The organism is Streptomyces viridochromogenes (assembly GCF_001270495.1).
Lineage (GTDB): Bacteria > Actinomycetota > Actinomycetes > Streptomycetales > Streptomycetaceae > Streptomyces > Streptomyces viridochromogenes_A.
The window spans coordinates 112369-170039 of sequence record NZ_LGUR01000253.1 but is presented as its reverse complement, the minus strand read 5'-3'; the positions used below and the strand labels follow the sequence as shown (position 1 = coordinate 170039).

The window sequence follows — 57671 nt, the reverse complement described above, 5'->3', positions numbered from 1 at the left end:
GTGCGCGGCCTGCTGTCGCCCTCCGACGAGCTGGAGCGCCGTATCGCCGAGCTGGAGTCGGACCGGGGGGTTGTCGTGGATACGGCGGCCGCCGACCTGCGGCGCATCGAACGCGATCTGCACGACGGCGCGCAGGCCCGGCTGGTCAACCTGGCCATGGGGCTGGGCCTGGCCAAGGAGAAGCTGCTGGAGGATCCGGACGCGGCGGCGACGATGGTCGCGGAGGCCCACGGTGAGGTGAAGCTCGCGCTGCAGGAGCTACGGGACCTCGCCCGGGGCATCCATCCGGCCGTCCTGACCGACCGCGGCCTGGACGCCGCCCTGTCGGCGGTGGCCTCGCGCTGCACCGTGCCGGTGAAGGTAACCGTCGACCTGCTGTCCAGACCGGCGGCGGCCATCGAGGGCATCGCCTACTTCACCGTCTCCGAACTGCTCCAGAACATCAGCAAGCACAGCGCGGCGAAGTCCGCGTCGGTCGACGTCTGGCGGTCGGACGACCGGCTGCTCATCCAGGTGTGGGACGACGGGCGTGGCGGTGCCCGCCTCGACGGCGGTACGGGCATGCGCGGGCTCGCCGACCGGCTGGACGCCGTGGACGGCCTGTTCGTCATCGAGTCACCGCAGGGCGGTCCGACGACCGTGACGGCGGAACTTCCGTGGCGGGACCGCGTCCCCGGGCAGGGGGACGGGCAGCGCTAGGCGCCGGGCCGGGGTAGGGAAAACCCCCCGTTCGAGACGCCGACGGCCTCCATGGTCCGCGGACCTGCGGTCGAGCAGGGTGGAGGTACGACGGCACAGCCCCGGCAGCGGGGCTGACGGGACGAGGAGAACGGACGACGCCGATGGCCACGGAGTACGGACAGGGCTACGGGCACGGGCTCGGTTACCCCGAGCGCGGCCTTCCCGAGCACGGCGGCGAGCGACGGCACCGGTTGCCGGCCGGGCTGCGGGCGCCGTTCGAGGCACGCAGCTGGCGCGAGTTCGGGTATGTGCTGCTGAGCCTGCCGATCAGCATCCTGCTGTTCGTGTACGCCATCACCATGGTGTCGCTGGGGGCGGGCCTGCTGGTGACGTTCCTCGGCATCCCGGTGCTGGCGGCGGGCCTGGCCGGCTGCCGGGGCTTCGGGGCGCTGGAGCGGGCACGCGCGCGTGCGTTGCTGGACCTGGAGGTGGCCGACCCGGAGCCGCTGCGGATGCGCCGGCGCGGCTTCATGGCGTGGATGGGCGCCGTACTGAAGAGCGGGACGTCGTGGCGGAGCGCGCTGTACGCGGTGCTGCACTTCCCGTGGGCGGTGTTCTCCTTCGTCGTCGCCCTGAACGTCTGGGCGTACGGCTGGGCCTTGCTGACGTATCCGCTGTGGTTCTGGGTGTTCCCGGTGTGGGCCGGCCAGGACGGCCTTCAGCTGTACGGCGACGAGACCCACCACATCTATCTCGACAACCCCTTCGAGATCACGGTCACCGCGTTGGTCGGACTGTTGTTCACGCTGGCCACGCCGTGGATCGTGCGGGCGCTGACGATGGTGGACCGGCTGCTGGTGCACGGTCTGCTCGGACCGTCGCGGCTCGCCACGCGCGTGGTGGAGCTGGAGTCGGACCGCGGTGTCGTCGTCGATACGGCCGCTGCCGACCTGCGGCGCATCGAACGCGACCTGCACGACGGCGCCCAGGCCCGCCTGGTGGCCCTGGCCATGGATCTCGGCCTCGCGAAGGAGAAGCTGACGGAGGACCCGCAGGCGGCGGCGCGGATGGTCGACGAGGCGCACGGTGAGGTGAAGACGGCGCTGCAGGAGCTGCGGGATCTGGCGCGCGGGATCCATCCGGCGGTCCTGACCGACCGTGGGCTGGACGCGGCCCTGTCGGCGGTGGCCTCGCGGTGCACGGTGCCGGTGGAGGTCCAGGTGGATCTGGACGAGCGGCCGGTGCCGGCGATCGAGGGGATCGCCTACTTCACGGTTTCGGAGCTGCTGCAGAACATCAGCAAGCACTCACGGGCCACCTGGGCGGCCGTCGATGTGTGGCGGGTGGAGAACCGGCTGATGTTGCAGGTCGTGGACAACGGCATCGGCGGCGCAGGCACCTCAGGCGGCTCCGGGCTGGCGGGGCTGGCCGAGCGGTTGGACGCGGTGGACGGGATTCTGGTGGTCGATTCACCGGTCGGCGGGCCCACCCGGGTGACGGCGGAGCTGCCCTGGCGGACCGTGTAGTTCGGGTGTGCGGTTCGGCCCACTGGGATTCGGCCCGCGGAAATCCGGCCCACTGGGATTCGGCCCACTGAGATGGGGATCCGGCTCCGGTCTGCTCGGGGCCGGACACCCGTTTGTTCGCACGCACTGACACCCGTTTGTTCGCACGCACTCCCCGAACCCCGCGGCTGTCCGCAAGCACTCCCTGAGCGGTTCATGAGCATGTGCCCCGGAGTCACCCCCTTCGCGCCGACGCGATCCGAACCACCTCGGGCAGGTTATCCACAGGCCCGGTGCGGAAGAGCCGATCGCGGGATACTGAGCTCGCGAGGGACGACAGGGCCGGGGCACGCTCGGCCGAATGCCAAGGCACGGGGGGCCGGGGATCGTGGAGGACAGGGTGCGAGTGGTCATCGCCGAGGACTCGGTGCTGCTCAGGGAGGGGCTGACCCGGCTGTTGACCGACCGTGGGCATGAGGTCGTGGCGGGGGTCGGAGACGGCGACGCGCTGATCAAGACCATCACGGGACTGGACGGCCAGGGCGAGCTGCCGGATGTGGTGGTGGCGGACGTGAGAATGCCGCCGACGCACACCGACGAAGGAGTACGGGCGGCCGTGCAGCTGCGCAAGTCGCACCCCGGACTGGGGGTACTCGTGCTGTCGCAGTACGTGGAGGAGCGCTACGCCACCGAGCTGCTGGCCGGCTCCAGCCGCGGAGTCGGTTATCTGCTCAAGGACCGGGTGGCCGAGGTCCGGGAGTTCGTGGACGCGGTCGTGCGGGTGGCACAAGGGGGTACGGCCCTCGACCCGGAGGTCGTCGCGCAGCTGCTGGGCCGCAGCCGTAAGCAGGACGTGCTCGCGGGTCTCACGCCGCGTGAGCGGGAGGTCCTGGGGCTCATGGCGGAGGGACGGACCAACTCGGCGATCGCCCGGCAGCTGGTGGTGAGCGACGGAGCGGTCGAGAAGCACGTCAGCAACATCTTCCTGAAGCTCGGACTGTCGCAGAGCGACGGGGACCACCGTCGGGTTCTGGCGGTCCTCACCTATCTGAACTCCTAACTATCTGACACCGTGTCAGAAAACCGGGGTCTGCCGAGACCGGGGCCCAGAACCGAAGAACGAACGGGGAGCGTCTTAAAGAAAGCGCCGGGGGGCGCGCGAATCATGACAAGTCCGGGTGGCGAACCGTCTCAAATCCATGTCCGTCATGCGAATGGCCCAGGGAGGGCGACCTTTGCGGACGTAGGGTTGATCCTGGGAAGGCTTGCGGGAAGGCCATGCCCAGACAGCCGCCTCGAGGGAGGTCCAGTTCAGTGACCAGCCAGGTCAGTAGCCCAGCGGAGCAGGCCGACGAAGCCGTCGTGGGAGAGCAGCGCAAACCGGCAGGGACGAAGAACGTCCGCCGGCTGGACCGGGTGATCATTCGTTTCGCGGGGGACTCGGGCGACGGTATGCAGCTCACCGGCGACCGCTTCACCTCGGAAACGGCGTCCTTCGGCAACGACCTGTCGACGTTGCCGAACTTCCCGGCCGAGATCCGGGCCCCCGCCGGCACCCTGCCGGGCGTGTCCTCCTTTCAGCTGCACTTCGCCGACCACGACATCCTCACGCCGGGCGACGCGCCGAACGTGCTGGTCGCGATGAACCCGGCGGCCCTGAAGGCGAACATCGGCGATCTGCCGCGCGGCGCGGAGATCATCGTCAACACGGACGAGTTCACCAAACGGGCGATGCAGAAGGTGGGCTATGACTCCTCGCCGCTGGAGGACGGCTCACTCGACGGTTACAGCCTTCATCCGGTGCCGCTGACGGCCCTGACGGTCGAGGCGCTGAAGGAGTTCGACCTGACCCGCAAGGAGGCCGAGCGCAGCAAGAACATGTTCGCCCTGGGCCTGCTGAGCTGGATGTACCACCGTCCTACCGAGGGCACCGAGAAGTTCCTGACCTCGAAGTTCGCCAAGAAACCGGACATCGCGGCCGCGAACATCGCCGCCTTCCGCGCGGGCTGGAACTTCGGCGAGACGACCGAGGACTTCGCCGTCTCGTACGAGATCGCCCCGGCGACGACGGCCTTCCCGGTCGGCACCTACCGCAACATCTCCGGGAACCTCGCCCTGTCCTACGGACTGGTCGCCGCGTCCCGCCAGGCGGACCTGCCGCTGTATCTGGGCTCGTACCCGATCACCCCGGCCTCGGACATCCTGCACGAGCTGAGCAAGCACAAGAACTTCGGCGTACGGACCTTCCAGGCCGAGGACGAGATCGCCGGCATCGGTGCGGCGCTCGGGGCGGCCTTCGGCGGCTCACTGGCGGTGACCACGACCTCCGGCCCCGGCGTGGCACTGAAGTCGGAGACCATCGGACTGGCGGTGTCGCTGGAGCTGCCGCTGCTGGTGATCGACATCCAGCGGGGCGGGCCCTCGACGGGCCTGCCGACCAAGACGGAGCAGGCGGACCTGTTGCAGGCCATGTTCGGCCGTAACGGCGAGGCACCGGTGCCGATCGTCGCCCCGCGCACCCCGGCGGACTGCTTCGACGCGGCCCTGGAGGCGGCCAGGATCGCGCTGACGTACCGGACGCCGGTGATGCTCCTGTCGGACGGCTACCTGGCCAACGGCTCGGAGCCCTGGCGGATCCCGGAGCTGGACGAGCTGCCGGACCTGACCGTGCAGTTCGCGCAGGGTCCGAACCACACCCTGGAGGACGGCAGCGAGGTCTTCTGGCCGTACAAACGCGACCCGCAGACCCTCGCCCGGCCGTGGGCGATCCCGGGTACGCCGGGCCTGGAGCACCGGATCGGCGGCATCGAGAAGGAGGACGGCACGGGCAACATCTCGTACGCCCCGGCCAACCACGACTTCATGGTCCGCACCCGGCAGGCCAAGATCGACGGCATCGAGGTGCCGGACCTGGTGGTCGACGACCCGCACGGGGCGAGGACGCTGGTGCTGGGCTGGGGATCGACATACGGCCCGATCACGGCCGCGGTCCGCCGTCTGCGCAATGCCGGCGAGTCGATCGCGCAGGCGCATCTGCGCCATCTGAACCCGTTCCCGCGCAACCTGGGCGTGGTACTCGGGAGCTACGAGAAGGTGGTGATCCCCGAGATGAACCTCGGCCAGCTCGCCACCCTGGTCCGGGCGAAGTACCTGGTGGACGCCCACTCGTACAACCAGGTCAACGGCATGCCGTTCAAGGCGGAACAGCTCGCCAAGGCGCTCAAGGAGGCCATCGATGGCTGAGACGTCCACGGAAGGCACGGGCACGATCGAGGCGCTCTCGCTCGTCCCCAAGGCCGAGGCCCGCCAGTCCATGAAGGACTTCAAGTCCGATCAGGAAGTGCGCTGGTGCCCCGGCTGCGGTGACTACGCGATCCTCGCGGCCGTCCAGGGCTTCATGCCGGAGCTGGGCCTGGCCAAGGAGAACATCGTCTTCGTCTCGGGCATCGGCTGCTCGTCCCGCTTCCCGTACTACATGAACACGTACGGTATGCACTCCATCCACGGCCGTGCCCCCGCCATCGCGACCGGCCTGGCCAGCTCGCGGCGGGACCTGAGCGTATGGGTGGTGACCGGTGACGGTGACGCGCTGTCGATCGGCGGCAACCATCTGATCCACGCCCTGCGCCGCAACGTCAACCTCAAGATCCTGCTCTTCAACAACCGGATCTACGGCCTGACGAAGGGCCAGTACTCACCCACCTCCGAGGTCGGCAAGATCACCAAGTCCACGCCGATGGGTTCGCTGGACGCACCCTTCAACCCGGTGTCCCTCGCCATCGGCGCGGAGGCGTCCTTCGTGGCGCGCACGGTGGACTCCGACCGCAAGCACCTCACCCAGGTGCTGCGCGAGGCGGCGGCCCACCAGGGCACGGCGCTGATCGAGATCTACCAGAACTGCAACATCTTCAACGACGGCGCCTTCGAGGTTCTCAAGGACAAGCAGCAGGCGGAGGAGGCGGTGATCCGGCTGGAGCACGGGCAGCCGATCCGCTTCGGCACGGACGGAGCGCGCGGGGTCGTCCGGGATGCGCAGACCGGTGACCTGAAGGTCGTCACCGTGACCTCGGAGAACGAGTCGCAGGTCCTGGTCCACGACGCCCACTCCGCGTCCCCGACCACGGCCTTCGCCCTGTCCCGCCTGGCCGACCCGGACACCCTGCACCACACCCCCATCGGTGTGTTCCGCTCGGTGGAGCGTCCGGTGTACGACACGCAGATGGCCGACCAGTTGGACACGGCGATCGAGCAGAACGGCAAGGGGGATCTGGCCGCGCTGCTGGCAGGTGGGGACACCTGGACCGTGGTGGGCTGACCGGCGGGTTCGAACGCGATCGAGGGTCCGGTGCCATGGGCGCACCGGGCCCTCACCCTCAGGTGCGGGAGTCGGCCTCGGCCTTATGGCCGGCCTTGCGCGCGTCGTACGCGTTCCGGGCCTTCTCCACCTCCGCCATCCGCTCGCTGGTCCACAGCGCCAGCCCCCGCACCTGGACGGCAGCCTCGCGGCCCAGGTCGGTGAGTGAGTAGTCGACCCTCGGCGGGATGACCGGCTTCGCGTCGCGATGGACCAGGCCGTCGCGTTCGAGGGTCTGAAGGGTCTGCGTGAGCATCTTCTCGCTGACGCGGCCGATCGCGCGACGCAGTTCGCTGAAGCGGTGGGGGCGTTCCAGGAGCTCGATCAGGACGAGTACACCCCAGCGGCTGGTGACGTGCTCCAGGACCAGCCGGTAGGGGCACATCTCCTCGCCGATGCCGTACTTGCCCACCACGGTACTTACTGCCATGCAAGTATCTTACTTCAAAGTGGGTACTTTCGCAGAGTTAGCGCACTCCCTAGGGTTAGCGACAGCGTCAACGCACCCCACAAGGAGTTCTGATCATGAGCATCGTCGTCACCGGAGCCACCGGACATCTGGGCCGCCACGTCGTGGAGCAGCTGCTGGAGAAGGTTCCGGCCGACCAGGTCACCGCCGTCGTCCGCACCCCCGAGAAGGTCGCCGACCTCGCCGAGCGCGGCGTGAAGATCGCCACCGCCGACTACAACGCCCCCGAGACGTTCGACGCGCTGTTCGCGGCCGGCGACAAGGTGCTGCTCATATCCGGCAGCGAGGTCGGCAACGACCGCGTCGGCCAGCACAAGGTCGTCATCAATGCCGCCAAGGCCGCAGGCGTCGCACTCCTCGCCTACACCAGCGCCCCCGGCAGCCTCACGGCCGCGCTCGCCGACGACCACCGGGGCACCGAGAAGGCGCTCCTGGAGTCCGGTCTGCCGTACGCGCTGCTGCGCAACGGCTGGTACCACGAGAACTACACCGAGAACCTCGCCCCGGTCCTGGAGTACAACGCGGTCACCCACGCGGCGGGCGAGGGCCGTGTCTCCTCCGCCTCCCGCGCCGACTACGCGGCCGCCGCCGTCGCCGTGCTGACCAGCGAGGGGCACGAGAACAAGACGTACGAGCTGGGTGGCGACGTCGCCTGGAACTTCAGCGAGTACGCCGCCGAGCTGAGCCGGCAGACCGGCAAGGAGATCGCCAACAACCCCGTCTCCGCAGAGGCGTTCGCCGGCATCCTGACCGGCGCCGGGCTGCCCGAGCAGCTCGCCGCGATCCTCGCCGGGGTGGACACCTCCGTCGAGAAGGGCGAGCTGGTCGTCGACAGCGGCGACCTGTCCCGGCTGACCGGCCGTCCGACCACTCCGCTCGCCGAGGCGATCGCCGCCGCGCTCAAGAGCTGACACCTCCGCCCCTGGCCCGCCTCCGGGCGATCGGAGCCCTCACGTGTCATGACCGTATGGCGATACGGACATGACACGCGGGGGCTTTCGGCGTTACCTTCGTGCAGGCCGCCATGCGGGCGCGGCCGGGTGAGCGCGCGAAGGAGGGGCCGTGAGCGGAAAGTCGCAGGGTGATCGGCGCACAGGACTGCTGAACGGCTTCGCGGCGTATGGGATGTGGGGGCTGGTTCCCCTCTTCTGGCCCCTGCTGAAGCCCGCCGGGGCGGTCGAGATCCTCGCCCACCGGATGACCTGGTCCCTCGTCTTCGTGGCGGCGGCGCTGGCCTTCGTACGGCGCTGGGCCTGGGCGGGTGAGTTGATACGGCAGCCGCGGCGGCTGGCGCTCGTCACCGTCGCCGCGGCCGTGATCACCGTCAACTGGGGCGTCTACATCTGGTCCGTGAACACGGGCCATGTGGTGGAGGCGTCGCTCGGGTACTTCATCAATCCGCTCGTCACCATCGCGATGGGCGTACTGCTGCTGAAGGAACGGCTGCGGCCGGTGCAGTGGGCGGCCGTCGGTGTCGGCTTCGCGGCCGTGATCGTGCTGACCCTCGGGTACGGCCGGCCGCCGTGGATCTCGCTCACCCTCGCCTTCTCCTTCGCCACGTACGGGTTGGTCAAGAAGAAGGTCGACCTCGGCGGCGTCGAGTCGCTGGCCGCGGAGACCGCGATCCAGTTCCTGCCCGCCGTGGGATATCTGGTGTGGCTGTCGACGCAGGGGGATTTGACGTTCGCGTCGGAGGGGCCGGGCCATATGGCGCTCCTCGCGGCCACCGGTATCGTCACCGCCCTGCCGCTCGTCTGCTTCGGCGCGGCCGCGATACGGGTGCCGCTGTCGACGCTGGGGCTGCTCCAGTACCTGGCGCCGGTCTTCCAGTTCCTGCTCGGCATCCTGTACTTCCACGAGGCGATGCCGGCCGAGCGGTGGGCCGGGTTCGCGCTGGTGTGGCTGGCGTTGACGCTGCTCACGGCCGACGCGTGGCGCTCCGCGCGGCGAAGCAGGGTGGCCGGGCTCAGCGTGCCGACAGTGGAGAAGCCCGCGGCGTCCGCCGCGGTGGACGCCTGACACCGGCCGCCGGCAGCCCGGCCGGCCGCTGACGCGGGGCGACGCCGTCGGCGCTCAGGCCGCAGACACAGGGGCCACCGGCACTCGGGCCGTCGGCCGGGCCGTCGGCACTCGGGGCGGGCACTCGGGCTGCCGCTTGAGTGCATCGCCCGGCGATTCCATTGCAGCCCGGTCACGCACCGCATATGAGTGGTCGCATGACACAGGCACCCGTACCCACTCCCTCCCCCCTCCACTGGAAGCTCGTCATCGACTGCGCCGACCCGCAGTCCCAGGCCGACTTCTGGGCCGCCGCGCTGCGCTACGAGGTCGAGGACAACAACGCCCTCATCGAGCGGCTCCTGGAACTCGGCACGCTGCCGCGCGAACAAACCGTCGAGTTCCACGCTCGTCTCGCCTTCCGGGACCTGGTGGCCGTACGGCATCCGGACGATCCGTATGACAAGGACAGTGGCACCGGGCGGGGGCGGCGGCTGCTGTTTCAGCGGGTGCCGGAGGCGAAGACGGTCAAGAACCGGCTCCACCTCGATCTCCACGCGGTGGCCGGGGAGCGGGAGGCCGAGGTCGAGCGGCTGCGCGGGCTGGGAGCCAGCGTGCTGCGGCATCTGAAGGAGCCGGGCGGGGAATGGGTGCTGATGGCGGATCCGGAGGGGAACGAGTTCTGCGTGCAGTGAGGGGTGAGGAGTGAGTACAGGGTTCGCGCAGTGCGGAATGCAGGGTTTTCCCTATGCGAACTCCGAGTCCGAATAGCGCTCTTGACGGAGAGTCAGGCTCACCCTGACCATCCAGGCACCCATTCACTGAGGAATCCCTGTGATTCCCAAGGAATTCGGAGCCCCCCACATGAAGCTCTCCGTCTCCTGGCGCGCGTCGGCGGCCGCCGCAGTGGCGACCGCCACACTTCTGACCAGCGGATCCATAGCCGGCGCGGCGTCCAAGGCCGATATCGAGGCGGCCGCCGCACCCGACCTGCCCGTGGCCAACGTGAAGGCCCACCTCACCCAGCTCCAGTCCATCGCCACCGCCAACGGCGGCAACCGCGCCCACGGCCGCCCCGGCTACAAGGCGTCCATCGACTATGTGAAGGCCAAGCTGGACGCCGCGGGATACACGACGACCATCCAGCAGTTCACGTCCTCGAGCCGTACCGGCTACAACCTGATCGCCGACTGGCCCGGCGGCGACACCAACCAGGTCGTCATGGCCGGCTCGCACCTCGACAGCGTCTCGTCCGGTCCCGGCATCAACGACAACGGCTCCGGCTCGGCGGCGGTCCTGGAGACCGCGCTCGCCGTGTCGCGGGCCGGGTACCAGCCCACCAAGCACCTGCGATTCGCCTGGTGGGGCGCGGAGGAGCTGGGCCTCGTCGGCTCCCGCTACTACGTCAACAACCTCTCCTCCGCCAACCGCGCGAAGATCAGCGGCTATCTGAACTTCGACATGATCGGCTCGCCGAACGCGGGCTACTTCGTCTACGACGACGACCCCGCGATCGAGAAGACCTTCAAGGACTACTACGCCGGCCTCGGCATCGCGACCGAGATCGAGACCGAGGGCGACGGCCGCTCCGACCACGCCCCGTTCAAGAGCGCGGGCGTGCCGGTGGGCGGGCTGTTCTCGGGGGCGAGCCGTACGAAGACCGCGGCGCAGGCGACCAAGTGGGGCGGCACGTCGGGGCAGTCCTTCGACCGCTGCTACCACTCGTCCTGCGACACGACGTCCAACATCAACGACACCGCCCTGAACCGCAACAGCGACGCCGTCGCCCACGCGGTGTGGGAGCTGTCGGAGTAGGGCTCCGGGTCAAAGGACTCCGGATCCACCACACCGACGTTCAACCAGTGGGCGGTTCGGCCGACTTGGCGGCGCGGGCGGCGAGTCGGTCCATGCGGGCTCGGGCCGACTCCAGCTCCTCGACGTCCTCTGCGGCCGGACCGCCCTCCTCCGCCATGAGCTCGGTCCACAGGCCGAGCAGATCCCGGCCCAGCGCCAGCCCCAGGGCCGGATCCCGTACCGCCCGCCACGCCGTGGCCGCGCCATGGAGGCTGCCGTACGCCGCCTCCGAGTCCCGGGTGCGGTGGTGGGTCCGGGCCACGTCGAGGGAGAGACCGAAGGCACGCTCCGCTTCACCGGCCAGGTAGGCGATGTACGCGGCGAGTTCACGCATACGGAGTACCTCGGGGTGCTCCAGTCCCAGCACCGCCGACGCCTGCGCCACGGTCCGCTCCGCGAGTTCCGTCGCCTCCGCCGTCCGCCCCTCCTTCACGGCCTCGTTGACCTGCGCCATCTGCTCGGCGAAGGGCGAGGCGTCAGCCGTCGTGGCCGGCGGCGCATCCCCGAGGACGGCTTCGGCCACGGCGTCGAAGCCCCGGGGTGGGGTGGGTTTGGGGTCCGGGTCGAGTTCGCGGTCGCGGGCGGAGGGGGGGACGAGGAGGGGGCCCGGGGCCACCGGGTCGGATTGCGGTACGGCCGTCTGCGGTACGTCGGCTTGCGGTACGGCCGTCTGCGGCACCGCGCTTTGCGGTACGTCCGCCGGCTCCGGCCTCGCGTCCATGAGCGGCGGCGGGCCGAACTCCCCCAGCGGCGGCGCGACCGTGCCGGGCACGGCGTCCTGCACCGGCTCGGACACCGCGCGCAGCTGGAAGGTGGACGAGGCGTCCTGCGTTGCCGGGCCCTGCAGCGGCCGTAGGGCGTGGGTGGGCGTGTCCCGATAGGGCGCCGGGTCCGGCGGGAGAGGCGCGGGCGGTGCGGGCGGCGCGGGCGGGTCCGCCGGTGGCCGTACGGCGTCTCCCGAGGCTCCCGGCACACCCGGCGCCGGCGTCTCCCCGGGCGGAGTCGTCCGTACCGGCTCGGCGGTGAGCTGACTGGAACCGTCCTCCGCCACCCGCAGCGGGACGACGTAGCCGATGCGCTCGTCGTGGATCGTGGCGTGCACGGCGTGGCCGGCGGCGACGGCGATGCGCTGGAGATGGGTCAGGACGGCGTGCTGGATCTCCTCGCCGGGAGCGGCGGTGACGGGCACGCCACCGATCGACGCGCCGCCCGCGCCCGGACCGACGGCAGGGACGCGCACGTCGATCGGCGCCGCCGCGGGGGCCGCAGCTGCCGCGGCGCGTTTCTGTTCCCGCTTCTTCGCGCGGCTCAGTAGAGACATCGCTTCCCTCACTCGCATGCGTCGGGGAGTTCACGGACGACGCGTTCGGGTCCCATGGTGCCCCCTCCCGGCGTCGCGTTCCGCTTCCCCGGCGTCAACATCCGGTAGTACAGATCGGACACGTCGTACACGTACTGTCGAGTCTCTCCGGCCGCGCGCGGCGCGGGCGTCACCGGGACGTCACAGACTCGTTCCAGGAGCTTGTGCCACGTCACAGCGTTCTCATGCCTGGCGCGAAGATCGGGGGCGTGACAAGGGAGGAGTGCGGGCATGCGGACTGACATGCACGTGCAGCAGGGAGGGCCCGGGCCGGGGCCGGAGATCTGGGTCCGCGGGCCGGTCCCCCTGCCCGAGGAACCATCGCTCTCCCCTGCCGCCGCCACACCCCGGCGCTTCTCCTGGGTCGGCGTGCACGGCGGAGCGGGTGTCTCCACGCTGGCCGCGGTCTACGGCGGCCACGACTGCGGTCGCGCCTGGCCGGGCCCCTCCGATCCGGGGTCGGTGCTGCTCGTGGCCCGCACGCATGCGGCCGGGCTGGCCGCCGCCCTGGGCGCCGTTGAGGTCTTTCGGCGCGGGGAGGCTCCGCACGGGCTCGATCTCGATGCCGTCGTCCTGGTCGCGGACGCGCCGGGGCGGCTTCCGCGGCCCCTCGCCGAGCGCGTCAAGGTGATCGAGTCGGTCATCGACGTGTACCGGGTGCCATGGGTGCCCGCCTGGCGCCTCGGCGAGCTGGGCGGGCAGCCGCCACGGGAGGCCGGGGCGCTGGCTCGGCTGACGGGGCGCTCCCGCTGAGCTCGGCGAGCCGCCAGGCGGACTCCCCGGGCTCCCCGGGCTCCCCGGGTCCCTCCAGTCCCTCGGCCACCGAGATCGCCTCCGCCGTACGGTCACGGACCCTGCGTGCCGTCGATGTCGTCGCTGCGGCGCTCGAACGGATCGAGCGGGCTGACCCCGTCCTGTCCGCCTTCATCGAGGTGTGGGGCGAGGAGGCGCTTCGGCGGGCCGGGGAGGTGGACGCGCGGGTCGACGCGGGTGAGCGGCTCCCGTTGGCCGGCGTGCCGATCGGGGTCAAGGGACGGCACGGGCTGCGGACAGCGGGGCCGCTGCTCGCGGCGGGGTGCGTGGCGGTCGGCGCGACATCCGTTCCGGGGCCGGGAACTCCCTGGCAGACCTGGGGACTTGGCCGCCACGGCCGTACGGTCAACCCCTGGCGGCACGACCGGACGCCCGGCGGCTCCTCGGCCGGGTCCGCGGCGGCGGTGGCCGCGGGGCTGGTACCGCTCGCGACCGGGAGCGACGGGGCCGGGTCGGTGCGGATTCCGGCGGCGTGGTGCGGGGTCGTCGGATTGAAGGCCGGCAACGGACGGTTGCCGGCCGCCGACCGCACGGGGCTGATGGCGCCGGGGGTGCTCGCGCGGTGCGTGGGGGATGTGGTGGCGTACTGGGAGGTGGTGTCGGGAGAGGCCGTGTGGGAGAAGGCGGTGTCGAGGGACGGGGCGCTGGGTGGCGACGGACGATCCGGTTCCGGTTCGGGCGCCGGGCTGGTCGACCGGGGCCACGCGCAGGCCAGCCGGGGCCAAGGATCAGTCAGCCGGGGCCAAGGCCCGGTCGGCCGGTCCGACGCCCCCGCCGCCGTATGGTCCCCGGACCTCGGCTTCGACTCCCCCGACCCGGACGTCGTAGCCGTCGCCCACGCCGCGGCCGTACGACTCGCGGAGGCGGGCGCGATACGGCTCGTACGGCCGCTGGATCCGCTGCGCCTCGACGACCCGGCCCCGGCATGGCTCGCGCTGCGGGCCCCGGACTCCGACCCCGCATCTTCCGCCGCATCCGCATCCGCCCTCGACGCCCACCGGATCCGGGCCGCGAACGACAGCCGCCTGGCCGCCCTGTTCAGCGAGGCTCGGCTGCTGCTGACGCCGACCGCACCTACTTCGCCGCACGGCCACGACGGCCCCGGCGAGCGCTACTCCACGGCGCTCACCTGGGCGTTCAACCTGAGCGGGCATCCGGCGATGAGCATCCCGGCGGGGTTCGGGCCGGACGGCTGTCCCGTCGGGCTCCAGTTGGTGGCGGCGCACGGTGAGGAGGCGCTGCTGCTCGCAGTGGCCGGGGTGGCGGAGGGGCATATCGGACCCTGGACATCTACATGCGTGCGCATATAATGCACATGCGATTAGTTGTCGCACGCCGACCATATGGCCCGGTGCCGCCGGGCCGACCGTTTGGGGGACCCATGACCCGCCGCTTCCTGTTCGTCCTCGGCAGCAGCCGCTCCGACGGAAATACCGAGCTGCTGGCCCGCAGGGCCGCCGAGCAGCTGCCCGAGGGTGTCGAGCAGCAGTGGATCGACCTCGCCGCGCACCCGCTGCCCGACTTCGAGGACCTGCGGCACGACAGCGACCATGTGCGCCCGACGCAGGGGAACGTGGCGCTGCTGTTCGACGCGACGCTCGCGGCGACTGACGTCGTGATCGCCTCGCCGCTGTACTGGTACTCGGTGTCCGCCCACGTCAAGCGCTACCTCGACTACTGGTCGGGCTGGCTGCGCACCCCCGGAGTCGACTTCAAGGCGACCATGGCCGGGCGCACCCTGTGGGGCGTCACCGTGCTCGCCCACGAGGAGCAGGAGGTCGCCGACCCGCTGGTCGGGACGCTCAGCAACTCCGCCGCGTACATGGGGATGCGCTTCGGTGGAGTGCTGCTCGGCAATGGCAGCAAGCCGGGTGACGTACTGAACGACGCCGAGGCCCTGACCCGCGCGAAGACGTTCTTCGCAGAGGAGGCCCCGCTCGCGCGCTTCCCGTACGAGACCGACTGAAGCCGTTCCGAAGAGCGGGCGGCAACGCCCGGAGAGCCAGCTGTGCTGTCCGGACAGCACAGCTAGGCCGTGACGTCCTTCGCCGTGAACCTCGCCCACGCCGCCGAACCGAACACAGCGGCGTAGAGGGCCTGGATCCCCAGGTTCTTGACGAGGTCGTCCCAGTAGACGGGTTCGCGCATCAGATCGGCGAAGGACAGCCAGTAGTGCGAGAAGAAGTACGGCTGGATCGCGTGGAGCTGGGGGATCTGGTCGAGGATCTGGATCGTGATCAGCAGACCGACGGTCGTCGCCATCGCCGCGATGCCGCTGTTGGTCAACGTCGAGACGAACAGGCCGAGGGCTGCCACCCCTATGAGTGACGCGGCGACGACCAGGGCGATCAGCAGGGCTCTGCCCAGCCCCTCCGCGAAGCTGATCCGCGTGCCGGAGATCGTCGTCAGGTCGCCGAGCGGGAAGAGCAGCGCGCCGACCGTGAGGGCCGAGACCGCGACCACGAGGGTGGCCACCAGGCAGAAGGCCATCGTGGTCGCGTACTTGGTGAGGAGCAGACGGGTACGGCCGGCGGGGGCGACCAGGAGATAGCGCAGGGTGCCGGCGTTCGCCTCGCCCGCGATCGCGTCGCCCGCGATGACGCCGATCGCCATGGGCAGGAAGAACGGGAGCGTCGCGGCCAGCGCGGTGAACACCAGGAACAGTCCGTTGTTGGTGATCTGCGAGATGAACGCCGGGCCGCCGCCCTGCGGGCCACCGCCGCCCGTCGACCCGCCGTCACCGGTCTCGATCTTCACCGCGATCCCGACCAGGATCGGCACGGCGGCCAGGACGGCGAGCAGCGCGAGGGTGCGCCAGCGCCGGAAGGTGGTGAGCAGTTCGCTGCGAAGGAGGCCGAAGGTCCACAAGGGGCTGACCTTCCTGGCTTCCCTTGCCTCCCTGACCTTCCCGGCCTTCCCAGCCCCTTCGATCGCGCCGCCCTGCTCGACTGCTTCAGCCTGCGACATCGAACCCCTCCCCCGTGAGTGCCACGAACGCGTCCTCCAAGGAGGCCCGTTCGACACCGAAGCCACGCACCCGCACCCCGGCGGTCACCAACGCCGCGTTGACGTCGGCGAGATCACGGTCCGGCGGCTGCTCGGCGGTCACCCGATCGTCGGTGATGACGACGTCACCGGCGCCCTGCTCCTTCAGCACCCGGGCCGCGTCCCCGGTGTCGGGCGTGGTCACGACGAGCCGACCGCGGGTCCCCGCCGCCAGGTCCGCCACCGCGCCCTGGGTGATGAGCCGGCCCTGCGCCATCACGGCCGCGTGCGTACAGACCTGTTCGATCTCGTCGAGGAGGTGGGAGGAGAGGAAGACCGTCGTGCCGTCGGACGCCAACTCCCTTATCAGGGCACGGATCTCGCGCATGCCCTGCGGGTCGAGACCGTTGGTCGGCTCGTCGAGGACGAGGAGCCGGCGCGGCTGGAGCAGCGCGGCCGCGAGCCCCAGCCGCTGCTTCATGCCGAGCGAGTACGCCTTGGCCTTCTTGCCGCCGGCGGCCGTCAGACCCACCCGGTCCAGCGCGGTCGCCACGCGGGTGCGCCGGGTGCGCGGATCGGCGGTCGGGTCGGCGGCGTCGTACCGGATGAGGTTGTCCCGGCCGGAGAGGAAGCCGTACAGGGCGGGTCCCTCGATGAGCGCGCCGACATGCGGCAGTACGGCGCGCGCGGCCCGGGGCATGGGCTGCCCGAGCACGCGCGCGGTGCCGGCGGTGGGCTCGATGAGGCCCATCAACATGCGGATGGTGGTGGTCTTGCCGGAGCCGTTCGGGCCGAGGAAACCGAAGACGCTGCCCGCCGGGACGGTCAGATCGAGACCGTCCACGGCGAGCTGCCCGCCGCGGTAGCGCTTGGTGAGCGCACGGGTGGCGATCACCGTGTCGGCGAGGTCGCCGGCCTGACCGGTCCGATCGGCCAGACCGACCGGGCCGACCTGATCTGTGGGACCGGCCAGACCGGCCTGATCGACAGGACCGGCCGGACCGGCCCCGTCGGCCTCCGCGGCGGGCAGTTCCTCCATGCGTTCCTCTGGCTCCTCGGGCTCCTGGGGCACCTCGATCGCGGTGCCCCACGGCGGCCGGTGGCTACCGGTGCCGGTTCACTTCCCGGAGTCGGCCGCCTTCACGAGCGCGTCCTTGTCGACCGCGCCCACATAGACCTTGCCGTCGTCCGTGATCAGGGCGTTGATCAGGCGGGTCTTGAAGACCGTGCCCGAGCCGAACTTCCCGGTGACCTTGTCGCCCAGGGAGTCGAGGAAGCCGCCCATGTCGCCGCCGACCTCGGCGCCGGAGGGGATGCCCTCGCCGCCGGTGTCGAAGACGGCCACGGAGTTCCAGCCCTCGCCGATGACCTCGGGACCGCCCTCGGCGCCCTTGCCGTGCTTGCCCTCGGACTTCAAGCCGCCGAGTTCCTTGTCGAACTCCTTGCGCAGCTCGTCCTCGGACTTCGAGGCACCGCGCTCCCCGGCCTTCCCCTCCAGCTCGCCCTCCTCCGTGACGGTCGCGCCCTTGGGCGGGGTGAAGTCGAAGGTGGAGGCGGCGGGCTTGGCGAAGCTGACCTGGGTGAAGCCCGCGTCGATCACTGCCGAGCCACCGCTCGACGGGGTCAGCGTGAACTTCAGCGGCATGCCGGTCTTGGCGTCCACGGCCACGATGATCGCACCGACCGTGGTCCCGGACTGCTTCGGCTTGATGAGCAGCCGGTACGCGTCCCGGCCCGCGACCTGAGCGGTGCCGTCGACGGTGACGGACGTGGTGTCGTCGACCGCCTTCAGCGCCTCCTCGGCGAAGTCCTTGGGCGTGGCGGGAAGGTCTTCCTTCTTCTGCTCGCCCTTGGCCTCCTCGGCGGTGCCGTGGAAGACCTCGTTCGACTTGCTGTCGTAGCCCCAGATGTCCTTGCCGTTGTGAATGAGGCTGTACTCGGACGCGTTCTCCAGCAGGGAGAGCTTCTGCCTGTTCTCGCCGTCGAGGGCGACGCGCAGCGTGTGCGTGCCGGACGCCAGCTCGGTGAGCTTGGCCGACGGATCGGCGGCCGACCCGTCACCCGAACCCGAGCCCGAACCCATCGCGCCGGAGGCGAAGCTGGACTCCAGCCCGCCGAGGTCGGGCAGCCCCAAATCAGTGGTGATCTTGAAGGTGCCGGACAGCTGCTGCACGTCCGACTGGCCGATCTTCTCTATGAGTTGTGCCGCGGTGATCTCCGGCAGGTCCGGGTCGCCGGAGTCGGCGAGCGCCGGGACGAGCCCGATGGTCGCCGCGGCGACTCCCACCACCGCGACCGGGACGACGTACCGCGCGGCCTTGCGCCGCCCCGAGGGCAGGTCGTCGACCTCCCCGGTGCTCGTACTGTCGTCGGATTCGTACGGTGCCATGTGTGCCTTACCTCCGTCGTCGGCGGCGGCTGCTGCTGCTGCTCTTCTCGTTCCTCGCCCGCGAGTCTTACGACCCCGCACTCGTCCACCCCTGAGCCGCCATTCTCACCCGAATCAGTGAGGAGTGGTGTTTTCCGTGCTGTCCATCTGACCAAATCCGCCAGCAAGATTCGTCAGCCTTCGGAGCCAACTCGGCGTACACCTGGGGTATGACACACGGAGGCGGCGCCTCCCCCAACCCGTAAGGGTCGACGAGGAAGACGCCGCTGTGCGTTGCGCGCCGGCGGGCGGATCAGCCGTTGATGAAGACGTAGTCGGCCTGGTAGGGCACCCCGACGACGGCGCCGGGCGTGCAGGAGCCGGCCGGGGCGACGCCGCCGACGGTGTTCAGCCGCAGGATCTCGGCGGTGTCGGCGAGCAGTCCGTGGTGCTTGCCGGACTGAGTGGCCTTCAGGTCGAGTTCGGGGATGTTCCCGTCACCGTTCGGGGTCCTGGAGATGACGGCCCCGGTGACCGCACTGCCGTCCGGCGCGATCCACTGCGGCGTACCGGAGTTGGGCGCGACGAAGGAGTGCGCGATACGGCCGCCGAGTACGGCACTGACGTCCCGCTGGGCGAAGGCGTACCCGCCGCCCTCGGCCGGCTTGCACTGGTAGATCTGCTTGCCCTTGACGACGGACGCCTGGAAGCTGTGGAGCGCGTCCCGGAAGTCGAACTCGGCGACGGTGACCTTGTGAAGCTGACCTCGGACGGCGCCGCCCGGGAACTCGGCGGTGTGGAGGTTGGCGTAGAACGAACTGGGCTCGGCCTTCAGGGCGTTGAGCAGGGCGGCGTCCTTCACCGTGACGGTGCCGGTGAGGCGGTGCCCCCTGTCCTTGGCCTCGCCCTTGCCCCTGCCCTCGCTCCTGTCCAGGAGGGCGCCGAAGTCGACCTTGATGCCGCCGTTGGTGCCCTTGGCGCCCTGGTGGATGTGGAGGGCGGTCGGCTCGCCGGTGCCGCGCCAGGTGACGGCGACGGACACCTTGTCGCCCTTGACCTTCACGAACTGCAGGGCGGCGCCGTCCTTGTCCCCGACGGCGGGCCCACCCGCGACCGGGACCTCGTTCGCGCCGCGAAGACCGGCGGCGAGGACAGTACCCCCGGCGCCCCCGCTCAGGGCCCCACTCTGGCTCACGATCCCCTGAGCACCGCCTCCGGCGTGCCCCGCGTGGTCGGCGCGGTCACCTCCGGCGGCGAAGGCGGGAATCACCGCGGCGGCGACCCCACCGGCGGCGGCCACAGCGACAGCGGTGACGATCAGGCTCTTACGGCGCTTCGAGGACGTCGTCTTCATGCCCATGATTCTGTTTTCTCCCCGTATGACAGCTGACACCCCCTGCGTCAGCTTCTGGGCAGGCATACGGAGGCGATCTCACTTTGGACTCAGTCCAGCATTGTGACGTGCATCACCTTCGCGGCCCGTCTGGCGAGCGATCTTTCAGCCCGTCCGGCGTTGAGGACGAGGCCGTAGGCCGAAGCGGGGTTCCAGGGGGCGGCAGCCCCCTGGCGGGGTCGAAGGGGCGGAGCCCCTTCAAGGGATGGGACGAGTAGGGGCGGCGGGGGCGACCTAACCGGCCCGATGCACAACGGCGTCGCACAACTCCATCAACGCAGCCTTGGCATCAATGTCCGGCAACGGCGCCAACGCAGCCCGCGCATCCTCCGCATACCGCACCGTGTCCCGTCGAGCCTGCTCCAACGCCGGATGCACCCGAAGCTGAGCCAACGCCTCCGCAAGCCGCGCGTCGTCACTCAGGTCGGAGTCCAGCAACTCGCACAACGCGATGTCCTCCGCCAGCCCCAACCGCTCGGCCCGCTCCCGCAACCGCAGCACCGGCAGTGTCGGAATCCCCTCCCGGAGATCCGTACCCGGCGTCTTCCCGGACTCATGGGAGTCGCTCGCGATGTCCAGTACGTCATCCGCCAGCTGGAAGGCGACCCCCAGCCGCTCCCCGTACTGGGTCAGCACATCGACCACCGTCTCGTCGGCGCCCGACATCATCGCGCCGAACCGGCACGAGACCGCCACCAGCGACCCGGTCTTGCCGCTCAGCACATCGAGGTAGTGCTCGACCGGATCCCGGCCGTCCTGCGGCCCCGCCGTCTCCAGGATCTGCCCGGTGACCAGCCGCTCGAACGCCTCGGCCTGTACCCGCACCGCCTCGGGCCCGAGGTCGGCGAGGATGTGCGAGGCGCGCGCGAAGAGGAAGTCCCCGGTCAGGACGGCGACCGAGTTGCCCCAGCGGGTGTTCGCGCTGTCGACGCCCCGCCGCACCTCCGCCTCATCCATGACGTCGTCGTGGTACAGCGTCGCCAGATGGGTCAGCTCCACCACCACCGCCGACGGCACGACCCCCGGCGCATACCGGTCCCCGAACTGGGCAGTGAGCATCACGAGCAGCGGCCGGAACCGCTTTCCACCCGCCCGCACCAGATGCTGGGCGGCCTCGGTGATGAAGGGGACCTCACTCTTGGTGGCTTCGAGCAATCCCTCCTCGACAGCCGCCAATCCGGCCTGGACATCGGCTTCCAGAGCCTGGTCCCGCACGCTCAGCCCGAACGGCCCGACGACGGTCACGAGGGATCTCCTGTCTGCTGGTGTCTACTGGCGGTTACACGGTTTGTCGATAGGTCGCTGCCATCACTCAAGTCAGCGTATCCGGTCACGTTTCGATCACCGATGCCGCCCACCCGTCCACCACGGGCGGTATCGGATCACGGCGGGTATGTTTTTGATCACCTGATAAGGCCGGATATCCATCGACTTATAGGGAAGTAGCGGCCCGTGTCCCGAACGGAAGTCGATATCCAGCCCGCGAGCGAGCCGCCGCCGCGCGACGACCATGCCTTCTTCGGCCAGCCCCGCGGCCTCCTCACACTCTCCGGCCTGGAGGTCTGGGAACGGTTCTCGTTCCTCGGCATGCAGGCCATCCTCGTCCTGTACTTCGCCGACACGGTCGCCCACGGCGGACTGGGCATGTCGGCCGGAACCGCCGCTTCCGTCTCCGCCGCCTACGGCACCCTCGTCTATCTGGTCTCGGTCGCCGGCGGCTGGCTCGCCGACCGTATCCTCGGCTCGTACCGCGCAGTGCTGTGGGGCGGCATCCTGATCGCCTGCGGCCACTACGCCATGGCGGTGCCGACCGCCGGCATGACCTGGGTGGGTCTCGGTCTGATCAGCGCGGGCACAGGGCTCCTCAAGCCCAACGTCGCCACCATGGTCGGCAAGCTCTACCGCACCGACGACGACCACCGTGACGCCGGCTTCGCGCTCTACTACATGGCGATCAACATCGGCGCCTTCGCGGGCCCGCTCATCACCGGCTGGCTCGGCGACCACAAGGGCTGGCACTGGGGCTTCTCGGCGGCCGCGATCGGCATGACGTTCGGCTTGGCCCAGTACGTCCTCGGCCGCCGCCACCTCGCCGGACGCAAGCACGCCGCGGAGTTCGCGCCGGCCCCGCCTTCCCCCACGCTCGAACGCGCTCGCGCGGGCGGACTCGCATCGCGCCGGACGATCCGCCTGATCGTCGCGGGCCTCGCCGCCACCGCCGCGATCGCCGTCCTCCTCGCCGCAGCCGGCTGGCTCACCATGGACCGCTTCGTCGACCTGCTCACCCTCGTCTCGGTGATCGCGCCGGTCGTCTACTTCGCGGTGATGTTCTCCAGCCCGCGCGTGACCCCCGAGGAACGCGGTCGCCTCCGCCCGTACGTCGTCCTCTTCCTCTCCTCGACGGTCTTCAACTTCATCCTGTTCCAGGCGTACTCGACGATGATTTTGCTGGCCTCGACGAACGCCGAGACATCGATCCTCGGCTTCGACTTCCCCGCCGGCTGGTACGCCTCCGCCCTCGGCGCCTTCGAGGTCGCCCTCGCGCCCGTCGTCGCCGCGCTGTGGGTCCGCATGGGGCGCGGCCAGCCGCACGCGTCCAACAAGATCGCCGTCGGTGTCGTCCTCGGCGGCCTGTCCTTCCTGCTGCTGGTGCTCCCGACCGCCGGGCACTCCTCCGACGACTACCTCATGTCCGTCTGGTGGATCGTGGGTTCGTACCTGCTGCTCGGCCTCGGCGACGTCCTGCTGGAGACCTCCGGCATGTCGGCCACGACCAAGCTCGCCCCGGCCGCCTTCGCCAGCCAGACCATGTCCCTCTGGTTCCTGTCCCTCGCCCTGGCCAACGGCATCCAGGCCCAGACGGTCAAGCTCTACGACGACGTCTCCCAGCCCGCCTACTTCGGCGTCAACGGCGCGATCGCGGTGGCCGCCGGGCTCGCCGTGATGGCCGCGACCCGCTGGCTGCGCCACACGATGCACCCCGTGCGCTGACCCGACACCACCCACGCCGTGCACCGACCCGACACGACGACCGCCGTGCACCGACCTGACACGATGCACCCGGTGCACCGACCCGACGGGGATCCCGCCCATGCGCATCCGTACGTCCTTCCCCTACGAGACGACCCACCACGACCTCCGTATCCCGCTCCCGGACGGGACCCTGCTGTACGCGCGCGCGTGGCGCCCCCTGACGGACGAGCCCGTACCGGCGCTCCTCGAATACCTGCCGTACCGCCTCACCGACTGGACGGCCCCCCGCGACCACCAACGCCACCCCTGGTACGCCGGCCACGGCTACGCCTCCGTGCGCGTGGACATCCGCGGGCACGGCAACAGCGAGGGCATGCCCACGGACGAGTACTCGGCGACGGAACTGGCCGACGGGGTCGAGGTGGTCAACTGGCTGGCGGCCCAGCCCTGGTGCAACGGCAAAGTCGGTATGTTCGGCATCTCCTGGGGCGGCTTCAACTCCCTCCAGATCGCGGCCCTCGCGCCCGAGCCGCTCAAGGCGATCGTCACGGTCTGCTCGACGGACGATCGCTATGACAACGACGTGCACTACATGGGAGGTTCCGTCCTCGCCGTGGATATGCACGCCTGGGCGTCGACCATGCTCGCCTTCGTCGCCCGCCCGCCGGATCCGCTGTATGTCGGCGACGCCTGGCGGGACATGTGGCTCAAGCGGCTGGAGTCCGTCGAACCGTTCCTGCACACCTGGCTAGGCCATCAGACCCGTGACGACTACTGGCGCCACGGCAGCGTCTGCGAGGACTACGGCGCGATCGACGCCGCCGTCCTGGCGGTGGGCGGCTGGCACGACCCGTACCGCGACACGGTCCTGCGCCTCGTCGAGCACCTGCCCGCCGACCGCGTCCGCGGGCTGATCGGCCCCTGGTCGCACCAGTACCCCGACCGCGGCCTGCCGCCGGGCCCGGCGATCGGCTTCCTCCAGGAGACGCTGCGCTGGTGGGACCACTGGCTGAAGGGCGAGGACACGGGCGTCATGTCCGAGCCCCTGCTGCGCTCCTACGTCAGCGACTCCCACCCCCCGGCCACGGTGTACCCCGCGCTGCCCGGCCGCTGGGTCGGCGAGCCGGCCTGGCCCTCCCCCCATGTGCGCACGGTGACGTACGCCTTCCAGGGCGCCCCCGTGCTGGTGCGCTCCCCCATGCACACCGGCATCGACGCAGGCCGTTTCTTCCCCTTCGGCAACGACGCCGACCTGCCGCCCGACCAGCGGGAGGAGGACGCGCGCTCGGGGTGCTTCGAGTTCGAAGTGGGCGAGGAGACCTGGGTGCTGGGGCGGCCGAAGGTGCGGCTGCGGCTGACGTCGGAGGTGCCGCGCGGGCAGGTCGTCGCCCGGCTCTGCGACGTGGCGCCGGACGGTTCCTCGACCCTGGTCACGCGGGGCGTGCTGAACCTGTCGGCGCGCCACGGCCGCGATCGCGCGGTGCCGTGGGAGCCGGGCGCCACCGAGGACGTGACCTTCGAGCTGAACGGCATCGGCCACGCCTTCCCGCCCGGTCACCGCATCCGCCTGGCCGTCTCCTCCGCGTACTGGCCGTGGATCTGGCCCCAGCCGGACTCGGCAGCGGGCTTCGGTCTGGAACCGGCGGGAAGCTCGCTGGAACTTCCGGTACGCGCACGTGCGTTGAACGAGTCGGCGGACACCTCATCGCCGGACGAATCAGCGGCGGAGGCATCAGCAGACGGCACAACGATCACCTTCGAGGAACCGGAGCAGGCAGAACCGCTCGGCGTGAACTCCCCCATCACGCTGGACGAGCCACGCCCCGAGCGGCTGGTCGTGCGGGACGTGGCCAAGGGCGAGTGGCGCCTGGAGGTCGACCCCCGGTACGGCGGCACGCGCGTGTACCCCGACGGTCTGGAGTTCACCGAGGACGCGCTGGAGACGTACACGATCAACGAGTCGGACCCGCTGTCGGCCCGCACCCGCTCGGAGTGGTCGATCCGTCTGCACCGCCCGGAGCAGGCATGGGACACGACGGTGCGCACCCGCTCGGAGATCAGCTGTGACCGGCATGACTTCGTCGCCTCCAACGAGGTGGTCTGCCTGGAGGGCGAAGAGGTACTTTTCCACCGCACATGGGAGAAACGGACTCCACGGACGGCCGGTTAAAGGCGAGTTGGATTCATTGTCCGATTTGCCGCTCTTGTGGATGCCAGTGAGTTGGGTCACGCACACCCGGCCGCCCACTCCAGCCGGCACCCCACGTCCTCCCTTGCTTCACACGCAAGTTGAGGCTTGGCAACCGCAAAGGATCAAGCGCCCCATACACCCCAGACCATGGTCAACCGGCACGACAGGTGGCCACGGCACTTGTTCCGGGCATGTGCTCTCGCATACGTTCCCGCTCAGTCGGGCGGACGCCGAATCCTGCCGCCGCCCGAGTCATCCACCCACGGAACTCACAGACGTACGGCAGGAGCGGGGGACCCAGGTAAGCGCCGGACCGGCCGCCTTGATGGCGCACCGGACCGGCTAGGGGTGAAGTCGCGCTGCCGTACGGCAGCACGGCCGGGCATCTCCCGCCCGAACCCGACAGCTCACCTCGCAGGCGCCGGAGAGGAACAGCGCCATGCCCCGAGGCAAGCACCGCCGCCCCCGCACCAACCCGCTCACCCGCCGTGTCGCCATGGCCGGCACCGGTACGGCCGCCCTCGCACTCCCGCTGCTGAGCGCCACCGCCGCGAGCGCCGCCCAGCCGGCCCAGGCCCCCGCCGCCGCCCAGGCCGCGCCCCAGTCCGCGCCCTCCGCGGCGAAGGCCAAGACCATCACGTACACCACGAAAAAGGGCGATTCGCTCTACGGCATCGCGGACCGGTACGACGCACAGGGCGGCTGGAAGCAGCTCTACAAGGACAACCGCAAGGCCATCGGCGACAACCCCCGACTGATCCACCCGGGCGTCGACCTGCAGGTCCGGGCGACCAAGAAGGCCGACGCGCCGACCAAGGCGGCCGACAAGGCGGCCGCTCCCGTCAAGAAGTCCGCCGTCGCCCAGGCCACCCAGTCCTCGGTGAAGACGTTCCCGAACAACCTCGACGGCTGGATCCGTAACGCCCTGGACATCATGGGCCAGAACGGAATTCCCGGGTCGTACGAGGGCATTCACCGCAACATCATGCGCGAGTCGTCGGGCAACCCGCAGGCCATCAACAACTGGGACTCCAACGCCGCGGCGGGCACCCCGTCCAAGGGCCTCCTCCAGGTCATCGACCCCACCTTCGCGGCCTACCACGTGCCGGGGACGGTGTACGACCCCTTCGACCCGGTCGCGAACATCACGGCCGCGTGCAACTACGCGGCCGCGCGTTACGGCTCGATCGACAACGTGAACGGGCCCTACTAAGCCCACCGCGGGACAAACGTGGCCATTTCATCCCTACGGGACGAAATCGGCCAGAGTGTCCGCGAACAGTCTCTCGAGGACGACGGCGATGCCGTCGTCCTCGTTCGAGAGGGTGACCTCGTCGGCGACCGCCTTGAGTTCGGGGTGGGCGTTGGCCATGGCCACCCCGCGGGCGGCCCAGTCGAACATGGGGATGTCGTTGGGCATGTCCCCGAAGGCGATGGTCTCGTGCGCGCCCAGGCCGAGATGCTCGGCGGCGAGCGCGAGACCGGTCGCCTTGGTGATGCCGCATGGTTGGAGTTCGACGGTCCCGGGCCCGGACATGGTGACCGTCGCGAGGGAACCGACGACCGATCGCGCCGTCGCCGCCAACTCGTCGTCGGACAGGGTGGGATGGCGCAGCAGCACCTTGCTGATCGGCTCGCACCACAGGTCGTCGCGGTGCTGGACGCGTACGGCGGGCAGGGTGGGGTGGGGCATCAGGTACCCGGGTTCGATGAGCGTCAGCCCGTCGACGCCGTCCTGGTCGACGGCCGCGTACACCTCCCCGACCTCGGCCTCGATCTTGCCGAGCGCGGTCTCCGCCAACTCCCGGTCCAGGGTGATGGACCACAGCAGACGGTCCGCGCCGGCGTCGTACAACTGCGCGCCCTGTCCGCACACCGCGAGCCCCCGGCTGCCCAGGACGTCGAGGAGCGGCCGCACTCTGGGCGCCGGCCGCCCTGTCACGACGAGGTGCTGCGCACCGGCCGCCGCGACCTGCGCGAGCGCGTCGAGGGAGCGGTCGGAGAGCGTGTCGTCGCCTCGGAGCAGCGTCCCGTCCAGGTCAGTGGCGATGAGTGAATATGCGATGGGTGGGGCCATGATCAGAGAATACGGACAGGAAGCCCCATCGACTCGACGTGAACCGGACGGCTGCTGTGTTCACATGTGTTGACACCTGTTCCGGTTCGGATTCTGTTTCAGCCTGCGCAACTTCCTTCCGCTTGTTGCGATTTCACTCCCACGTGGTCCGTCGGCCGTGTCAGCATCCCGCAACGGGGGCGCCTCGGCCCCGGCCGGTACCGCGACCTGGTGATTCGCCGACCTCGGCGACGCGAGTTCCGCACTGCCCAAGACCGGCACCTCACCCGTAACGTGTGGCCCGACCACATGGCACGGAGCGTATGAGAGTGAGGCAGCACCCCATGCCCCCCTTCGATCTCCCCGAGGGCGACCCCTTCGGCACGCACAACCTTCCGTACGGCGTCTTCTCCCTCCCCGACTCGGACCCCGCACGCCGGGTCGGCGTCCGGCTCGGCGACCACGTCCTCGACGCGGGCAAGGCGGCCTACGCGCTCGGCTCGCCGTACGCCCCGCTGCTCGCCCAGGACTCCCTGAACCCGCTGCTCGCCGCGGGCGCCACCACCTGGTCGGACGTGCGTCGCGCCCTGACGGCGTGGGTGACGGTACCGGCGCACCAGAAGGCCATCGCGGACCTGCTCCACCCCTTGTCCTCCGTGACCCTGCACCTCCCCTTCGAGGTCGCGGACTACGTCGACTTCTACGCCTCCGAGAACCACGCCCGGAACGTCGGCCAGATCTTCCGCCCCGACGCCGCGGACTCCCTCACCCCCAACTGGAAGCACCTACCGATCGGTTACCACGGCCGCTCCGGCACGGTGGTCGTCTCCGGCACAGACGTCGTACGCCCGTCGGGCCAACGGAAGGCTCCCGCCGACCCGGCCCCTGTCTTCGGCCCGTCGGTCCGCCTGGACATCGAGGCCGAGGTCGGCTTCGTGGTCGGGACGCCGTCGGAGATGGGCAAGCCGGTGACGCTGGGCGACTTCCGGGAGCACGTCTTCGGCCTGTGCCTCCTCAACGACTGGTCGGCACGCGACATCCAGGCCTGGGAGTACGTCCCCCTCGGCCCGTTCCTCGGCAAGTCCTTCGCCACGTCGGTGTCGGCGTGGATCACCCCGCTGGACGCGCTGGAGGAGGCGCGGGTGGCCGCGCCGGAACGGACACATCCCCTGCTGCCGTACCTGGACGACTCCGGCTCCGAAGCCGAACCCGGCGGCTACGACCTGCGCATCTCGGTGTCCATCAACGGCCACGTGGTCTCCGAGCCCCCCTTCTCCACCATGTACTGGACGGCCGCCCAGCAGCTCGCCCACATGACCGTGAACGGCGCCTCCCTCCGCACCGGCGACCTGTACGGCTCGGGCACGGTGAGCGGCCCCACGGAACGCGAGCGCGGCTCGTTGCTGGAGCTGACGTGGAACGGCCGAGACCCTCTCGAACTCCCCGACGGCAAGCGGACGTTCCTGGAGGACGGCGACGTGGTGACCCTGTCCGCCTGGGCTCCCGGGCCGGGTGGGGTTCGGGTGGGGCTGGGCGAGGTCACCGGGCAGGTTGTAGCAAGCGATTGACACAAGACCCCGGGAGACCGCATCTTGTACTCACCGCTTAATACAAGCGGTGAGTACAAGTCTGCGTACACGTCATCTCCACGGGGGTCCACCTTTCTCATGCTCGAACTCGATTCACCACCATCCGCGACGGCGCCCGCGTCCCGCGTACCTCTCGACCGCTACGCCCGCTGGGCCGGCCTGGCCGTCGGAATACTGGCCACCCGCTGGCTGCTGCCCCTGAACAACGGGGAGGGCGCCCTCTACGCCATCCTCACCTTCGGCCTCTGCGCGGTGGCCGGAGTGCTGCTCGGCGACGTGCTGACCGCACCGCGCCGGGGCGCCGTCCGTACGGCGGGCCTCACCCCACGCCGGGTCCGCGACTACGTTCCGCCTCGCATGACCGTCCTGCTACTCGGCCTCGCAGCCGCGCTGATCGTGTTGCTGATCACGGCAGCCTCGGTGGCGTCCCGGGACGACCTGGGCCGTGCGGGACGTGCGTTCACCGTGACTTGCGGCGGCGTGACTCACTCGCACACCCCTTGGCCCGGCCTCTACTACGGCCTTCCCGTCCTGGCTTCCCTCGCCCTCTCCACCGCCGCCTGCGGCTGGTCCCTGCGGCGCATCGCGACCCGTCCCGGCGACGAACAGTCCCGCCGCGACCGGGCGTTGGCGATCGTCGCGGCATGGGGGTTGGTGGTCTCGTCGGCCCTGTTCGGCGTGGCCTCGACGGTGTCCGGTGCGCTGATGAGCACGACGTGCGACGGCGCGGCGGGGGTCGTGGGGAACTGGACGGTGTGGCCGCTGGGACTGCTCGCCCTGCTCACGGCACCGTGGTGCCTGTTCACGATCGTCTCGCCGCGGGCCACGGTATGGCGGGGCCGACGGTCCGGCACCAGCGGGACCGGCCGCCGGTGAGCGGGGCGGCCCTGCGCATCGACACGACCAGTCCGGTCCCGCCGTACGAACAGATCCGCTCCCAGCTCGCCGCGCTGATCTCCACCGGTCGCCTTTCGGAGGGTGAACGCCTGCCTACGGTACGGCAGTTGGCCGCCGACCTGGGGCTGGCCGCGGGAACAGTGGCACGGGCGTACCGCGAGCTGGAGGCAGCCTCCCTGATCCGCACCCGGCGAGGCGCGGGCACCCGCGTCGCCCCGCTCCCCGAAGGCGCCCACCGCCCGGATCGAGCCGAACTGGCGGCACTGGCAAGGCGGTTCGCAGCGGAGGCACGCGCACTGGGAGCGCAGGACACAGAGGTGGTCGCGGCGGTCCAGGAAGCCTTGCGGGAGTAAGGGGAAGCCTCGCGGGAGCGTGGGGTGCCAGCGGCGCTGTTCCTCTCCGAGGCCCTGCGGGGGCAGGGGGTGGTGGTCCGGGAGGCGCTGCGAGGGTAGGCGGAGGTGTCGGGGTCCGCGGCCCGCACGGGTATGCCTCGGTGCACTGCACGGCAGGCGGCCGGACACTGGCCGAGACGGGCTACGCACAGTGTCCCGAGGCGAGTTCGGCGACTCTTCACCGCTGACTCCGGCGACCGTCACCGTCATACTGGCTGGCGGTGGCATGCTCCTCGCCCACCGCCCCGCACGTCCGCCCGCGCACCTCCCCTGACCAGGATCCGGAGCCTCCGGCATGACCTTCTGCCTGCTCCTGTTGAGCACCGTCGCTCTGACAGCAGCCGTGCCCGTTCCGCGTGCGCTGACCCGGGCCGCGTGGCCCGAACGGGAACCCGTGGTCGCGCTCTGGGTGTGGCAGTGCCTGGTCGCCACGGTCCTGCTGTGCTGCTTGACGGCCCTGGCGCTGGGCACCGCCGCCGTCTTCGGCACCGTACGCGCGCAGCTCTTCGCCCCCGCGCCGCCGGCGGTGACCGCGGCGTACGACCTCTCGTCCGCGCCGGCCTGGGCTGCCATCCTGACCCTGCTCCTGGCCTGCGGTGCCGCCTGGACGACCGCGATGCTGGGCCGCGAACTCGCCGAGGCCCGCCGACGCCGCAGCCAGGCCCGGGCCCACCTGCTCGAACGCGCTCCCGACCTGCCGGCCGGCCTGCCCGCGGCGCGGGGCCCCCTCCTGGTCCTGGAGGACGAGTACCCGGACGCCTGGTGGATGCCCGGCAGCCCGGCCCAGCTGATCGTCACCACCGGCGCCCTGCACCGCCTCACCGACCACCAGCTCGACGCGGTCCTCACCCACGAACGCGGCCACGCCCGCGCCCGCCACGACTGGCTCCTCCACCTCTCGACCGCCCTCGCCACCGGCTTCCCCCGTATCCCGCTGTTCGCCCACTTCTGCGACCAGACCCACCGCCTGGTCGAACTGGCCGCCGACGACACGGCGTCCCGTCGTTGCGGTCACCTGACGACGGCTCTGGCCCTGATCGAGCTCAACCAGCACCGCGGCGTCCTCTCCTGCGCCTCCACCCACCGCCTCCTGGGCGAACGCGTCAACCGCCTCCTCCAGCCACCTCCGCGCCTGGGCCGCCGCCACCGGGCGTTGACCACGACGCTGGCCGCGCTGGTGCCCTTGCTGCCGCTTCTGATCACGTTCGCGCCCGGGCTGACGGCGTTGTCGTGACCGTTGTGCCGGACGGCTGAGAGGCGGGCCGCTCTCCTCCCGGCTAGGCCCAGTCGTCCGGCTCAGGCTCCGGCTCCATCTCGGGCCAGTCGTCCGCCCCGTGATCGGTCACGGGTGCCGCATCGCCCACCGCACCGGCATCGGAGTCCCCACGCATCGAGGCCAGCACCTCCAGCACGCCTTCCCCGTACGTGGCCAGCTTCTTCTCGCCGACCCCACCGACGCTCCCGAGCTCCCGCACAGACGCGGGCCACACCGTCACGATCTCCCGCAACGTGGCGTCATGGAAGATCACATACGCCGGAACCCCCTGCTCCCGAGCCTGCTCGGCGCGCCAGGCCCGCAGCGCCTCGAAGGCCGGCACCAGCTCCTCGGGCAACTCGGCCACCGCGGCCTTCGCCTTGCGCTCACCGCGCCCGGAGCCCGCCGATCCCGACCCCGACGACGACCGCGAGGTCACCGGCTTCTTCGGCTCCTTCCGCAGCGGCACGTCCCGCTCCCGCCGCAGCACCGTGCCACTGGCCTCGGTCAGCACGAGCGTCCCGTACTCCCCCTCGACCGCGAGCAGCCCCTGCGCCAGCAACTGCCGGATGACACCCCGCCATTCGCCCTCGCTCAGCTCCTCGCCGATGCCGAACACGGACAGCTGGTCGTGGTCGAACTGGATCACCTTGCCGGTGCGCTTGCCCAGCAGGATGTCGACGATCTGCAACGCGCCGAACTTCTGCCCGCGCTCGCGCTGCAGCCGCACGACCGTCGACAGCACCTTCTGCGCCGCGATCGTGCCGTCCCAGGTCTCCGGCGGTGTCAGGCAGGTGTCGCAGTTGCCGCAGCCCGCCGCGTCGGGGTCCTGGCCGAAGTAGGCGAGCAGCTGTCCGCGCCGGCACTGGGCCGTCTCGCACAGCGCCAGCATCGCGTCCAGGTGCGAGGCGGCCCGGCGCCGGAACCCCTCGTCGCCCTCGCCCGACTGGATCAGCTTGCGCTGTTGTATGACGTCGTTGAGGCCGTAGGCCATCCAGGCAGTGGAGGGGAGTCCGTCGCGGCCGGCACGGCCCGTCTCCTGGTAGTAGCCCTCGACCGACTTGGGCAGGTCGAGGTGGGCGACGAAACGTACGTCCGGCTTGTCGATGCCCATCCCGAAGGCGATGGTCGCGACCACGACCAACCCCTCCTCCCGCAGGAAACGGGACTGGTGCGCCGCGCGCGTGCCCGCGTCCAGGCCCGCGTGGTAGGGAACCGCCTCGATGCCGTTGCGGCTCAGGAACTCGGCCGTGGCCTCCACGGACTTGCGGGACAGGCAGTACACGATGCCCGCGTCGCCCGCGTGCTCCTCGCGCAGGAAGCTCAGCAGCTGCTTCTTCGGGTCCGCCTTCGGCACGATCCGGTACTGGATGTTGGGCCGGTCGAAGCTCGCCACGAAGTGCCGGGCCGTCGGCATGTTCAGCCGCTGGGTGATCTCCTGGTGCGTGGCGTGCGTGGCCGTGGCCGTGAGCGCGATCCGGGGGACGTCCGGCCAGCGCTCGCCGAGCAGCGAGAGGGCCAGATAGTCGGGGCGGAAGTCGTGGCCCCACTGGGACACGCAGTGCGCCTCGTCGATCGCGAACACCGCGATCTTGCCGCGCGACAGCAGGTCCAGTGTCGAGTCGAGCCGCAGCCGCTCCGGCGCGAGGTAGAGCAGGTCCAGCTCGCCCGCCAGGAACTCCGCCTCCACCACGCGCCGCTCGTCGAAGTCCTGCGTGGAGTTGACGAACCCGGCCCGCACACCGAGTGCCCGCAGCGCGTCCACCTGGTCCTGCATCAGCGCGATGAGCGGCGAGACGACGATGCCGGTACCCGGCCTGACCAGGGACGGGATCTGGTAGCAGAGCGACTTCCCGCCGCCGGTCGGCATGAGTACGACGGCGTCGCCGCCGGCCACCACATGCTCGATGACGGCTCCCTGCTCGCCGCGGAAGGCCTCGTACCCGAAGACCCGGTGCAGCGCGGTCAGCGCCTCACTGTCGCCCGCCTGTGCCGCATCGGTCACCCTTGGCATCTCGCTGATCACGCCCGTCGCACCCATCGTCGTGTCCCCCGTACGTCGTCCCTCGACCACTGCCTCCACGATAGGGGCCGCCACCGACAGCACCGGAGTTATCCACAGGCTCACGCCTCACCCGTTCGTGATCGGCCGACCACCTTGAGTGACCGGCGAGCGGTCGGGCCTCTCCACAGCACAGCGGCCCGGCATCCCGCGAGGGAAGCCGGGCCGCTGGTGTCCAAGCGGACCGCCGTAGCCGTCGTCCGAGCGGACGTCGTACGGGCGGGCCGCAGGAGCGGGCGCCGCGTCAGCGCACGAACACCCCCGCCGTACTCGCCAGATCCAGGAAGTACTGCGGCGCCACACCCAGCACCAGCGTGACCGCGACACCGACGGCGATCGCCGTCATCGTCAGCGGCGACGGAACGGCAACCGTCGGGCCCTCGGGCCGCGGCTCGCTGAAGAACATCAGCACGATGACGCGGATGTAGAAGAACGCCGCGATCGCCGACGAGATCACACCGACCACGACCAGCGGGGCCGCCCCGCCCTCCGCCGCAGCCTTGAACACGGCGAACTTCCCGGCGAAGCCGGAGGTGAGCGGAATGCCGGCGAAGGCGAGCAGGAACACCGCGAACACGGCCGCGACCAGCGGCGAACGGCGGCCCAGTCCCGCCCAGTTGGACAGATGTGTCGCCTCACCGCCGGCGTCCCGCACCAGTGTCACCACCGCGAACGCCCCGATCGTCACGAACGAGTACGCGGCCAGGTAGAAGAGGACGGACGACACCCCGTCCGGCGTGGTCGCGATGACACCCGCGAGGATGAACCCGGCGTGCGCGATCGACGAGTAGGCCAGCAGCCGCTTGATGTCGGTCTGCGTGATCGCGACGATCGCACCGCCCAGCATGGTGACGATCGCGACGCCCCACATGACCGGCCGCCAGTCCCAGCGCAGGCCGGGCAGCACGACGTACAGGAGCCGCAGCAGCGCACCGAAGGCGGCCACCTTCGTCGCCGCCGCCATGAACCCGGTCACCGGGGTCGGCGCACCCTGGTAGACGTCAGGCGTCCACATGTGGAACGGCACCGCGCCCACCTTGAACAGCAGGCCCATGACGATCATCGCGGCGCCGACCAGCAGCAGCGCGTCGTTGCCCATCGTGTCCGCCAGCGCCGGGCTGACGTCCGGGACCGTACCGTCGACGACCTGCGCGATCGCCGCGTACGACACGGAGCCCGCGTAGCCGTACAGCAGCGCGATACCGAACAGCGTGAACGCGGACGCGAAGGCACCCAGCAGGAAGTACTTGACCGCGGCCTCCTGCGACATGAGCCGCTTGCGGCGGGCCAGCGCGCACATCAGATACAGCGGGAGCGAGAACACTTCCAGGGCGATGAACAGCGTCAACAGGTCGTTGGCCGCCGGGAAGATCAGCATGCCCGCGACCGCGAACATCAGCAGCGGGAACACCTCGGTGGTGGTGAACCCGGCCTTCACCGCGGCCTTCTCGCTGTCGCTGCCCGGCACGGACGCGGCCTGCGCGGCGAAGGAGTCGACCCGGTTGCCGTGTGCCACAGGGTCGAGGCGGCGTTCGGCGAAGGTGAACAGGCCGACCAGGCCCGCCAGCAGGATCGTGCCCTGGAGGAAGAGGGCGGGTCCGTCGACCGCGATCGCGCCCATCGCGGCGATGCCCGCCTTGGTCGTGGCGTATCCGCCGGCCGCGAGCGCCACGACCGCGGCGAAGGCCGCGACGAGCGCCACGGTGGAGACGAACACCTGCGCGTAGTAACGAGCCTTGCGCGGGACGACCGCCTCGATCAGCACCCCGACGATCGCCGCGCCGATGATGATCAGGGTGGGTGACAGTTGGCCGTACTCGATCTTCGGCGGGTCGATCTTCGAGATCGGATCGGCCGCGGTTGTCCACAGGCTGTGGACAGCTGTTGCGCTCACTTGGCCGCCTCCACCTCGGGCTGGGGGTCCTTCTTCTGTACGTCGGACATGGTCTGCTTGACCGCGGGGTTGACGACGTCCGTGAGGGGCTTCGGGTAGACGCCCAGGAAGATCAGCAGTACGACCAGTGGGGCGACGACCACGAGTTCGCGCACCCTGAGGTCGGGCATCGCGGAGACCTCCGGCTTCACCGGCCCGGTCATCGTCCTCTGGTAGAGGACGAGGGTGTAGAGCGCGGCGAGCACGATGCCGAAGGTGGCGATGATGCCGATCACCGGGTAGCGCGTGAACGTGCCGACCAGGACCAGGAACTCACTGACGAAGGACGCCAGTCCCGGCAGTGACAGGGTCGCCAGACCGCCGATCAGGAAGGTGCCGGCCAGCACGGGAGCGACCTTCTGCACACCGCCGTAGTCGGCGATGAGCCGCGAGCCGCGCCGCGAGATCAGGAACCCGGCCACCAGCATCAACGCGGCCGTCGAGATCCCGTGGTTGACCATGTACAGCGTCGCGCCGGACTGGCCCTGGCTGGTCATCGCGAAGATGCCCATGATGATGAAACCGAAGTGCGAGATCGACGCGTACGCGATCAGGCGCTTCATGTCCCGCTGGCCGACCGCGAGCAGTGCCCCGTAGATGATGCTGATCAGCGCCAGTACGAGGATGGCGGGCGTCGCCCACTTGCTGGCCTCCGGGAACAGTTGGAGGCAGAAGCGGAGCATCGCGAAGGTGCCCACCTTGTCGACGACAGCCGTGATGAGGACGGCGACCGGTGTGGTGGCCTCCCCCATGGCGTTGGGCAGCCAGGTGTGCAGCGGCCACAGAGGGGCCTTCACTGCGAAGGCGAAGAAGAAGCCGAGGAACAGCCAGCGTTCGGTGTTCGTCGCCATGTCGAGCGTGCCGTTGGCGCGGGCCTCGGCGATCTCCTGGAGGCTGAAGTTCCCGGCGACCACATAGAGGCCGATCACCGCGGCCAGCATGATCAGACCGCCGACCAGGTTGTAGAGCAGGAACTTCACCGCCGCGTACGACCGTTGCGTCGACGCCACCTTCTCGCCGTGCTCGTGGGCACGGTCCCCGAAGCCGCCGATGAGGAAGTACATCGGGATGAGCATGGCTTCGAAGAAGATGTAGAAGAGGAAGACGTCGGTGGCCTCGAAGGAGATGATCACCATCGCCTCGACGGCCAGGATCAGGGCGAAGAAGCCCTGCGTCGGCCGCCAACGGCTGCTGCCGGTCTCCAGCGGGTCGGCGTCGTGCCAGCCCGCGAGGATGATGAACGGGATCAGCAGCGCCGTCAGCGCGATCAGCGCCACCGCGATGCCGTCCACGCCGAGTTCGTAGCGGACCCCGAAGTCCGCGATCCAGGCGCGGGATTCGGTGAGCTGGTAGCGATCGCCGTCCGGGTCGAAGCGGACCAGGACGGTGATCGCGAGGGCCAGTGTGCCGAGCGAGACGAGCAGCGCCAGCCACTTGGCGGCGGTGCGCTGCGCGGCCGGTACGGCGGCCGTGGCGATCGCCCCGATCGCCGGGAGTACCGCCGTAGCTGTCAGCAGAGGAAAGGACATCGGTATCAGACCGCCCTCATCAGCAGGGTCGCGGCGATGAGGATCGCCGCACCGCCGAACATCGAGACCGCGTACGACCGCGCGAAGCCGTTCTGAAGCCTGCGCATCCGTCCGGACAGGCCGCCGACCGAGGCCGCCGTGCCGTTGACGACGCCGTCGACCAGGGTGTGGTCGACGTACACCAGGGAGCGCGTGAGGTGTTCGCCGCCGCGTACGAGGACGACGTGGTTGAAGTCGTCCTGGAGCAGGTCGCGCCGGGCGGCGCGGGTGAGCAGCGACCCGCGCGGGGCAACCGCGGGGACCGGGCGACGGCCGTACTGGCCGTAGGCGATGGCGACGCCGATGACCATGCACGCCACGGTGGCGCTGGTGACCGCTGCCGCGCCGATCGGCGGGTTCCCGTGGGTGTGCCCGGTGATGGGCTCCAGCCAGTGCACGAAGCGGTCGCCGATGCTGAAGAACGCACCGCCGGCCACCGACCCGACGGCCAACGCGATCATGGGGATCGTCATGACCCTGGGCGACTCGTGCGGGTGCGGCTCCGCGTGCTCACCGTGCGTCTCGGCGGCGGGCTCCACGCTGGGCTCGGCCGATGACGCCGTCTTCGTGTGACGCCAGCGCTCCTCGCCGAAGAACGTCATCAGCATCACGCGCGTCATGTAGTACGCCGTGATGGCAGCGCCCAGCAGCGCGCAGCCGCCGAGGATCCAGCCCTCGGTGCCGCCCTTGGCGAACGCCGCCTCGATGATCTTGTCCTTGGAGAAGAAGCCGGACAGCCCCGGGAAGCCGATGATCGCGAGGTAACCGAGGCCGAACGTGACGAAGGTGACCGGCATGTACTTGCGCAGACCGCCGTACTTGCGCATGTCCACCTCGTCGTTCATGCCGTGCATGACCGAACCGGCGCCGAGAAAGAGCCCGGCCTTGAAGAAGCCGTGCGTCACCAGGTGCATGATCGCGAAGACGTAGCCGATGGGACCGAGACCGGCGGCGAGGACCATGTAGCCGATCTGCGACATGGTCGAGCCGGCCAGCGCCTTCTTGATGTCGTCCTTCGCGCAACCGACGATCGCACCGAAGAGGAGCGTGACGGCGCCGACGATGGTGACCACCAACTGCGCGTCGGGCGCGGCGTTGAAGATGGCCCCGGAGCGGACGATCAGGTAGACGCCCGCCGTCACCATCGTCGCGGCGTGGATGAGGGCCGAGACCGGGGTCGGGCCCTCCATCGCGTCCCCGAGCCAGGACTGCAGCGGCACCTGGGCGGACTTGCCGCAGGCGGCGAGCAGCAGCATCAGGCCGATGGCCGTGAGCCTGCCCTCGCTCGTGTCGGCGACCAGTCCGGCCTCCTCGTGGCTGCCGAGCACCGGCCCGAAGGCGAAGCTGCCGAACCACAGGAACATCATCATGATCGCGATCGACAGGCCCATGTCGCCGACGCGGTTGACCAGGAAGGCCTTCTTCGCGGCCGTGGCGGCGCTGGGCTTGTGCTGCCAGAAGCCGATCAGCAGGTAGGAGGCGAGACCGACGCCTTCCCAACCGACGTACAGCAGAAGGTAGTTGTCGGCGAGAACGAGCAGCAGCATCGCCGCGAGGAACAGGTTCAGATAGCCGAAGAAGCGGCGGCGCCGCTCGTCGTGCTCCATGTACCCGACCGAGTACAGGTGGATCAGCGAGCCGACGCCGGTGATCAGCAGCACGAACGTCATCGACAGCTGGTCCAGGCGGAACGCGATGTCCGCCTGGAAGCCCTCGACTGGGATCCAGCTGAACAGGTGGCTCGTCAGGGTCCGGTGTTCGGCGTCCTTGCCGAGCAGGTCGACGAAGAGGACGACGCCCAACACGAAGGAGACGGCGGCGAGGGCGGTGCCGATCCAGTGGCCGACGCGGTCGAGGCGCCGGCCACCGCACAGCAGTACGGCCGCTCCGAGCAATGGCGCCGCGACCAGCAGCGCAATCAGGTTCTCCACGATTCTTCCGACCCCTTAGAGCTTCATCAGGCTGGCGTCGTCGACCGAGGCCGAGTGGCGGGAACGGAACAGCGACACGATGATCGCGAGCCCGACGACGACCTCCGCGGCGGCGACGACCATCGTGAAGAAGGCGATGATCTGGCCGTCGAGATTGCCGTGCATCCGGGAGAAGGCGACGAGCGTGAGGTTGCAGGCGTTGAGCATGAGCTCGATGCACATGAAGACGACGATCGCGTTGCGCCTGATCAGCACGCCGGTGGCGCCGATCGTGAACAACAGGGCCGCGAGGTAGAGGTAGTTGACCGGGTTCACTTGGACGCCTCCTCGGGCCGCTTGAAGGTCGACGGCTCGATCGCTGTCCGCTCCAGCCGTTCCTCCGCACGCTGCTCCAGGGCCCGCAGGTCGTTGAGCGCCTCGGTGGACACGTCCCGGATCTGACCGCGTTCACGCAGCGTCTTGCTGACCGTGAGGTCGGACGGGGTGCCGTCGGGCAGCAGACCCGCGATGTCGACCGCGTTGTGCCGGGCGTACACGCCGGGGGCCGGCAGCGGCGGGACGTGCTTGCCTTCGCGGACGCGCTCTTCCGACAGCTCGCGCTGGGTCTTGGCGCGCTCGGTGCGTTCGCGGTGCGTGAGCACCATGGCGCCGATGGCGGCCGTGATCAGCAGGGCGCCGGTGATCTCGAAAGCGAAGACGTACTTGGTGAAGATGAGCGCCGCGAGGCCCTCCACATTGCCGTTCGCGTTCGCCTGGGCGAGGCCGTTGAACTCCGTCAGGGAGGCGTTGCCGATGCCTGCGACCAGCAGGATGCCGAAGCCGAGCCCGCAGAGAAGCGCCAGCCAGCGCTGGCCCTTGATGGTCTCCTTCAGGGAGTCCGCGGCCGTGACGCCGACGAGCATCACCACGAACAGGAACAGCATCATGATCGCGCCGGTGTAGACGACGATCTGCACGATGCCCAGGAAGTAGGCGCCGTTGGCGAGATAGAAGACCGCCAGGATGATCATGGTCCCGGCGAGACAGAGCGCGCTGTGCACGGCCTTCTTCATGAAGACGGTGCACAGGGCGCCGATCACGGCGACGGTGCCGAGGATCCAGAACTGGAAGGCCTCTCCGGTGGAGGTGGAGTAGGCGGCGAGCTGCCCGGTCATCGGCCGATCACCTTCTCGGACGCCGGTTCGTCCTCGCCGAAGGTCGTGGCGGCCTCCTGCGGGACCTCGCCCTTGGAGAGCGCGACCTGCTGGGTCGTGCCCGGCGCGGCCTCCGTCACCAGGCCCCGGTAGTAGTCCTGCTCGTCCGTCCCGGGGTAGATGGCGTGAGGGCTGTCGACCATGCCGTCCTCGAGACCGGCGAGCAGCTGCTCCTTGGTGTAGATGAGGTTGGCACGGCTGGAGTCGGCGAGCTCGAACTCGTTGGTCATCGTGAGCGCGCGCGTGGGGCACGCCTCGATGCACAGGCCGCACAAGATGCAACGGGCGTAGTTGATCTGGTACACGCGGCCGTACCGCTCGCCCGGCGAGTAGCGCTCCTCGTCGGTGTTGTCGGCGCCCTCCACATAGATGGCGTCGGCGGGGCAGGCCCAGGCGCACAGCTCACAGCCGACGCACTTCTCCAGGCCGTCCGGATGGCGGTTGAGCTGATGCCGTCCGTGGAAGCGCGGAGCGGTGGTCTTCTGCTGCTCCGGGTACTGCTCGGTCAGCCGCTTCTTGAACATGGCCTTGAAGGTCACGCCGAAGCCGGCCACGGGGTTCTGGAAACCGGGCTTGGTCTCCTTGGGCTCCTCAGCCATCGGACGCCTCCTTTCCATCCAGAGATCCGTCACTCTGAGTATCGGGCCCACCACTGACAATCAGCTCCCGCTCATGGCGCGGGCGGCGCCGAGGCACCGGCGGAAGCTCCTGTCCGGGCAGTGGCGGTACGGGGAATCCGCCCGCCATCGCGTCGAAGCCGGCGGATTCCCCGCCGTGTTGCGCGCCCTCCTTCGTCCGCTCGCGGAACAGGTCCGCGACGAAGGAGAGAAGGAGCAGCGCGAGGACGCCGCCGCCGACGTAGAGGGCGATGTCGGCGAAGTCGTAGTTCTCGTTCCGGAGGGTTCGCACGGTCGCGACGAGCATCAGCCAGACGACGGAGACCGGGATGAGGACCTTCCAGCCGAGCTTCATCAGCTGGTCGTAGCGGACGCGGGGCAGCGTGCCGCGCAGCCAGATGAAGAAGAACAGCAACAGCTGGACCTTGATCACGAACCAGAGCAGCGGCCACCAGCCGTGGTTCGCGCCCTCCCAGAAGGCGCTGACCGGATACGGGGCCCGCCAGCCGCCCAGGAAGAGCGTCACGGACACGGCCGAGACCGTCACCATGTTCACGTACTCTGCGAGCATGAACATCGCGAACTTGATCGACGAGTACTCGGTGTTGAAGCCGCCGACCAGGTCGCCCTCGGACTCCGGCATGTCGAACGGGGCGCGGTTGGTCTCGCCGACCATCGTCACGATGTAGATCAGGAACGAGACCGGCAACAGGACGATGTACCAGCGGTCCTGCTGCGCCTCGACGATCGCGGACGTCGACATCGACCCGGAGTAGAGGAACACCGAGGCGAACGCGGCACCCATGGCGATCTCGTACGAGATCATCTGCGCGCAGGAGCGGAGGCCACCGAGCAGCGGGTAGGTGGAGCCGGAGCTCCAACCCGCGAGGACGATGCCGTAGATGCCGACCGAGGCGACCGCGAGGATGTAGAGCATCGCGATCGGCAGGTCGGTGAGCTGCATCGTGGTCCGCTGGCCGAAGATCGAGATCTCGTTGCCGGCCGGGCCGAAGGGGATCACCGCGATCGCCATGAAGGCCGGGATGGCCGCGACGATCGGCGCGAGGACGTAGACGACCTTGTCCGCGCGTTTGACGATGACGTCTTCCTTCAGCATCAGCTTGATGCCGTCGGCGAGCGACTGGAGCATGCCCCAGGGGCCGTGCCGGTTGGGGCCGATGCGCAACTGCATCCAGGCGACGACCTTGCGCTCCCAGACGATGGAGAACAGCACGGTCACCATCAGGAAGGCGAAGCAGAACACCGCCTTGATGACGACCAGCCACCAGGGGTCGCGGCCGAACATCGAGAGGTCTTCAGCGGCGAGGAAAGCGCTCATGCCTCCACCTCCTCGGGGGCCTCGGACGCGAGGGTCGCCGGGCCGATGCGGACGAGTGAGCCGGGCCGCGCCCCGGTGTCGGAGGCGACGCCGCGGCCCACGGAGTTCAGCGGGAGCCACACCACCCGGTCGGGCATCTCCGTGATCTGCAGCGGAAGTTCGACGACTCCGGCGGGGCCGCTCACGGCAAGGAGATCGCCGTTCTTCACGCCGGCCTCGGCGGCCGTGGCGGCCGACACGCGCGCGTGGGCGGCATGCCGGGTACCGGCGAGCGCCTCGTCACCCTGCTGGAGGAGGCCCTCGTCCAGCAGCAGCCGGTGCCCGGCGAGGACGGCCTCACCAGCTGCCGGCCGTGGCAACTGGGCTGCGATCTCCACGGGGTCGGTGGCCCGCGGCCCGTCCCAGGAGCCGAGCCGGTCGATCTCCGCGCGCGTGGTGCGCAGATCCGGCAGGCCCAGGTGTACGTCCATGGCGTCGGCCAGCATCTGGAGCACGCGCGCGTCGGTCGGGGCGAGACGGCGGGTCATCTGGTCGGGCTTGAGCGCGGCCTCGAAGAAACGCACCCGGCCCTCCCAGTTGAGGAAGGTGCCGGCCTTCTCGGCGACGGCGGCGACGGGCAGGACGACGTCGGCGAGCTCGGTCACCTCGCCGGGCCGCAGCTCCAGCGACACCACGAAGCCGACCTCGGCGAGCGCCTCACGCGCGCGTGCCGGGTCGGGCAGGTCGGCGACCTCGACGCCCGCGACCAGCAGCGCCTGGAGTTCGCCGGTCGCGGCGGCCTCCACGATCTGGCCGGTGTCGCGGCCGTAGCGGTGCGGTAGTTCGGCCAGGCCCCAGACGGTGGCGACCTCATCACGCGCGCGTGGGTTGGTCGCGGGACGTCCGCCCGGCAGCAGCGACGGCAGCGCACCGGCCTCGACGGCACCGCGCTCCCCCGCCCGGCGCGGGACCCACACCAGCTGGGCGCCGGTCGCGGACGCGGCCCGTACGGCGGCGGTGAGCCCGCCCACCACAGCGGCCAGCCGTTCGCCGACGACGATCACGGCACCCTCTGTCCGCAGCGCCTCGGACGCCTTCGCCCCGGCCCCGTCCAGGCCGACGCCGCTCGCGAGCGCGTCCAGCCACTCGGTCTCGGTGCCGGGAGCGGCGGGCAGCAGGGTGCCGCCGGCCTTCTCCAGGCCGCGCGTGGAGTGCGTGGCCAGAGAGAAGACCTTCTGGCCGTGCTTGCGCCAGGCCTTGCGCAGCCGCAGGAAGATCCCGGGTGCCTCCTCCTCGGCCTCGAACCCGGCCAGCAGTACGGCCGGTGCCTTCTCCAGGAAGGCGTACGTGACGCCCGTACCGTCGAGGTCGCGACCGTGACCGGCGACCCGCGCGGCGAGGAAGTCGGCCTCCTCGCCGCTGTGCACGCGTGCGCGGAAGTCGATGTCGTTGGTGTCGAGCGCCACGCGCGCGAACTTGCTGTACGCGTAGGCGTCCTCGATGGTGAGCCGGCCACCGGTCAGCACACCGGTCCGGCCGCGCGAGGCGAGCAGCCCCTGGGCAGCGATCTGCAGCGCTTCCGGCCAGGAGGCCGGTTCGAGGTCACCCTCGGCGTTGCGCACCAGAGGCGTCTGAAGCCGGTCGCGCTGCTGCGCGTACCGGAAGCCGAACCGCCCCTTGTCGCAGATCCACTCCTCGTTGACCTCGGGGTCGTTGGCCGCCATGCGCCGCATGACCTTGCCGCGCCGGTGGTCCGTGCGCGTCGCGCACCCTCCGGAGCAGTGCTCGCAGACCGAGGACGAGGAGACGAGGTCGAAGGGGCGGGAGCGGAACCGGTACGCCGCCGAGGTCAGCGCGCCGACCGGGCAGATCTGGATGGTGTTCCCGGAGAAGTACGACTCGAAGGGGTCGCCCTCACCGGTGCCCACCTGCTGGAGCGCGCCGCGCTCGACCAGCTCGATCATCGGGTCGCCCGCGACCTGGTTGGAGAAGCGGGTGCAGCGGGCGCACAGCACGCACCGCTCGCGGTCGAGCAGCACCTGCGTGGAGATCGGTACGGGCTTCTCGTACGTCCGCTTCCGTCCCTCGAAGCGGGACTCGGAGTGCCCGTGCGACATCGCCTGGTTCTGCAACGGGCACTCGCCGCCCTTGTCGCAGACCGGGCAGTCCAGCGGGTGGTTGATGAGCAGGAGCTCCATCACACCCTTCTGGGCCTTCTCGGCGACCGGCGAGGTGAGGTGCGTCTTCACGACCATGCCGTCCGTGCACGTGATGGTGCAGGACGCCATCGGCTTGCGCTGTCCCTCGACCTCGACGATGCACTGGCGGCAGGCGCCGGCCGGGTCGAGGAGGGGGTGGTCGCAGAAGCGGGGGATCTCGATGCCGAGTTGCTCGGCGGCCCGGATGACCAGGGTGCCCTTGGGCACGCTGATCTCGACGCCGTCGATCGTCAGCGAGACGAGATCTTCCGGCGGGACCGCAGCCTCTCCCCCTCCGGAGGGAGCGCTGGTGGTCACAGTCATGCGTTCACCTCCGTGCGGTGGTCGGCCCAGGCCGTCGACTTGGCCGGGTCGAAGGGGCAGCCGCGGCCCGTGATGTGCTGCTCGTACTCCTCGCGGAAGTACTTGAGCGAGGAGAAGATCGGCGAGGCGGCACCGTCGCCGAGGGCGCAGAAGGACTTGCCGTTGATGTTGTCGGCGATGTCGTTGAGCTTGTCGAGGTCGGACATGACGCCCTTGCCCGCCTCGATGTCGCGCAGCAACTGCACGAGCCAGTACGTGCCTTCGCGGCAGGGCGTGCACTTGCCGCAGGACTCGTGGGCGTAGAACTCGGTCCAGCGGGTGACGGCGCGCACGACGCAGGTCGTCTCGTCGAAGCACTGGAGCGCTTTGGTGCCGAGCATGGAACCGGCGGCGCCCACTCCTTCGTAGTCGAGAGGGACGTCGAGGTGCTCGTCGGTGAACATCGGTGTCGAGGAGCCGCCCGGGGTCCAGAACTTGAGGCGATGGCCGGGGCGCATGCCGCCGCTCATCTCCAGGAGCTGGCGGAGTGTGATGCCGAGCGGGGCCTCGAACTGGCCGGGATTGGCGACATGGCCGCTGAGCGAGTAGAGCGTGAAGCCCGGGGACTTCTCGCTTCCCATCGACCGGAACCATTCTTTGCCCCGGTGCAGAATCGCGGGAACCGACGCGATCGACTCGACGTTGTTCACAACAGTTGGGCAGGCATAGAGACCTGCCACCGCAGGGAAGGGGGGACGGAGCCGCGGTTGACCACGGCGGCCTTCGAGCGAGTCGAGCAGTGCGGTCTCCTCACCACAGATGTACGCGCCGGCGCCGGCGTGCACGGTGAGTTCGAGGTCGAGTCCGCTGCCCAGGATGTTCTCGCCGAGGTAGCCCGCCGCGTAGGCCTCGCGCACGGCCTCGTGCAACCGCCGCAATACGGGGACGACTTCACCACGCAGATAGATGAAGGCATGCGAAGACCTGATGGCATAACACGCGATGACAATGCCCTCGATGAGGCTATGCGGGTTCGCGAAGAGGAGCGGAATGTCCTTGCAGGTTCCGGGCTCCGATTCGTCGGCGTTGACAACTAGATAGTGCGGTTTTCCATCGCCCTGGGGAATGAACTGCCATTTCATTCCCGTCGGGAATCCCGCGCCGCCGCGCCCGCGCAGACCGGAGTCCTTGACGTACGCGATCAGGTCGTCCGGCGACATGGCGAGCGCCTTGCGCAGTCCCTCGTACCCCTCGTGCCTTCGGTAGACGTCCAGCGTCCAGGACCTGTCCTCGTCCCAGAAGGCCGACAGCACGGGTGCGAGCAGCTTCTCGGGGCTGTTTTCCTTCAGCTCTGGTGCCAATGTCATCACTCCCCCTCCTCGGCGACAGGCCCTGCCGGGTGGGCTGGGTCGGACGCGGACGATTCCTGCGGCGCGTCGTGCGAGCTGAGGTGTTCAGCCGGCGACGGTTGGTGCACTGCCTTGCCCTGCGGCTCGTCGTGCGGGCCGCCGTCCCGCGGATGGACCACGCGCGCGGGTGCGGACTCTCCCCTGGCCAGGCGGAGGCCCACCAGCGACGCCGGTCCCGCACCGCCGCTCGCCTCGACGGCCCCGGGCCGCTCGTCGGGGAAGCCGGCCAGGATCCGCGCGGTCTCCTTGAAGGTGCACAGCCGGGCACCGCGCGTCGGTTCGACGTCCCGCCCGGCGCGCAGGTCGTCGACGAGGCGCTTGGCGCTCGCCGGGGTCTGGTTGTCGAAGAACTCCCAGTTGACCATCACCACCGGCGCGAAGTCGCAGGCCGCGTTGCACTCGATGTGCTCCAGGGTGACCTTGCCGTCGCCGGTGGTCTCGCCGTTGCCGACGCCCAGGTGTTCCTGGAGCTCCTCGAAGATCGCGTCTCCGCCCATCACCGCACAGAGGGTGTTGGTGCAGACTCCCACCTGGTAGTCCCCGGAGGGCTTGCGGCGGTACATCGTGTAGAAGGTGGCGACCGCGGTGACCTCGGCCGTGGTCAGGCCGAGCACGTCCGCGCAGAACCGCATCCCGGTGCGCGTGACATGCCCCTCCTCCGACTGCACGAGGTGCAGCAACGGCAGGAGGGCGGACCGGGAGTCCGGGTAGCGGGCGATGACCTCGCGCGCGTCGCGTTCGAGCCGTTCCCGAACGTCGTCCGGGTACGCGGGCGCGGGCAGTTCGGGCATGCCCAGGCTGACGCCCCGCTCGGAAGAAGAGGTGGTCACCGGTCGACGCCTCCCATCACGGGGTCGATGGACGCGACGGCGACGATGACGTCGGCGACCTGGCCGCCCTCGCACATCGCCGCCATGGCCTGCAGGTTGGTGAAGGACGGGTCGCGGAAGTGGACCCGGAAGGGGCGGGTGCCGCCGTCGGAGACGGCATGCACCCCGAGCTCGCCCTTGGGCGACTCGACGGCCGCGTACGCCTGTCCCGGCGGGACGCGGAAGCCCTCGGTGACCAGCTTGAAGTGGTGGATCAGGGCCTCCATGGAGGTGCCCATGATCTTCTTGATGTGGTCGAGGGAGTTGCCGAGCCCGTCCGGTCCCAGGGCGAGCTGGGCGGGCCAGGCGATCTTCTTGTCGGCGACCATGACCGGTCCGGGCTGGAGCCGGTCCAGGCACTGCTCGACGATCCCGAGCGACTGGCGCATCTCTTCCAGGCGGATCAGGAAGCGCCCGTAGGAGTCGCAGGTGTCGGCGGTCGGGATCTCGAAGTCGTACGTCTCGTAGTCGCAGTACGGCTGTGCCTTGCGCAGGTCGTGCGGCAGGCCGGTGGAGCGCAGGATCGGGCCAGTGGCGCCGAGGGCCATGCAGCCGGCCAGGTCGAGATAGCCGATGTCCTGCATACGGGCCTTGAAGATGGGGTTCCCGGTGGCGAGCTTGTCGTACTCCGGGAGGTTCTTCTTCATCTTCTTCACGAACTCGCGGATGTGGTCCACCGCGCCGGGCGGCAGGTCCTGGGCGAGTCCGCCGGGGCGGATGTACGCGTGGTTCATCCGCAGGCCCGTGATGAGCTCGTAGATGTCGAGAATCATTTCACGATCACGGAATCCGTAGATCATGATCGTGGTGGCGCCGAGCTCCATGCCGCCGGTGGCGATGCACACCAGGTGGGAGGAGAGCCGGTTCAGCTCCATCAGAAGCACCCGGATGATCTTGGCGCGCTCGGTGATCTGCTCCTCGATGCCGAGGAGCTTCTCGACGGCGAGACAGTAGGCGGTCTCGTTGAAGAAGGACGTCAGGTAATCCATGCGCGTCACGAACGTGGTGCCCTGCGTCCAGGTCCGGTACTCGAGGTTCTTCTCGATGCCGGTGTGGAGATAGCCGATGCCGCAGCGGGCCTCGGTGACCGTCTCTCCGTCGATCTCCAGGATCAGGCGGAGCACTCCGTGGGTGGAGGGGTGCTGCGGGCCCATGTTGAGGACGATGCGCTCGTCGTCGGCGCGGGCCGCGGCCTGGACGACCTCGTCCCAGTCGCCACCGGTGACCGTGTATACGGTGCCCTCGGTGGTCTCACGGGCAGATGCTGACTGCGTGCTCACGAGTACGACCTCCGCTGGTCCGGAGCAGGGATCTGGGCGCCCTTGTACTCGACGGGGATGCCGCCGAGGGGGTAGTCCTTGCGCTGCGGGTGGCCCTGCCAGTCGTCCGGCATCATGATCCGCGTCAGGGCGGGGTGACCGTCGAAGACGATGCCGAAGAAGTCGTACGTCTCGCGCTCGTGCCAGTCGTTCGTCGGATACACGGAGACGAGCGACGGAATGTGCGGGTCGCTGTCGGGGGCGCTGACTTCGAGGCGGATCAGCCGGTTGTGGGTGATCGAGCGCAGGTGGTAGATGGCGTGCAGCTCACGGCCCTTGTCGCTGAGGTAGTGGACGCCGCTGACGCCGGTGCACAGCTCGAAGCGCAGGGCCGGGTCGTCGCGCAGGGTGCGGGCGACGCGGACCAGGTGCTCGCGTTCGATGTGGAAGGTGAGTTCGCCGCGGTCGACGACCGTCTTCTCGATCGCGTTGTCGGGGAGGAGTCCCTGTTCCTCCAGCGCACCCTCGAGTTCGTCGGCGACCTCGTCGAACCAACCCCCGTAGGGGCGGCTCGCCGGCCCCGGGAGCCGGACGGAGCGGACCAGGCCGCCGTAGCCGGAGGTGTCACCGCCGTTGTTGGCGCCGAACATGCCGCGCTGGACGCGGATCTCCTCGCCGCCCTGGCCGCGCTGGCCGGGGAGGTTGGAGGCGGAGAGGTCCTTCTCGGGGTTGACCCCGTTGGACCCGTTCGCCCCGTTGGTACCGTTCGCGTCGCTCACCGCAGCAGCCCCTTCATCTCGATCGTGGGCAGGGCCTTGAGCGCCGCTTCCTCCGCCTCGCGGGCCGCCTCTTCGGCGTTCACGCCGAGCTTGGAGGACTGGATCTTCTGGTGGAGCTTGAGAATGGCGTCCATCAGCATCTCCGGCCGTGGCGGGCAGCCGGGGAGATAGATGTCGACCGGGACGATGTGGTCGACGCCCTGCACGATCGCGTAGTTGTTGAACATGCCGCCCGAGGAGGCGCAGACCCCCATGGAGATCACCCACTTGGGGTTCGGCATCTGGTCGTAGACCTGCCGGAGCACCGGCGCCATCTTCTGGCTGACCCGGCCGGCGACGATCATCAGGTCGGCCTGGCGCGGCGAGCCGCGGAAGACCTCCATGCCGAAGCGCGCCAGGTCGTAACGGCCCGCGCCGGTGGTCATCATCTCGATGGCACAGCACGCGAGGCCGAAGGTGGCCGGGAAGACGGACGCTTTGCGTACCCAGCCCGCGGCCTGCTCGACGGTGGTCAGCAGGAATCCGCTCGGCAGCTTTTCTTCGAGTCCCATGTCGTTAAAGGCCCCTCAGTCCCATTCCAGGCCGCCGCGCCGCCATACGTACGCGTACGCGACGAAGACGGTGAGCACGAAGAGCAGCATCTCCACGAGCCCGAAGATCCCCAGGGCGTCGAAGGTGACGGCCCAGGGGTAGAGGAAGACGATCTCGATATCGAAGATGATGAAGAGCATCGCCGTCAGGTAGTACTTGATCGGGAAGCGCCCGCCGCCGGCCGGCGTGGGGGTCGGCTCGATACCGCACTCATAGGCCTCGAGCTTGGCCCGGTTGTACCGCTTCGGACCGATCAGCGTGGCCATGACCACGGAGAAGATCGCAAAGCCTGCCCCGAGGGCTCCCAGTACGAGGATGGGCGCATACGCGTTCACCGCTCCTCGCTCCTCTCAGTCGGCACTGACTGCTGGCGGTTGCACTGGACCCACAACCGCCTCACCGGTTCCACGAGCCCCGCTCGTCCCGGCGAAGATCGAGAACATGTGAAGCAGGTCACAAGCCCAACTGCCTCGCATCTTATGCCCGCCGCTCTGTGATCTGCGACACGGGGTATTGCACAAGCTTTGTGATCTCCACCACCTGACGAAGGATCATGAAGCCGGATGAGCGGTGATCTTCGTACGAGAAGCGTCCGAGTGATCACCAGAGGTGACATTTTCGCTCGTCGGCGCAGCTCGGAGGGGGCGTCTCAATATCAAGAGACTTCCCTTGCATGCAAATTGGTGCTGGACGGTGCGCCTTGGTAGAGGAGCGCGTTCACACTTCAGAGGGAGGCGCGGAGGGGGATGTGGACGCGTGCGCGCATTCACGAGCATCGCCGGGAGGGATTCGGGCACAGGACGCGCACGAGGCCGTAACCGTTGCGTGACCTCCGCCACACGATGAGAGGTCCATGAGAACCGGGCTTGGCCACCGGTCCCAACAAGTGGTAAGTGGTGGGCAATTCGGACTTAATGATGAAAGCCCGTGATCACGGGCGGAGTGCCGGGCGTCCGCAATGTCCGTTACGGCGTCAATAAAGGGCGGCCCGCCCGGAATTTGGGGCGGCGATTGAACAACTGTGGCGCAGCCCACGTTTCTTGTAGGTATGGAGGAGCCCCTGATACCGGTTGTTCTCATGTCCCACACCGCTCACATACGTAGCCACCGGAAGCCCCGCCGCAGCGCGTCGACGTCCATCGCGATGCGCGCAGGAGTTGCCGGTGGCGTCCTCAGCATGGCAGCGGCTGGTGCGTCGGCCACGGCGAACGCCGCCGAGCCGGTGACGCAGACCATCGAACTGCCCACCCTCACGGGTGACCTGGCGGACCAGCTCGCCCAGTCCGCGGACGCCACCCAGTTGGCGGCCGCGAACTACGAGCTCGACGCCCAGCGTGACGCGGCCGCCGCCGCGGCCGCCAAGGAAGCCAAGAAGGACCTCGCGGAGGCCAAGAAGAAGGCCGAGGCGAAGAAGAAGGCCGAGGAGGCCCGCCGGGCCGCCGCGGAGGCCGCTGCCTCGCGCAGCGCCGAGCGCACCACCCTGTCCGCTTCCGCGAGCACCGGCACCGACGTGGCCGCTCCCGCCAGCGGCAGCGTCGGCACCGTCATCGCCTTCCTCCAGGCGCAGGTGGGTGACGCGTACGTCATGGGCGCCACCGGCCCCAACGCGTGGGACTGCTCCAGCCTGGTGCAGGCCGCGTTCAAGCAGGTCGGCGTCGACCTGCCGCGGGTCTCGCAGGACCAGTCGATGGCCGGCACCGACATCCCGCTGTCGCAGATCCAGGTCGGGGACATCCTGTACTGGGGCGGCAAGGGCTCGGCGTACCACGTGGGCGTCTACATCGGTAACGGCCAGTACCTGGACGCGGCCAACCCCTCCAAAGGCGTCGTCATCCAGGACCTGTCCGGGTACCCGGCGTCGGGCGCGGTGCGCGTCCTCTGAGTCGCAGGGATCTCCGTAAGGGCCGCAGCCGCTCGGGGGCAGCGGCCCTTACGCCTTGGCCGGGGGCCCTTGAAGCTCAGCCCAGGTCGAAGGTGTTGGGCAGACCCAGCTTGTAGCGCACCTCGTCGACCCGCTTCAGCGGCTCCAGCTCCGGGGGCCGGTACAGCTCCCAGATACGGCAGCGCTCGGCGCCCGAATTGTCCGCCTCCAGGAGCGCGTTGACCGCCAGGCGTGCCGACTCGTTGGCGCCCTCCATCGTCGCCAGGTCCACGTCCGTGCGGACGTAGTCGCCCGCGAGGAAGAAGTTCGGGACCTTTGTGCGGGCCGTGGGGCGGTTGTAGAGGGTGCCCGTGGGGTGGATGAGGAGCTGTTCGCGGTTCTGCGGGTCGGGGCCGCCCAGGCCCGTCACCGCCGGGTCCATGAACCAGCCGAGGCGGTCCTCGTCCCGCAGCGTGGTCTTGCCGGCGTCGTTCAGGCCGTCCTTCAGCTGGGCCCAGAGCTCGGCGACGACCTCCTCCTTGGTGCACTCCTTGGCCGTCTTGCCGTACAGGATGCCCGGCTTGTCCCACTCCGAGATGATGGCGGAGAGGCAGTCCTGGGCCCGTCCGTCGCCGTAGTCGCGGGGGAAGTCCCGTCCCTTCCAGAACTGCGCCTGGCCGACGGCGGTCACCGACCACGGTGAGTCGAGGCAGTTGATGTGGCCGTGCACGACGGGGGTGGGAGTGCGCAGGTAGAACATCACGCCGGTCATCCAGTCGGCCTGGAGGGCGTCGCAGCGTGCGAGCTGCGGGTCGGCCGCGCGCAGGGCCGGGCCCCACGTCAGCCGTGCGTGCTCGACCGGCAGGGCGGAGATGTAGTGGTCGGCGGTGACGGTACGTTCGTCGCCGCCGTCGCGGGCCGAGACTCGGACGCCGCTCACCTGGCCGCCGTCGTAGCGGACCTCGCGGACCTGGGTGCCGAGGACGAATTCCACGCCGAGGGAGCGCAGGTGGGCCTCCCAGGGGTCGATCCATGCCTCGCTGGTGGGGGCATTGAGGACGCGGTCGACGTCGGCGTCGCCGTCCATGCCGCGACCGAGCAGGCCCCACAGGAGCAGGGCCTCGATGATGACGCGGCCGACGGTCCGGGTCGACGCCACCTCCGCGCGGGTGGCGACGAGGTTGCGGGTCTGGCCGACGCCCAGGAGGGTCCGGTACTCCTCGCTCATCTCCTCGGCCCGGATGAAGTCCCACCACGCGACCTTCTCCCAGACCTCCTCGCGGCGGGCGTCGCAGCTGGTGAGGTGGACGAGGAGGCGGTCGGCGAAGTAGGCGGCCTCGTGGGCGGGGAGGCGGGTGCCGAGGTCCAGCACCGAGAGGAGCTGGTCGCGGATCCAGCTGAGGGTGAGGTCGCCGGGGCGGGGCGGGGTGGTGGCGCGGCGGAGCGGGAAATGCAGGTCGGGACGGCCGCCGGCGCGGGCGAAGAGGGCCTCGGTGCCACTGACGAGGTTGTCGTGGACGCCGTTCGCGTTGCCGGGGACGGGGATGCGGCGCATGGTGTCCGGCAGGTTCCGGTAGAAGCCGGGGAAGAAGCGGAAGCCGTGCTCGGCGGGGAGGTCGGCACGGCCGCCGGTCGCCGTGCCCGGGACGGGCATCGAGCGGGCCTTGCCGCCGAGGGTGTCGTAGTACTCGTAGACGGTGACGGCGTAGCCGCGTTGGGCGAGTTCGTGGGCGGCGCTCAGGCCGGAGACTCCGCCGCCCAGGACGGCTACGCGTTTGCCGACCGCGGCCTTCGCGCTGCCGGCGGGCCATAAGGCGAGGGCGCCGGCCGCTCCCCCGGCACCGGCCAGGAAGCGTCTGCGGGTATGGCCGGATCGCGTGAGACCTGTCTGCTCCTGGGGCTCCTGCGCGTGTTCTGTTGTCATGATTCCCGGAGCGTAGGGAGTGGCTTCCAAGGTCGGAAGTCCGTTTCCCGGCCACCCACACCATCCTCACAACCACAGGGAGAGACAGATGCCCAGCGTTTTCGTCCAGGGCAGGCCCGTCGAGTCGTATCCGCCGCTCGCGCCCGAGGCCCGGCGCGGGTCGGTGCGAAGGATCACCGAGACGGGTGAGGAGGTCCTGCACAAGCCGTGCCGGGACGTGACCGAGTTCGGGCCCGATCTCGCCGCACTCATCGACGACATGTTCCTGACGATGTACATCGCCGACGGGGCGGGACTGGCGGCGAACCAAGTCGGGGTCGATCTGCGGCTGTTCGTGTACGACTGCCCGGACGACGACGGGGTCCGGCACGTCGGGCACATCGTCAACCCGGTGCTGGAGCCGCTCGAAGCCACGGAGAGGCGGCTCCTCGACGAGGGAGAGGGCTGCCTGTCCGTCCCCGGCGCCGTGATGGACGTACCGCGTCCGGACCGGGCCGTGGTGCGCGGGCTCGACAAGGACGGTGAGCCGCTCGTGATCGAGGGCACCGGGTACTTCGCCCGTTGCCTCGCCCATGAGACCGATCACTGCAACGGGCAGGTCTATCTGGACCGGCTCTCCAAGCGGGAGCGGAAGGACGCGCTGCGGCAGGTGGCGGAGCGGCGGGAGGAGGTGTTCGCGCGCCGGGCCGCCAGGACGGCCGCTCTGTGACGTCGAGCGCTCCTCGACCCATGGGCCCGCCTCGCCGCCGCGCGACTCCTACGCTGTGTGCGTGAGACCCGAACAGTCCTGCGTCACCACACTCCCCGTCGCTCAAGCGGTTCCGGAACCGGTCCAAGTGGCATCCAGGAAAAGGGAGTTACCGCTACGACAGGTCGTTGGAGCCCTCGGCTTACTGGGGGTGATCGTAGGCCCGTACGTCAGCGCGGGAGGCCTCGCCGCCGGCATCGCGATGCACGAATCGTCGGCGACGTGGGCCCTTCTCTTCTTCATCGGCGCAGCCGCGCCGTTCGTCGCACTGCTCTGCGTCGAGCTCTCGGTGGCGGAGAAGGTGCTCGCGGCGGTACTGGCCCTTGCGCTCCTCGTGTTCGTCTTCGGCCGGGTGTACGACACATACGCCGCTGCCGAGGCGACAAAGGTGGGCAACGAGATCTCCGGCTGGGGTTCACGGGAGATCTCGGACCCGGGTTCACTCGCGGGTGGCGGGGTCGAAGGGGTCGCGGCGCTGATCACCGCCCTGTCGGGACTCGTCACGTCGGTCGCCGGCTGTCTCACGGCCTGGGTCGCGTTCAAGCAGTCCCGTGACAACCGGCAACCTCCGCCCGGCAGTCGACCGGCCAATCCGCCGTCGGACGGCCGGCAGGGCAATCCGCCGTCCGACCGCTGACCAGCCGGTCCCCCAGCGACCCGCCGGGCGTCACGCCTTCGGTGCCACCTTGCTCAGCCCGTTGATGATCCGGTCCATCGCGTCGCCGCCCGTCGGGTCGGTGAGGTTGGCCAAGAGCTTCAGGGTGAACTTCATCAGGAGCGGGTGGGTCAGGCCGCGCTGGGCCGCGATCTTCATGACCTTCGGGTTGCCGATGAGCTTCACGAAGGCGCGGCCCAGCGTGTAGTAGCCGCCGTAGGTGTCCTTCAGGACGCGCGGGTAGCGCTGGAGGGCGAGTTCACGCCCCGCGGGAGTCGAGCGGGCGTGGGCCTGGACGATGACGTCGGCGGCGATCTGGCCGGACTCCATGGCGTAGGCGATGCCCTCGCCGTTGAAGGGGTTCACCAGGCCGCCGGCGTCGCCGACCAGCAGCAGGCCCTTGGTGTAGTGCGGTTGGCGGTTGAAGGCCATCGGCAGGGCGGCACCGCGGATCGGGCCGGTCATGTTGTCGGGGGTGTAGCCCCAGTCCTCCGGCATGGAGGCGCACCAGGCCTTCAGGACCTCGCGCCAGTCCAGTTCCTTGAAGGAGTCCGAGGTGTTGAGCACACCGAGGCCGACGTTGGACGTGCCGTCGCCCATGCCGAAGATCCAGCCGTAGCCGGGCAGGAGGCGGTCCTCGCCGGGGCCGCGGCGGTCCCACAACTCCAGCCAGGACTCCAGGTAGTCGTCCTCGTGGCGGGGGCTTTCGAAATACGTCCGTACGGCCACGCCCATCGGCCGGTCCTCGCGGCGGTGCAGGCCCATCGCCAGGGAGAGGCGGGTGGAGTTGCCGTCGGCGGCGACGACCAGGGGCGCGTGGAAGGTGACCTCGCGCTTCTCCTCGCCGAGCTTGGCGTGGACGCCGGTGATGCGGCCGGTGCGGTCGTCGATGATCGGGGCGCCGACGTTGCAGCGCTCGTAGAGGCGGGCGCCCGCCTTCTGGGCCTGGCGGGCGAGTTGCTCGTCGAAGTCGTCACGCTTGCGGACGAGGCCGTAGTCGGGGAAGGAGGCGAGATCCGGCCAGTCCAGCTGGAGGCGCACTCCGCCGCCGATGATCCTCAGGCCCTTGTTGCGCAGCCAGCCGGCTTCCTCGGAGATGTCGATGCCCATGGCCACGAGCTGTTTGGTTGCGCGTGGGGTCAGTCCGTCACCGCAGACCTTCTCCCTCGGGAACTCGGTTTTCTCCAGCAGGAGTACGTCGAGGCCGGACTTGGCCAGGTGGTACGCCGTCGCGGAGCCGGCCGGCCCCGCGCCCACGACGATCACGTCGGCCGTGTTCTCGGAGAGGGGCGAGGAGAGAGGTGAGGAGAGCGGCTCGGTCACGTCGGTCACGGCGGGATCTCCCCAAGTTCGAAATCTGTGTGCCGACCGGCACTGGACATGGGCAGTCTATTCAGCAGCATTGATCACCCGGCTGAAGGGCTGCCTCCGTGAACCGAGCTCTCCCTGTCGTACGGCTCCGTGTCCCCACCGACGAGGACGCCGTCGCCTGGCACCGGGTGTTCGCCCACCCGGATGTCATGGAGTTCCACGGGGGCAGGCCCGTGGAGCTGTCCGTCTACGAGGAGCTCACCGCTCGCCAGCGCCGGCACGACGCCGAGCGCGGGTACTGCCTGTGGACCATGCTCGACGAGAACGAGCAGGTCATGGGCTTCACCGGAGCCCAGCCGTGGGAACGGAACTGGGGTCCCACGGGCGAGATCGAGATCGGCTGGCGGCTCGGGCGGGAGTACTGGGGCAAGGGGTATGTCACGGCGGCCGCGCAGCAGACCCTGGAGCGGGTGCGGGCGGCCGGGGTGCCGGGCGTGGTGGCCATGGTCGACGCCCGCAACGAGCGGTCGATCGCGGTGACGCGGCGGCTGGGGATGCGGCTCGCGGAAGTGTTCGCCACGCCGGATGAGCGGCAGAAGGGCCACTGCTACCGGCTCGACCTGTGACACAGGGACCGCACCGGAACTGCATGGCTCGACTCCGGATCCATAACGCTGAGTAATCCACTGTTACGGAAAGGTACTTGACGCTTCCGGACGGTACCCCCGGGCGGTTACCCTGCCAGTACCGCTGGGGGTGACATCTGTGCGCATAACACCCAAAACGCCCGAGGTGCGAGTACCGAAACTCGTCGGACTGATGGCCATGGACGCGCGCGAGGCAGCGAAGTCGCACGGCCTGCTCCTCAACGCACCGGACCGGCCGGACTTCCACCTGGTCGTCGTCGACTACGTCGTACGCCAGTATCCCCAGCCCGGTGCCGAGGTGCCGCGGGACTCGATGGTCTACGTCTGGTTCGACTTCGGCGAGGGTGAGGGCGGCGGAGGCGTACGCGAGCCACGCGTCCCGCGGCCACCCGGTGGCGGACTGCAGCGCGAACTCGACGAGCCCGGGGACCCGTACCCCGTCGTCAGCTCGGCTTGAAGCCCGGGACTCAGTCCTGCTTGAAGCCTCGGTGCAGGGCCACGACGCCGCCCGTCAGATTGCGCCAGGCGACCTTGGACCAGCCGGCCTTGCGCAGGTGTTCGGCGAGAGCCGGCTGGTCGGGCCAGGCGCGGATCGACTCGGCGAGATAGACGTAGGCGTCCGGGTTCGAGGACACCGCGCGCGCGACCGGGGGCAGGGCACGCATCAGGTACTCGGTGTAGACCGTGCGGAAGGGCGCCCAGGTCGGGTGCGAGAACTCGCAGATCACGACCCGGCCGCCGGGCCGCGTCACCCGGTACATCTCGCGCAGGGCGGCGTCGTAGTCCTGGACGTTGCGCAGCCCGAAGGAGATCGTCACGGCGTCGAAGGTGTCGTCCTTGAAGGGCAGCCGCGTCGCGTCGCCCGCCGTGAACGGCAGCCAGGTGTGCTTGCGCTTGCCGACCTGGAGCATCCCGAGGGAGAAGTCGCAGGGGACGACGTACGCGCCGGTCTGTGCGAACGGCAGCGAGGAGGTGGCCGTGCCGGCGGCCAGGTCGAGGATCTTCTGCGCGGGGCGCGCGTCGACGGCCTTGGCGACCTCCTTGCGCCATCTGCGGTCCTGGCCCAGCGACAGCACGTCGTTGGTCAGGTCGTACCGTTCCGCCACGTTGTCGAACATCGAGGCGACTTCGTGCGGCTGCTTGTCCAGGGATGCGCGGGTCACGGGCCCATTGTGGCAGTACGGCCTCACGGGACGAGCTTCGGCTTCTTCTTCCCGGCGACGTCCTCCACCCAGCCGCACGCAGTACGAACGCCGCGATCGGGATCCAGCCGATGCCGAACATGAACCACTGGCTCTCCAGCGGCAGGTACTTCTCGAACGCGGGCACGTTCCAGAACCGGTCGATCAGCGGGACGGCGAG

At 69.7% G+C, this 57671-nt stretch carries 50 protein-coding genes, 1 pseudogene and 1 riboswitch (2 of these 52 only partly in view); of the genes and pseudogenes, 24 read left to right on the top strand and 27 right to left on the bottom strand.

The genetic code is table 11. The annotated features are described in order from the left end of the window. The 5 genes from ADK36_RS41370 to ADK36_RS41350 all read left to right on the top strand — a co-directional run. Positions 1-699 carry the 3' portion of a sensor histidine kinase gene (locus ADK36_RS41370; RefSeq protein ID WP_048583062.1) on the top strand. 522 nt of this gene lie to the left of the window's left edge, so the window shows 699 of its 1221 coding nt (coding positions 523-1221); its start codon lies off the left edge, out of view; the stop codon is at positions 697-699. A gap of 143 nt (positions 700-842) precedes the next feature. Then, entirely contained in the window at positions 843-2207 is a 1365-nt protein-coding gene (locus ADK36_RS41365; protein WP_048583061.1) for a sensor histidine kinase, read from the top strand. Positions 2208-2547: 340 nt separating this feature from the next. Then, positions 2548-3246, top strand: coding sequence for a response regulator transcription factor (locus tag ADK36_RS41360; RefSeq protein ID WP_276525476.1), 699 nt, complete (start codon positions 2548-2550; stop codon positions 3244-3246). A 254-nt stretch (positions 3247-3500) separates the two neighbouring features. After that, a complete protein-coding gene (locus ADK36_RS41355) occupies positions 3501-5429 on the top strand; it encodes a 2-oxoacid:acceptor oxidoreductase subunit alpha (protein WP_053201278.1) in 1929 nt (642 codons plus the stop codon). Continuing rightward, positions 5422-6501 carry a 2-oxoacid:ferredoxin oxidoreductase subunit beta gene (locus tag ADK36_RS41350; protein WP_048583058.1) on the top strand — a complete coding sequence of 360 codons (1080 nt, stop codon included), beginning with the start codon at positions 5422-5424 and terminating at the stop codon, positions 6499-6501. The genes ADK36_RS41355 and ADK36_RS41350 overlap by 8 nt, the downstream gene beginning before the upstream one ends. 58 nt (positions 6502-6559) lie before the next feature. Here ADK36_RS41350 and ADK36_RS41345 read toward each other — a convergent pair whose 3' ends face one another. Then, entirely contained in the window at positions 6560-6970 is a 411-nt protein-coding gene (locus ADK36_RS41345; RefSeq protein ID WP_048583057.1) for a winged helix-turn-helix transcriptional regulator, read from the bottom strand. A 95-nt stretch (positions 6971-7065) separates the two neighbouring features. On the opposite strand from ADK36_RS41345, the gene ADK36_RS41340 reads away from it, so the two are divergent. The 4 genes from ADK36_RS41340 (at position 7066) to ADK36_RS41325 (ending at position 10822) form a co-directional block, all read left to right on the top strand. Next, positions 7066-7920 carry an SDR family oxidoreductase gene (locus ADK36_RS41340; RefSeq protein ID WP_053201276.1) on the top strand — a complete coding sequence of 285 codons (855 nt, stop codon included), beginning with the start codon at positions 7066-7068 and terminating at the stop codon, positions 7918-7920. A gap of 214 nt (positions 7921-8134) precedes the next feature. Then, positions 8135-9028, top strand: a complete 894-nt coding sequence (rarD, locus tag ADK36_RS41335; protein WP_425315312.1) for an EamA family transporter RarD — start codon at positions 8135-8137, stop codon at positions 9026-9028. A gap of 197 nt (positions 9029-9225) precedes the next feature. Continuing rightward, entirely contained in the window at positions 9226-9702 is a 477-nt protein-coding gene (locus ADK36_RS41330; protein ID WP_048583054.1) for a VOC family protein, read from the top strand. 169 nt (positions 9703-9871) lie between these two features. Beyond that, entirely contained in the window at positions 9872-10822 is a 951-nt protein-coding gene (locus ADK36_RS41325) for a M28 family metallopeptidase (RefSeq protein WP_048583053.1), read from the top strand. Positions 10823-10862: 40 nt separating this feature from the next. Here ADK36_RS41325 and ADK36_RS41320 read toward each other — a convergent pair whose 3' ends face one another. Beyond that, a complete protein-coding gene (locus ADK36_RS41320) occupies positions 10863-12182 on the bottom strand; it encodes a tetratricopeptide repeat protein (protein ID WP_048583052.1) in 1320 nt (439 codons plus the stop codon). 270 nt (positions 12183-12452) lie between these two features. Between ADK36_RS41320 and ADK36_RS41310 the strand changes: the two genes are divergently transcribed. The 3 genes from ADK36_RS41310 to ADK36_RS41300 all read left to right on the top strand — a co-directional run bounded on the left by ADK36_RS41310 (position 12453) and on the right by ADK36_RS41300 (position 15000). After that, on the top strand, positions 12453-12974 hold the full coding sequence (locus ADK36_RS41310) for a DUF6668 family protein (RefSeq protein WP_048583050.1): 522 nt from the start codon (positions 12453-12455) through the stop codon (positions 12972-12974). Next, a complete protein-coding gene (locus tag ADK36_RS41305) occupies positions 12884-14344 on the top strand; it encodes an amidase (protein WP_425315456.1) in 1461 nt (486 codons plus the stop codon). The genes ADK36_RS41310 and ADK36_RS41305 overlap by 91 nt, the downstream gene beginning before the upstream one ends. 71 nt (positions 14345-14415) lie before the next feature. Continuing rightward, positions 14416-15000: a flavodoxin family protein gene (locus ADK36_RS41300; protein ID WP_048583049.1), complete on the top strand. Its 585-nt coding sequence runs from the start codon at positions 14416-14418 to the stop codon at positions 14998-15000. Positions 15001-15062: 62 nt separating this feature from the next. Here ADK36_RS41300 and ADK36_RS41295 read toward each other — a convergent pair whose 3' ends face one another. The 5 genes from ADK36_RS41295 to ADK36_RS41275 all read right to left on the bottom strand — a co-directional run bounded on the left by ADK36_RS41295 (position 15063) and on the right by ADK36_RS41275 (position 21025). After that, positions 15063-16001: an ABC transporter permease gene (locus tag ADK36_RS41295; protein ID WP_048583048.1), complete on the bottom strand. Its 939-nt coding sequence runs from the start codon at positions 15999-16001 to the stop codon at positions 15063-15065. Next, a complete protein-coding gene (locus ADK36_RS41290) occupies positions 15988-17058 on the bottom strand; it encodes an ABC transporter ATP-binding protein (RefSeq protein WP_199830358.1) in 1071 nt (356 codons plus the stop codon). Before ADK36_RS41290 ends, ADK36_RS41295 begins: the two co-directional genes overlap by 14 nt. Positions 17059-17136: 78 nt before the next feature. Next, positions 17137-18408 (bottom strand): LolA family protein, encoded by a 1272-nt coding sequence (locus ADK36_RS41285; protein WP_053201274.1) that lies wholly within the window; start codon positions 18406-18408, stop codon positions 17137-17139. A gap of 292 nt (positions 18409-18700) precedes the next feature. Beyond that, on the bottom strand, positions 18701-19747 hold the full coding sequence (locus ADK36_RS41280; protein WP_053201272.1) for a CHRD domain-containing protein: 1047 nt from the start codon (positions 19745-19747) through the stop codon (positions 18701-18703). Positions 19748-20014: 267 nt separating this feature from the next. Beyond that, the gene (locus ADK36_RS41275; protein ID WP_030046296.1) at positions 20015-21025 is read right to left on the bottom strand and encodes a polyprenyl synthetase family protein; all 1011 of its coding nucleotides are present in this window, start codon (positions 21023-21025) and stop codon (positions 20015-20017) included. Between the two features lie 207 nt (positions 21026-21232). Here ADK36_RS41275 and ADK36_RS41270 point away from each other — a divergent pair, with 207 nt between their 5' ends. The 3 genes from ADK36_RS41270 to ADK36_RS41260 all read left to right on the top strand — a co-directional run bounded on the left by ADK36_RS41270 (position 21233) and on the right by ADK36_RS41260 (position 26157). After that, positions 21233-22771, top strand: coding sequence for a peptide MFS transporter (locus tag ADK36_RS41270; RefSeq protein ID WP_053201270.1), 1539 nt, complete (start codon positions 21233-21235; stop codon positions 22769-22771). A gap of 100 nt (positions 22772-22871) precedes the next feature. After that, the gene (locus tag ADK36_RS41265) at positions 22872-24923 is read left to right on the top strand and encodes a CocE/NonD family hydrolase (RefSeq protein WP_053201268.1); all 2052 of its coding nucleotides are present in this window, start codon (positions 22872-22874) and stop codon (positions 24921-24923) included. A 272-nt stretch (positions 24924-25195) separates the two neighbouring features. Beyond that, positions 25196-25378, top strand: a riboswitch (cyclic di-AMP (ydaO/yuaA leader). Between the two features lie 5 nt (positions 25379-25383). Next, positions 25384-26157 carry a transglycosylase SLT domain-containing protein gene (locus ADK36_RS41260; RefSeq protein WP_053201265.1) on the top strand — a complete coding sequence of 258 codons (774 nt, stop codon included), beginning with the start codon at positions 25384-25386 and terminating at the stop codon, positions 26155-26157. A 33-nt stretch (positions 26158-26190) separates the two neighbouring features. Here the strand turns inward: ADK36_RS41260 and ADK36_RS41255 are convergent, their stop codons facing one another. Beyond that, positions 26191-27021 (bottom strand): Cof-type HAD-IIB family hydrolase, encoded by an 831-nt coding sequence (locus tag ADK36_RS41255; protein WP_048583042.1) that lies wholly within the window; start codon positions 27019-27021, stop codon positions 26191-26193. Between the two features lie 323 nt (positions 27022-27344). On the opposite strand from ADK36_RS41255, the gene fahA reads away from it, so the two are divergent. The 4 genes from fahA (at position 27345) to ADK36_RS41235 (ending at position 31112) form a co-directional block, all read left to right on the top strand. Beyond that, positions 27345-28568 carry a fumarylacetoacetase gene (gene fahA, locus ADK36_RS41250; protein ID WP_048583041.1) on the top strand — a complete coding sequence of 408 codons (1224 nt, stop codon included), beginning with the start codon at positions 27345-27347 and terminating at the stop codon, positions 28566-28568. Between the two features lie 99 nt (positions 28569-28667). Continuing rightward, positions 28668-29465 (top strand): hypothetical protein, encoded by a 798-nt coding sequence (locus ADK36_RS41245; protein WP_053201263.1) that lies wholly within the window; start codon positions 28668-28670, stop codon positions 29463-29465. Beyond that, a complete protein-coding gene (locus ADK36_RS41240; RefSeq protein ID WP_048583085.1) occupies positions 29462-29839 on the top strand; it encodes a GntR family transcriptional regulator in 378 nt (125 codons plus the stop codon). Before ADK36_RS41245 ends, ADK36_RS41240 begins: the two co-directional genes overlap by 4 nt. 334 nt (positions 29840-30173) lie before the next feature. Continuing rightward, positions 30174-31112, top strand: a complete 939-nt coding sequence (locus tag ADK36_RS41235; RefSeq protein ID WP_048583039.1) for a M56 family metallopeptidase — start codon at positions 30174-30176, stop codon at positions 31110-31112. A gap of 43 nt (positions 31113-31155) precedes the next feature. Here ADK36_RS41235 and recQ read toward each other — a convergent pair whose 3' ends face one another. The 15 genes from recQ to ADK36_RS41160 all read right to left on the bottom strand — a co-directional run bounded on the left by recQ (position 31156) and on the right by ADK36_RS41160 (position 49498). Beyond that, positions 31156-33174, bottom strand: a complete 2019-nt coding sequence (recQ, locus tag ADK36_RS41230) for a DNA helicase RecQ (RefSeq protein WP_048583084.1) — start codon at positions 33172-33174, stop codon at positions 31156-31158. A 265-nt stretch (positions 33175-33439) separates the two neighbouring features. Next, entirely contained in the window at positions 33440-35089 is a 1650-nt protein-coding gene (gene nuoN / locus ADK36_RS41225; protein ID WP_053201261.1) for an NADH-quinone oxidoreductase subunit NuoN, read from the bottom strand. Beyond that, entirely contained in the window at positions 35086-36657 is a 1572-nt protein-coding gene (locus ADK36_RS41220) for an NADH-quinone oxidoreductase subunit M (RefSeq protein WP_053201259.1), read from the bottom strand. Before ADK36_RS41220 ends, nuoN begins: the two co-directional genes overlap by 4 nt. Positions 36658-36662: 5 nt before the next feature. Beyond that, positions 36663-38627 carry an NADH-quinone oxidoreductase subunit L gene (nuoL, locus tag ADK36_RS41215; RefSeq protein WP_053201257.1) on the bottom strand — a complete coding sequence of 655 codons (1965 nt, stop codon included), beginning with the start codon at positions 38625-38627 and terminating at the stop codon, positions 36663-36665. Positions 38628-38642: 15 nt separating this feature from the next. Continuing rightward, entirely contained in the window at positions 38643-38942 is a 300-nt protein-coding gene (gene nuoK / locus ADK36_RS41210; RefSeq protein WP_003998919.1) for an NADH-quinone oxidoreductase subunit NuoK, read from the bottom strand. After that, the gene (locus ADK36_RS41205) at positions 38939-39781 is read right to left on the bottom strand and encodes an NADH-quinone oxidoreductase subunit J (RefSeq protein ID WP_048583035.1); all 843 of its coding nucleotides are present in this window, start codon (positions 39779-39781) and stop codon (positions 38939-38941) included. The genes nuoK and ADK36_RS41205 overlap by 4 nt, the downstream gene beginning before the upstream one ends. Continuing rightward, the gene (nuoI, locus tag ADK36_RS41200; RefSeq protein WP_030046280.1) at positions 39778-40419 is read right to left on the bottom strand and encodes an NADH-quinone oxidoreductase subunit NuoI; all 642 of its coding nucleotides are present in this window, start codon (positions 40417-40419) and stop codon (positions 39778-39780) included. The genes ADK36_RS41205 and nuoI overlap by 4 nt, the downstream gene beginning before the upstream one ends. Further along, entirely contained in the window at positions 40412-41776 is a 1365-nt protein-coding gene (nuoH, locus tag ADK36_RS41195; protein WP_053201255.1) for an NADH-quinone oxidoreductase subunit NuoH, read from the bottom strand. Before nuoH ends, nuoI begins: the two co-directional genes overlap by 8 nt. Then, complete coding sequence (locus ADK36_RS41190; protein ID WP_053201253.1) at positions 41773-44277, bottom strand: NADH-quinone oxidoreductase subunit G; 2505 nt, start codon at positions 44275-44277, stop codon at positions 41773-41775. The genes nuoH and ADK36_RS41190 overlap by 4 nt, the downstream gene beginning before the upstream one ends. Continuing rightward, positions 44274-45623 (bottom strand): NADH-quinone oxidoreductase subunit NuoF, encoded by a 1350-nt coding sequence (gene nuoF / locus ADK36_RS41185; RefSeq protein ID WP_030046275.1) that lies wholly within the window; start codon positions 45621-45623, stop codon positions 44274-44276. The genes ADK36_RS41190 and nuoF overlap by 4 nt, the downstream gene beginning before the upstream one ends. Next, complete coding sequence (gene nuoE, locus ADK36_RS41180; RefSeq protein WP_048583031.1) at positions 45623-46495, bottom strand: NADH-quinone oxidoreductase subunit NuoE; 873 nt, start codon at positions 46493-46495, stop codon at positions 45623-45625. Before nuoE ends, nuoF begins: the two co-directional genes overlap by 1 nt. After that, entirely contained in the window at positions 46492-47814 is a 1323-nt protein-coding gene (locus ADK36_RS41175; protein WP_048583030.1) for an NADH-quinone oxidoreductase subunit D, read from the bottom strand. Before ADK36_RS41175 ends, nuoE begins: the two co-directional genes overlap by 4 nt. Next, positions 47811-48572, bottom strand: coding sequence for an NADH-quinone oxidoreductase subunit C (locus ADK36_RS41170; protein WP_053201251.1), 762 nt, complete (start codon positions 48570-48572; stop codon positions 47811-47813). Before ADK36_RS41170 ends, ADK36_RS41175 begins: the two co-directional genes overlap by 4 nt. Next, positions 48569-49123 carry a NuoB/complex I 20 kDa subunit family protein gene (locus ADK36_RS41165; protein WP_007383964.1) on the bottom strand — a complete coding sequence of 185 codons (555 nt, stop codon included), beginning with the start codon at positions 49121-49123 and terminating at the stop codon, positions 48569-48571. The genes ADK36_RS41170 and ADK36_RS41165 overlap by 4 nt, the downstream gene beginning before the upstream one ends. A gap of 15 nt (positions 49124-49138) precedes the next feature. Continuing rightward, positions 49139-49498: an NADH-quinone oxidoreductase subunit A gene (locus ADK36_RS41160; protein WP_003974383.1), complete on the bottom strand. Its 360-nt coding sequence runs from the start codon at positions 49496-49498 to the stop codon at positions 49139-49141. A 713-nt stretch (positions 49499-50211) separates the two neighbouring features. Between ADK36_RS41160 and ADK36_RS41155 the strand changes: the two genes are divergently transcribed. After that, positions 50212-51045, top strand: a complete 834-nt coding sequence (locus ADK36_RS41155; protein WP_048583028.1) for a C40 family peptidase — start codon at positions 50212-50214, stop codon at positions 51043-51045. 76 nt (positions 51046-51121) lie between these two features. On the opposite strand, the gene ADK36_RS41150 is transcribed toward ADK36_RS41155, so the two are convergent. Further along, positions 51122-52948 carry a hydroxysqualene dehydroxylase gene (locus ADK36_RS41150; protein WP_048583027.1) on the bottom strand — a complete coding sequence of 609 codons (1827 nt, stop codon included), beginning with the start codon at positions 52946-52948 and terminating at the stop codon, positions 51122-51124. Between the two features lie 88 nt (positions 52949-53036). On the opposite strand from ADK36_RS41150, the gene def reads away from it, so the two are divergent. Continuing rightward, positions 53037-53657: a peptide deformylase gene (def, locus tag ADK36_RS41145; RefSeq protein ID WP_048583026.1), complete on the top strand. Its 621-nt coding sequence runs from the start codon at positions 53037-53039 to the stop codon at positions 53655-53657. A 190-nt stretch (positions 53658-53847) separates the two neighbouring features. Continuing rightward, a complete protein-coding gene (locus ADK36_RS41140) occupies positions 53848-54333 on the top strand; it encodes a hypothetical protein (RefSeq protein WP_048583025.1) in 486 nt (161 codons plus the stop codon). 30 nt (positions 54334-54363) lie between these two features. Here the strand turns inward: ADK36_RS41140 and ADK36_RS41135 are convergent, their stop codons facing one another. Beyond that, entirely contained in the window at positions 54364-55683 is a 1320-nt protein-coding gene (locus ADK36_RS41135; RefSeq protein ID WP_048583024.1) for a geranylgeranyl reductase family protein, read from the bottom strand. Positions 55684-55781: 98 nt separating this feature from the next. Between ADK36_RS41135 and ADK36_RS41130 the strand changes: the two genes are divergently transcribed. Next, a complete protein-coding gene (locus ADK36_RS41130) occupies positions 55782-56288 on the top strand; it encodes a GNAT family N-acetyltransferase (RefSeq protein ID WP_048583023.1) in 507 nt (168 codons plus the stop codon). Positions 56289-56454: 166 nt separating this feature from the next. Further along, positions 56455-56766 (top strand): PASTA domain-containing protein, encoded by a 312-nt coding sequence (locus ADK36_RS41125; protein WP_078916356.1) that lies wholly within the window; start codon positions 56455-56457, stop codon positions 56764-56766. Positions 56767-56776: 10 nt separating this feature from the next. Here ADK36_RS41125 and ADK36_RS41120 read toward each other — a convergent pair whose 3' ends face one another. Beyond that, positions 56777-57472, bottom strand: a complete 696-nt coding sequence (locus tag ADK36_RS41120) for a demethylmenaquinone methyltransferase (protein ID WP_048583021.1) — start codon at positions 57470-57472, stop codon at positions 56777-56779. A 23-nt stretch (positions 57473-57495) separates the two neighbouring features. After that, positions 57496-57671: pseudogene (locus ADK36_RS47335) on the bottom strand (acyltransferase family protein) (its annotated part continues 148 nt past the right edge of the window); the annotation flags it as partial.

Bases quoted from the DNA above. Each gene is read 5' to 3' on its own strand.
- ADK36_RS41365 (WP_048583061.1), top strand. From the start codon at position 843: ATGGCCACGGAGTACGGACAGGGCTACGGGCACGGGCTCGGTTACCCC.
- ADK36_RS41360 (WP_276525476.1), top strand. From the start codon at position 2,548: ATGCCAAGGCACGGGGGGCCGGGGATCGTGGAGGACAGGGTGCGAGTG.
- ADK36_RS41350 (WP_048583058.1), top strand. From the start codon at position 5,422: ATGGCTGAGACGTCCACGGAAGGCACGGGCACGATCGAGGCGCTCTCG.
- ADK36_RS41345 (WP_048583057.1), bottom strand. From the start codon at position 6,970: ATGGCAGTAAGTACCGTGGTGGGCAAGTACGGCATCGGCGAGGAGATG.
- ADK36_RS41340 (WP_053201276.1), top strand. From the start codon at position 7,066: ATGAGCATCGTCGTCACCGGAGCCACCGGACATCTGGGCCGCCACGTC.
- rarD (WP_425315312.1), top strand. From the start codon at position 8,135: ATGTGGGGGCTGGTTCCCCTCTTCTGGCCCCTGCTGAAGCCCGCCGGG.
- ADK36_RS41330 (WP_048583054.1), top strand. From the start codon at position 9,226: ATGACACAGGCACCCGTACCCACTCCCTCCCCCCTCCACTGGAAGCTC.
- ADK36_RS41325 (WP_048583053.1), top strand. From the start codon at position 9,872: ATGAAGCTCTCCGTCTCCTGGCGCGCGTCGGCGGCCGCCGCAGTGGCG.
- ADK36_RS41320 (WP_048583052.1), bottom strand. From the start codon at position 12,182: ATGTCTCTACTGAGCCGCGCGAAGAAGCGGGAACAGAAACGCGCCGCG.
- ADK36_RS41310 (WP_048583050.1), top strand. From the start codon at position 12,453: ATGCGGACTGACATGCACGTGCAGCAGGGAGGGCCCGGGCCGGGGCCG.
- ADK36_RS41305 (WP_425315456.1), top strand. From the start codon at position 12,884: ATGGGTGCCCGCCTGGCGCCTCGGCGAGCTGGGCGGGCAGCCGCCACG.
- ADK36_RS41300 (WP_048583049.1), top strand. From the start codon at position 14,416: ATGACCCGCCGCTTCCTGTTCGTCCTCGGCAGCAGCCGCTCCGACGGA.
- ADK36_RS41295 (WP_048583048.1), bottom strand. From the start codon at position 16,001: ATGTCGCAGGCTGAAGCAGTCGAGCAGGGCGGCGCGATCGAAGGGGCT.
- ADK36_RS41290 (WP_199830358.1), bottom strand. From the start codon at position 17,058: ATGGAGGAACTGCCCGCCGCGGAGGCCGACGGGGCCGGTCCGGCCGGT.
- ADK36_RS41285 (WP_053201274.1), bottom strand. From the start codon at position 18,408: ATGGCACCGTACGAATCCGACGACAGTACGAGCACCGGGGAGGTCGAC.
- ADK36_RS41280 (WP_053201272.1), bottom strand. From the start codon at position 19,747: ATGGGCATGAAGACGACGTCCTCGAAGCGCCGTAAGAGCCTGATCGTC.
- ADK36_RS41265 (WP_053201268.1), top strand. From the start codon at position 22,872: ATGCGCATCCGTACGTCCTTCCCCTACGAGACGACCCACCACGACCTC.
- ADK36_RS41260 (WP_053201265.1), top strand. From the start codon at position 25,384: ATGCCCCGAGGCAAGCACCGCCGCCCCCGCACCAACCCGCTCACCCGC.
- ADK36_RS41255 (WP_048583042.1), bottom strand. From the start codon at position 27,021: ATGGCCCCACCCATCGCATATTCACTCATCGCCACTGACCTGGACGGG.
- fahA (WP_048583041.1), top strand. From the start codon at position 27,345: ATGCCCCCCTTCGATCTCCCCGAGGGCGACCCCTTCGGCACGCACAAC.
- ADK36_RS41245 (WP_053201263.1), top strand. From the start codon at position 28,668: ATGCTCGAACTCGATTCACCACCATCCGCGACGGCGCCCGCGTCCCGC.
- ADK36_RS41235 (WP_048583039.1), top strand. From the start codon at position 30,174: ATGACCTTCTGCCTGCTCCTGTTGAGCACCGTCGCTCTGACAGCAGCC.
- recQ (WP_048583084.1), bottom strand. From the start codon at position 33,174: ATGGGTGCGACGGGCGTGATCAGCGAGATGCCAAGGGTGACCGATGCG.
- ADK36_RS41220 (WP_053201259.1), bottom strand. From the start codon at position 36,657: ATGTCCTTTCCTCTGCTGACAGCTACGGCGGTACTCCCGGCGATCGGG.
- ADK36_RS41205 (WP_048583035.1), bottom strand. From the start codon at position 39,781: ATGACCGGGCAGCTCGCCGCCTACTCCACCTCCACCGGAGAGGCCTTC.
- nuoI (WP_030046280.1), bottom strand. From the start codon at position 40,419: ATGGCTGAGGAGCCCAAGGAGACCAAGCCCGGTTTCCAGAACCCCGTG.
- nuoH (WP_053201255.1), bottom strand. From the start codon at position 41,776: ATGAGCGCTTTCCTCGCCGCTGAAGACCTCTCGATGTTCGGCCGCGAC.
- ADK36_RS41190 (WP_053201253.1), bottom strand. From the start codon at position 44,277: ATGACTGTGACCACCAGCGCTCCCTCCGGAGGGGGAGAGGCTGCGGTC.
- nuoF (WP_030046275.1), bottom strand. From the start codon at position 45,623: ATGACATTGGCACCAGAGCTGAAGGAAAACAGCCCCGAGAAGCTGCTC.
- ADK36_RS41165 (WP_007383964.1), bottom strand. From the start codon at position 49,123: ATGGGACTCGAAGAAAAGCTGCCGAGCGGATTCCTGCTGACCACCGTC.
- ADK36_RS41155 (WP_048583028.1), top strand. From the start codon at position 50,212: ATGGAGGAGCCCCTGATACCGGTTGTTCTCATGTCCCACACCGCTCAC.
- ADK36_RS41150 (WP_048583027.1), bottom strand. From the start codon at position 52,948: ATGACAACAGAACACGCGCAGGAGCCCCAGGAGCAGACAGGTCTCACG.
- def (WP_048583026.1), top strand. From the start codon at position 53,037: ATGCCCAGCGTTTTCGTCCAGGGCAGGCCCGTCGAGTCGTATCCGCCG.